Annotated in this window: 48 protein-coding genes and 2 pseudogenes (1 of these 50 running past the window's edge); 19 read left to right on the top strand and 31 right to left on the bottom strand. The window is 55.3% G+C overall.

The features are described from left to right. The 5 genes from IEX36_RS17160 to IEX36_RS17145 form a co-directional block, all read left to right on the top strand. A protein-coding gene (locus IEX36_RS17160; protein WP_188760809.1) for a chemotaxis protein CheB crosses the window boundary here: on the top strand, positions 1-3,736 show its 3' portion. The gene continues 833 nt to the left of window position 1, outside the view; 3,736 of the gene's 4,569 nt are visible here — the last part of the coding sequence; its start codon lies beyond the left edge, outside the window; it ends in the stop codon at positions 3,734-3,736. 283 nt (positions 3,737-4,019) lie between these two features. Next, positions 4,020-4,592, top strand: a complete 573-nt coding sequence (locus IEX36_RS17155; protein ID WP_188760808.1) for a DUF3341 domain-containing protein — start codon at positions 4,020-4,022, stop codon at positions 4,590-4,592. A 158-nt stretch (positions 4,593-4,750) separates the two neighbouring features. Continuing rightward, positions 4,751-5,329 carry an alpha-amylase family glycosyl hydrolase gene (locus tag IEX36_RS17570; protein WP_229669102.1) on the top strand — a complete coding sequence of 193 codons (579 nt, stop codon included), beginning with the start codon at positions 4,751-4,753 and terminating at the stop codon, positions 5,327-5,329. Then, complete coding sequence (locus IEX36_RS17565) at positions 5,295-6,089, top strand: alpha-amylase domain-containing protein (protein ID WP_229669101.1); 795 nt, start codon at positions 5,295-5,297, stop codon at positions 6,087-6,089. Before IEX36_RS17570 ends, IEX36_RS17565 begins: the two co-directional genes overlap by 35 nt. A 455-nt stretch (positions 6,090-6,544) precedes the next feature. Beyond that, entirely contained in the window at positions 6,545-7,219 is a 675-nt protein-coding gene (locus tag IEX36_RS17145) for a PEP-CTERM sorting domain-containing protein (protein ID WP_188760807.1), read from the top strand. A gap of 69 nt (positions 7,220-7,288) precedes the next feature. Here IEX36_RS17145 and IEX36_RS17140 read toward each other — a convergent pair whose 3' ends face one another. Together IEX36_RS17140 and IEX36_RS17135 are read right to left on the bottom strand one after the other, a co-directional pair. Further along, complete coding sequence (locus IEX36_RS17140; RefSeq protein WP_188760806.1) at positions 7,289-8,365, bottom strand: type III polyketide synthase; 1,077 nt, start codon at positions 8,363-8,365, stop codon at positions 7,289-7,291. Between the two features lie 857 nt (positions 8,366-9,222). Further along, positions 9,223-10,218 (bottom strand): ferritin-like domain-containing protein, encoded by a 996-nt coding sequence (locus tag IEX36_RS17135; protein ID WP_188760805.1) that lies wholly within the window; start codon positions 10,216-10,218, stop codon positions 9,223-9,225. A gap of 380 nt (positions 10,219-10,598) precedes the next feature. On the opposite strand from IEX36_RS17135, the pseudogene IEX36_RS17130 reads away from it, so the two are divergent. Continuing rightward, positions 10,599-10,763, top strand: a pseudogene (locus tag IEX36_RS17130) (IS481 family transposase); the annotation flags it as partial. A 290-nt stretch (positions 10,764-11,053) separates the two neighbouring features. Here the strand turns inward: IEX36_RS17130 and IEX36_RS17125 are convergent. Together IEX36_RS17125 and IEX36_RS17640 are read right to left on the bottom strand one after the other, a co-directional pair. Then, positions 11,054-11,380, bottom strand: coding sequence for a tyrosine-type recombinase/integrase (locus IEX36_RS17125; protein ID WP_229669100.1), 327 nt, complete (start codon positions 11,378-11,380; stop codon positions 11,054-11,056). Positions 11,381-11,476: 96 nt separating this feature from the next. After that, a complete protein-coding gene (locus tag IEX36_RS17640; protein WP_263365023.1) occupies positions 11,477-11,599 on the bottom strand; it encodes a hypothetical protein in 123 nt (40 codons plus the stop codon). Between the two features lie 216 nt (positions 11,600-11,815). On the opposite strand from IEX36_RS17640, the gene IEX36_RS17560 reads away from it, so the two are divergent. Next, on the top strand, positions 11,816-12,013 hold the full coding sequence (locus IEX36_RS17560) for a hypothetical protein (protein WP_229669099.1): 198 nt from the start codon (positions 11,816-11,818) through the stop codon (positions 12,011-12,013). Between the two features lie 622 nt (positions 12,014-12,635). Here the strand turns inward: IEX36_RS17560 and IEX36_RS17120 are convergent. From IEX36_RS17120 to IEX36_RS17105, 4 genes are all read right to left on the bottom strand, one after another. Further along, positions 12,636-13,355: a hypothetical protein gene (locus IEX36_RS17120; RefSeq protein ID WP_188760804.1), complete on the bottom strand. Its 720-nt coding sequence runs from the start codon at positions 13,353-13,355 to the stop codon at positions 12,636-12,638. A gap of 410 nt (positions 13,356-13,765) precedes the next feature. After that, positions 13,766-14,632 (bottom strand): GAF domain-containing protein, encoded by an 867-nt coding sequence (locus IEX36_RS17115; protein ID WP_229669098.1) that lies wholly within the window; start codon positions 14,630-14,632, stop codon positions 13,766-13,768. A 69-nt stretch (positions 14,633-14,701) separates the two neighbouring features. Next, a complete protein-coding gene (locus tag IEX36_RS17110) occupies positions 14,702-14,983 on the bottom strand; it encodes a helix-turn-helix domain-containing protein (RefSeq protein ID WP_188760802.1) in 282 nt (93 codons plus the stop codon). 68 nt (positions 14,984-15,051) lie between these two features. Then, positions 15,052-15,336 carry a helix-turn-helix domain-containing protein gene (locus tag IEX36_RS17105; RefSeq protein ID WP_188760801.1) on the bottom strand — a complete coding sequence of 95 codons (285 nt, stop codon included), beginning with the start codon at positions 15,334-15,336 and terminating at the stop codon, positions 15,052-15,054. A gap of 138 nt (positions 15,337-15,474) precedes the next feature. Between IEX36_RS17105 and IEX36_RS17100 the strand changes: the two genes are divergently transcribed. The 4 genes from IEX36_RS17100 to IEX36_RS17085 all read left to right on the top strand — a co-directional run bounded on the left by IEX36_RS17100 (position 15,475) and on the right by IEX36_RS17085 (position 23,024). Then, the gene (locus IEX36_RS17100; protein WP_188760800.1) at positions 15,475-16,164 is read left to right on the top strand and encodes an RNA polymerase sigma factor; all 690 of its coding nucleotides are present in this window, start codon (positions 15,475-15,477) and stop codon (positions 16,162-16,164) included. 118 nt (positions 16,165-16,282) lie between these two features. Then, positions 16,283-17,530 carry a zf-HC2 domain-containing protein gene (locus IEX36_RS17095; protein WP_188760799.1) on the top strand — a complete coding sequence of 416 codons (1,248 nt, stop codon included), beginning with the start codon at positions 16,283-16,285 and terminating at the stop codon, positions 17,528-17,530. A 118-nt stretch (positions 17,531-17,648) separates the two neighbouring features. Continuing rightward, entirely contained in the window at positions 17,649-20,753 is a 3,105-nt protein-coding gene (locus IEX36_RS17090) for a TonB-dependent receptor (RefSeq protein ID WP_188760798.1), read from the top strand. A gap of 57 nt (positions 20,754-20,810) precedes the next feature. Next, entirely contained in the window at positions 20,811-23,024 is a 2,214-nt protein-coding gene (locus IEX36_RS17085) for a hypothetical protein (RefSeq protein WP_188760797.1), read from the top strand. A gap of 103 nt (positions 23,025-23,127) precedes the next feature. Here IEX36_RS17085 and IEX36_RS17080 read toward each other — a convergent pair whose 3' ends face one another. Genes IEX36_RS17080 through IEX36_RS17745 form a run of 5 tightly spaced genes read right to left on the bottom strand, consistent with a single transcriptional unit; the run spans position 23,128 to position 27,393 of the window. Beyond that, positions 23,128-23,271: a hypothetical protein gene (locus IEX36_RS17080; protein WP_188760796.1), complete on the bottom strand. Its 144-nt coding sequence runs from the start codon at positions 23,269-23,271 to the stop codon at positions 23,128-23,130. A 56-nt stretch (positions 23,272-23,327) separates the two neighbouring features. Further along, a complete protein-coding gene (locus tag IEX36_RS17075) occupies positions 23,328-24,731 on the bottom strand; it encodes an aminoglycoside phosphotransferase family protein (RefSeq protein WP_188760795.1) in 1,404 nt (467 codons plus the stop codon). A gap of 1 nt (position 24,732) precedes the next feature. Further along, the gene (locus IEX36_RS17070; protein ID WP_188760794.1) at positions 24,733-26,658 is read right to left on the bottom strand and encodes an asparagine synthetase B family protein; all 1,926 of its coding nucleotides are present in this window, start codon (positions 26,656-26,658) and stop codon (positions 24,733-24,735) included. Positions 26,659-26,670: 12 nt separating this feature from the next. Further along, positions 26,671-27,045 (bottom strand): lasso peptide biosynthesis B2 protein, encoded by a 375-nt coding sequence (locus IEX36_RS17065; protein WP_188760793.1) that lies wholly within the window; start codon positions 27,043-27,045, stop codon positions 26,671-26,673. Between the two features lie 27 nt (positions 27,046-27,072). Further along, positions 27,073-27,393 (bottom strand): PqqD family protein, encoded by a 321-nt coding sequence (locus IEX36_RS17745; protein ID WP_188760792.1) that lies wholly within the window; start codon positions 27,391-27,393, stop codon positions 27,073-27,075. 351 nt (positions 27,394-27,744) lie between these two features. Here IEX36_RS17745 and IEX36_RS17055 point away from each other — a divergent pair, with 351 nt between their 5' ends. From IEX36_RS17055 to IEX36_RS17040, 4 genes are all read left to right on the top strand, one after another. Beyond that, positions 27,745-28,599, top strand: coding sequence for a hypothetical protein (locus IEX36_RS17055; RefSeq protein ID WP_188760791.1), 855 nt, complete (start codon positions 27,745-27,747; stop codon positions 28,597-28,599). Between the two features lie 745 nt (positions 28,600-29,344). Next, positions 29,345-33,043: an RHS repeat domain-containing protein gene (locus IEX36_RS17050; protein WP_188760790.1), complete on the top strand. Its 3,699-nt coding sequence runs from the start codon at positions 29,345-29,347 to the stop codon at positions 33,041-33,043. Continuing rightward, entirely contained in the window at positions 33,040-36,171 is a 3,132-nt protein-coding gene (locus tag IEX36_RS17045; protein ID WP_188760789.1) for an NHL domain-containing protein, read from the top strand. The genes IEX36_RS17050 and IEX36_RS17045 overlap by 4 nt, the downstream gene beginning before the upstream one ends. Before the next feature lie 17 nt (positions 36,172-36,188). After that, entirely contained in the window at positions 36,189-36,671 is a 483-nt protein-coding gene (locus tag IEX36_RS17040) for a hypothetical protein (protein WP_188760788.1), read from the top strand. A gap of 226 nt (positions 36,672-36,897) precedes the next feature. Here the strand turns inward: IEX36_RS17040 and IEX36_RS17035 are convergent. After that, positions 36,898-37,083, bottom strand: a pseudogene (locus tag IEX36_RS17035) (transposase domain-containing protein); the annotation flags it as partial. A 432-nt stretch (positions 37,084-37,515) separates the two neighbouring features. Between IEX36_RS17035 and IEX36_RS17030 the strand changes: the two are divergent. Further along, positions 37,516-38,460, top strand: coding sequence for a LysR family transcriptional regulator (locus IEX36_RS17030; protein WP_188760787.1), 945 nt, complete (start codon positions 37,516-37,518; stop codon positions 38,458-38,460). 271 nt (positions 38,461-38,731) lie between these two features. Here IEX36_RS17030 and IEX36_RS17025 read toward each other — a convergent pair whose 3' ends face one another. The 5 genes from IEX36_RS17025 to IEX36_RS17005 form a co-directional block, all read right to left on the bottom strand. Continuing rightward, positions 38,732-39,664 (bottom strand): TadA family conjugal transfer-associated ATPase, encoded by a 933-nt coding sequence (locus IEX36_RS17025; RefSeq protein WP_188760786.1) that lies wholly within the window; start codon positions 39,662-39,664, stop codon positions 38,732-38,734. Continuing rightward, positions 39,661-41,697 carry a type IV secretory system conjugative DNA transfer family protein gene (locus tag IEX36_RS17020; protein ID WP_188760785.1) on the bottom strand — a complete coding sequence of 679 codons (2,037 nt, stop codon included), beginning with the start codon at positions 41,695-41,697 and terminating at the stop codon, positions 39,661-39,663. Before IEX36_RS17020 ends, IEX36_RS17025 begins: the two co-directional genes overlap by 4 nt. After that, positions 41,694-41,999 carry a hypothetical protein gene (locus IEX36_RS17015; RefSeq protein WP_188760784.1) on the bottom strand — a complete coding sequence of 102 codons (306 nt, stop codon included), beginning with the start codon at positions 41,997-41,999 and terminating at the stop codon, positions 41,694-41,696. Before IEX36_RS17015 ends, IEX36_RS17020 begins: the two co-directional genes overlap by 4 nt. Before the next feature lie 228 nt (positions 42,000-42,227). Then, the gene (locus tag IEX36_RS17010) at positions 42,228-43,061 is read right to left on the bottom strand and encodes a hypothetical protein (protein ID WP_229669097.1); all 834 of its coding nucleotides are present in this window, start codon (positions 43,059-43,061) and stop codon (positions 42,228-42,230) included. Between the two features lie 2 nt (positions 43,062-43,063). Then, positions 43,064-44,080, bottom strand: a complete 1,017-nt coding sequence (locus IEX36_RS17005; protein WP_188760782.1) for a hypothetical protein — start codon at positions 44,078-44,080, stop codon at positions 43,064-43,066. A 71-nt stretch (positions 44,081-44,151) separates the two neighbouring features. Between IEX36_RS17005 and IEX36_RS17000 the strand changes: the two genes are divergently transcribed. Then, positions 44,152-44,349: a hypothetical protein gene (locus IEX36_RS17000; RefSeq protein WP_188760781.1), complete on the top strand. Its 198-nt coding sequence runs from the start codon at positions 44,152-44,154 to the stop codon at positions 44,347-44,349. On the opposite strand, the gene IEX36_RS16995 is transcribed toward IEX36_RS17000, so the two are convergent. From IEX36_RS16995 to IEX36_RS16940, 12 genes are all read right to left on the bottom strand, one after another. Next, a complete protein-coding gene (locus tag IEX36_RS16995) occupies positions 44,336-44,632 on the bottom strand; it encodes a hypothetical protein (protein ID WP_188760780.1) in 297 nt (98 codons plus the stop codon). The genes IEX36_RS17000 and IEX36_RS16995 overlap by 14 nt on opposite strands. A gap of 73 nt (positions 44,633-44,705) precedes the next feature. Beyond that, on the bottom strand, positions 44,706-45,101 hold the full coding sequence (locus IEX36_RS16990) for a single-stranded DNA-binding protein (protein WP_188760779.1): 396 nt from the start codon (positions 45,099-45,101) through the stop codon (positions 44,706-44,708). Positions 45,102-45,466: 365 nt separating this feature from the next. Further along, on the bottom strand, positions 45,467-46,150 hold the full coding sequence (locus tag IEX36_RS16985) for a VirB8/TrbF family protein (RefSeq protein WP_188760778.1): 684 nt from the start codon (positions 46,148-46,150) through the stop codon (positions 45,467-45,469). Positions 46,151-46,152: 2 nt separating this feature from the next. Further along, positions 46,153-46,974: a type IV secretion system protein gene (locus tag IEX36_RS16980; protein WP_188760777.1), complete on the bottom strand. Its 822-nt coding sequence runs from the start codon at positions 46,972-46,974 to the stop codon at positions 46,153-46,155. A gap of 3 nt (positions 46,975-46,977) precedes the next feature. Further along, positions 46,978-47,808, bottom strand: coding sequence for a DUF4141 domain-containing protein (locus tag IEX36_RS16975; RefSeq protein WP_188760776.1), 831 nt, complete (start codon positions 47,806-47,808; stop codon positions 46,978-46,980). A gap of 31 nt (positions 47,809-47,839) precedes the next feature. Next, positions 47,840-49,063, bottom strand: coding sequence for a TrbI/VirB10 family protein (locus IEX36_RS16970; protein WP_188760775.1), 1,224 nt, complete (start codon positions 49,061-49,063; stop codon positions 47,840-47,842). 6 nt (positions 49,064-49,069) lie between these two features. Continuing rightward, entirely contained in the window at positions 49,070-49,822 is a 753-nt protein-coding gene (locus IEX36_RS16965) for a TrbG/VirB9 family P-type conjugative transfer protein (protein WP_188760774.1), read from the bottom strand. Beyond that, positions 49,819-52,293, bottom strand: coding sequence for a VirB4 family type IV secretion system protein (locus IEX36_RS16960; protein ID WP_188760773.1), 2,475 nt, complete (start codon positions 52,291-52,293; stop codon positions 49,819-49,821). Before IEX36_RS16960 ends, IEX36_RS16965 begins: the two co-directional genes overlap by 4 nt. Next, positions 52,280-52,591 (bottom strand): VirB3 family type IV secretion system protein, encoded by a 312-nt coding sequence (locus IEX36_RS16955; protein ID WP_188760772.1) that lies wholly within the window; start codon positions 52,589-52,591, stop codon positions 52,280-52,282. The genes IEX36_RS16960 and IEX36_RS16955 overlap by 14 nt, the downstream gene beginning before the upstream one ends. Positions 52,592-52,638: 47 nt before the next feature. Further along, a complete protein-coding gene (locus IEX36_RS16950; RefSeq protein WP_188760771.1) occupies positions 52,639-52,965 on the bottom strand; it encodes a TrbC/VirB2 family type IV secretion system protein in 327 nt (108 codons plus the stop codon). Between the two features lie 299 nt (positions 52,966-53,264). Beyond that, positions 53,265-54,857, bottom strand: a complete 1,593-nt coding sequence (locus IEX36_RS16945; RefSeq protein WP_188760770.1) for a ParB/RepB/Spo0J family partition protein — start codon at positions 54,855-54,857, stop codon at positions 53,265-53,267. A gap of 82 nt (positions 54,858-54,939) precedes the next feature. Beyond that, positions 54,940-55,923: an ArdC-like ssDNA-binding domain-containing protein gene (locus tag IEX36_RS16940; RefSeq protein ID WP_229669096.1), complete on the bottom strand. Its 984-nt coding sequence runs from the start codon at positions 55,921-55,923 to the stop codon at positions 54,940-54,942. 422 nt (positions 55,924-56,345) lie between these two features. Between IEX36_RS16940 and IEX36_RS17740 the strand changes: the two genes are divergently transcribed. Continuing rightward, the gene (locus tag IEX36_RS17740) at positions 56,346-56,576 is read left to right on the top strand and encodes a helix-turn-helix domain-containing protein (protein ID WP_373283057.1); all 231 of its coding nucleotides are present in this window, start codon (positions 56,346-56,348) and stop codon (positions 56,574-56,576) included. Further along, positions 56,573-57,671: tyrosine-type recombinase/integrase (locus IEX36_RS16930; RefSeq protein ID WP_188760769.1), on the top strand; the 1,099-nt coding region annotated here is incomplete at its 3' end. The genes IEX36_RS17740 and IEX36_RS16930, both read left to right, overlap by 4 nt.

Below are 57,671 nucleotides of genomic sequence, written 5' to 3'. Positions count from 1 at the left end.
GAAGCTGGACTCGCTTGGCGAATATGCGAAGTATATGAAGGCCCACCCCGAGGAAGGCCAGAAGCTCTATGACGACGTTCTCATTCCGGTCACCAGCTTCTTCAGAGATTTCGAGGCGTTCGAAGCGTTGAAGACGCAGGTGTACCCGGCGATTCTGAAGGACAAAGGAAACAAAGGGACGATTCGCATGTGGGCACCCGGTTGCTCCACCGGGGAAGAAACTTACTCCCTTGCCATTACACTGCTTGAATTTCTGGGGGACAAGGCATCGAGCTTTCAGGTGCAGATATTTGGAACCGACCTGAATGAAAAGGGCATTCAAAGAGCGCGCGCCGGAGTCTACCGGGAGAGCGTCGCCGAGGAGATATCGCCGGAGCGCCTGCAGCGATTTTTCGTCAAGACAGAGGACGGCTATCGCGTGAACAAAGCAGTACGCGATATATGCATCTTCGCCCGGCAGAACCTAGCGACCGATCCTCCCTTTTCACAGATGAACCTAGTCGCCTGCCGAAACCTGCTCATCTATATTCAGCCCGTGCTTCAAAAGAAGATCATTCCAATCCTTCATTACGCACTGAAGCCGTCTGGATTTCTGGTACTCGGCGGCTCGGAGAGTGTCGCGGCATACCCAGACCTGTTCTCCACGGTAGACAAGAAGCACAAGATCTACAGTAAGAAGACCGTGAGTTCAAGGCTGCACTACGACTTTGCGCAGAACTATTTCCCAACCCAAATCAGCTTAGCTGCGGTCGGCAAGACTGCGAAGGTTCAAGATGCGTCTACGTCTGAGTTTGACGTGCAGGCGGAAGCCGATCGGTTGGTTCTGAAGAATCACTCGCCAGTCGGAGTAGTCATTAACGGGGAGTTGGACGTGGTCCAATTCCGGGGGCGCACATCTCCCTACCTTGAGCCGGCGCCCGGAAAACCAAGTCTGAACATTTTGAAGCTGGCGCGCAATGGACTGGCAATTGAGCTCAGGACCCTCATCAGCGCAGCGAAGAAGAGGGGCACACCCGTTCGAAAGGACGGCGTTCCGTTTGAAGGCGATGGCCAGCGGCGAATCCTGAATCTTTCGATCTCACCCCTGAAGGAGAAAGAACCTCAGGATCGGCTCTTTTTCCTCGTGCTCTTCGACGATGTTTCGTCCTATGTGCCACCGGTTGACGATGCATCTCGCGGCAAGATGAAAGGAAATTTCCGCGAGCGAGATGAGTCCAGACAATTGAAGCAACGACTTATCGAGGTGCAGGATGCGCTGCGCTCCTCGATCGAGTCAGAAGACTCGCTGAGGGAAGAGTTCCAATCCGCTAATGAAGAAATCCTCTCGGCCAACGAAGAGCTGCAGAGCACGAATGAGGAGTTGGAGACATCGAAAGAAGAGCTTCAATCGGCCAACGAGGAGCTTAACACGCTCAATGCGGAATTGCGCCATAAGAACAATGACCTTCACGAGCTGACCAACGATATCTCAAACCTGCTGAACAGCACGCGACTTCCAGTGGTGATGCTCGACCGCGGATTACGCATTCGACGCGTGACGCCCATGGCCGACCGGCTGCTGAAGGTTGTACCGTCCGATATCGGGCGGCCCATTGCGGACATTCGGTTGAATATTGATGCGCCTGAGTTGGAATCGATGATTGGCAGGGTGCTCGAGACTCTCCAGCCTTCCGAATCGGAGATACGGGACGCTGAAGGGCGCTGGAACTTATTGAACATCTTGCCGTACCGCACTCAGGACAACAAGATCGATGGAGTTGTCTTAGCCCTGCAGGACATCAATGCCATCAAGGTTGCCAATGAGAAGCTGACAAAAGCGGCTGACTTCTTTCATGGAGTTATCAATACGGTCGTCGAGCCGCTCCTGGTGTTGACCGGTGAACTCAAAGTTGTGATGGCGAATGAGCCTTTCCTTGCCATGTTCAAGGTCTCTCCCGAGGAAACCCTGAACAAATTCCTCTATGGCTTGGGCAACGGCCAATGGGACATTCCAGATCTGCGTAAATTGCTGGAAGAAATCTTGCCGGAACGCCGCGTAGTGCAGGGCTTCACGGTGGAGCATGACTTCGAGACGATTGGATCCAGGATCATGCTTCTGAACGCCCGGACGCTCGCGCCGTCTTCGAATGCGGATCCGATGATCCTTCTGGCCATCGAGGACATCACGGAACGCAGGCGGGCCGATGTCGCCTTGCAAGAGACCGAACAACGCTTTCGCACCTTGTTCAATTCCGCTCCGATGGGAGTATTGGTGTGCGATGAGCAGGGTGTGATTCGCAATTACAACCATCTGGCAGTGCAGCTTTGGGGCAGAGAACCCGCCCGTGGAGTCGAGAGATATTGCGGTTCATCGAAGATGTGGAAGCCGGATGGCACACCGCTCGATCATGACAGGAACCCCATTGTCGAGGTGCTGCGTACGGGCGTTCCCGCGTCGGGCGTCGAAATCTCCATTGAGCGGCCCGATGGCTCTCGCCTGCCTGTGCTCGCGAATTTTGCTGCGTTGTCGGACGGACAAGGTGAGATCAGCGGAGCCATCACTACTTTTATGGACATTCGCGAGCGTAAGGATGCGGAGTTGGCGGCGGCAAGACTCGCCGCTATCGTCCAATCCTCGGATGACGCGATCATCGGAAAGGACCTGAACGGAACCATCAAAAGCTGGAATGCTGGCGCTCAGCGACTTTTCGGATATAAGCCTGAAGAAGCGATCGGCCGGTCCATCACCATGTTGATCCCGCCCGATCACATCGATGAGGAACCCATCATTCTCGATCGTATTCGCCGCGGAGAACATATAGAGCACTTTGAGTCCATACGGCGATGCAAAGATGGAAGCCTGCTCAACGTAGCACTGACGATCTCTCCCATCATTGACGTGCATGGGAAGATCGTGGGTGCTTCGAAGATCGCCCGCGACATAACCGGGCAAAAGTTGGCCGAAGCCGCCTTGATCAAATCGGAAAAGCTTTCCGCCGCAGGCCGTCTGGCCGCCACCCTCGCTCACGAGATCAACAACCCACTACAAGCGATAACGAATCTGGCGGCATTGTTACGGCATTCACCCAGATTGGATGAACAAGAACGAGGCTACGCGGCGATGATGGAGGAGGAACTCGGCCGCGTAGCGCGCTTGACGCAGCAATCTCTCAGTTTCTACCGCGGCTCGGTCAATCCGGTTGCGGTGCATTTGGACAGAGTTGCGGATAGTGTCCTGAACCTCTATGCCGATCGACTTCTCGCGAAGCATATTGCCGTAACCAAACAGTATCTTTCCGACGGAGTTACGATTCGCAGCTTTCCCGGAGAGATTCGGCAGGTGCTCTCGACTTTGCTGTTGAATGCCATGGATGCCATCCCTTCTGACGGTGCGATCGTTCTACGGATTCGCAAGTCTTCTCGTCGGAATCATCAGCCTAGCAGGGGAATTCGTATCACTATTGCCGACAACGGCTTCGGAATTGCCTCCAATAATATCCGCCGCATCTTTGAGCCATTTTTTACAACCAAGGGAGAGCAAGGAACCGGGCTCGGGCTTTGGGTTGCCAACGGCATCATCAATCGGCTAGGCGGAACGATCCAAATGCGCAGCAGTGTATGTCCTGAAAAAAGCGGTACTTCTTTCTCGATCTTTCTTCCTGCAGAATTGCCAGACAAGGACTTTGAGTCGCATTGGAAGGCTGGCCGTGACGGCGATGATCTAGTAACGCGGAAGTTATCCAACGATCTCGCTTGAAAGCATTATCGAGACAACTCATCCTCTGGATTCGTACATCAGACCGAATACTGCTGTTGCGTATCTCCGTATCGTTCAACGACCAGGTGGGCTTTTTTGGAATTCGTTTTACATCTGATGTCTCTTCTGAACAGCCTAGTGTCTCTTCTGAACAGGAAACCTGATAGACACACCGCCAGGCATGATGTCTGCACAGAGACGCAAAGATCTTGAAAGAAAGCCGATCGGTCCAGCCCTGTGTCGAGCTACGGAAGTTCGCTGTGCAAGCAGATAGGAGTTTCTCATGACAAGCAAAAATGTAGCGGTCTTCGGAATTTATAAGACACCAGGAACTGCAGAGGCAGCAGTTGACTATCTTCTATCAAAGGGCTTCTCCGACTCTGCAATCTCGGTCCTGCTTCCGGATGATGAGAGCACGAGGGCCTTCGCCCATGAAAAGAATACGAAAGCGCCTGAAGGCACGACGACCGGGGTTACCGCAGGCGGAATCGTAGGAGGAACGCTAGGACTTCTGGTTGGAATTGGGGTGATTGCGATTCCAGGAGTTGGTCCTCTCATCGTAGCGGGCCCAATTATCGCGGCCCTCGCAGGTCTCGGAGCCGGCGGAGCAGTCGGCGGCATTGTCGGCGCGCTCGTAGGTCTCGGTATTCCAGAATATGAGGCGAAGCGGTATGAAGGTGCTGTGAAGGACGGCGGAATACTTCTTTCCGTACACTGCGACGTCTCAGAACAGGTTGACCTAGCAAAAGCAGCTCTGAAAGATACGGGGGCTCATGACATTGCGGTAGCAAGTGAATCTGACGCTGTCGACACATCCGGTGGGCGGGCAACCTTCGGTCACATCTCCGAGCGATAGGCGAACGCGAATCTCTCCCCGACCTGCAAATGCTTCACTCCATGCGTCTTCCTTTCGATGTTGAGGTGCTCCGGAAGCATCTAAGTTTTTCAAGTCCGCCACAACCGGCACTGAGCCTGGACGCGGCTGTCGCAAGGGTGCGGCAGAGGAGATGGCCTATGGCTGTTATGCTGCAAGGATTCTATTGGGATTGCGCCACAAAAGAAAACAAAGCAGGCGAATGGTGGAACTATCTCAAGGCAGAGATACCAAAGCTGGGCAAGCAGGGGGCAGGCTTCGATTCAATCTGGCTTCCACCATTTTCCAAGGCCGCCTCCGCCAACTCCGTTGGCTACGATCCCTATGATTACTTCGATCTTGGAGACTACGACCAGAAAGGATCAGTCAAGACTGCTTATGGCAATGGCGAAGAGCTACGAAGCTTAATTGCGGCAATTCACCAGAACGGCATGGGTGCCATCGCAGACGTGGTGATCGACCATAACTCCGGAGATCAGGAGGAAGTCAACCCATTGGATGGAAAGAGCCGATGGACAAAATTTAATCCCAAAAGCGGCAAGTTCCCACGCGATTGGAACTGCTTTCATCCCAGCCGCTATGAACGCACAATGGTAGAAGGCGAGAGATTTGCTGGTTTTCCCCATCTCTGCCATCGCAACCCAAAGGTCTATATCGCAATGTTCGAATACGCGCGCCTGGCAATTGAAGACCTGGATTTCGACGGCTTCCCCCTTTGATTTCGTCAAAGGGTATGGCATGTGGATGATAGCTTTGCTGGCCAAATACCAGTACCAAAAGAAGGATAGGCGTGAGTTCTCGCCGTTTGTTGTTGGAGAGTACTGGGCAGGCCCCAACGATATTGAAGGTTGGCTCGATGGAGTAGCTGCATTGACTGACCGCCAGATCGCTGCATTCGATTTTCCCCTGCGATACAAACTGAAAGACGTCTGCGATACTCCCAAATACGATCTCCGCAATCTTACCGATGGTAGCTCGGTTTCAGCAGCCCGCCCCTTCAATGCCGTTACATTCGTCGAAAACCACGATATGCGCGAAAATGAAGTCGTCAATGACAAAATGCTAGGCTCTTCATTCATCTTGACGCAGGATGGCTACCCATGTGTCTTCTGGTGGGATTATTACAACTGCCAGCTCGCCCGCCCGGGAAGCTCGAATGGGATTGACGCTCTGATCGCGGCCCATCATGCCTTTGCCGGAGGTGAGAGCTGCATTCTGCACGTCGATCCAGATCTCTATATTTCTCAGCGTGCCGGTACCGAATCTCAGCCAGGCCTTGTTTATGTACTCAACAATCTTGGCAATCGGTGGAGAGGAACTTCAGTTAAAACGAAATGGCCGAACCAGAGATTCAAGCCTGTTGCATGGGATGGCAAGGACAGCGCGCCTCCTGACGAGAGGACTACGGATGGCAATGGAAATGCGGAATTTCCAGCTCCGCCTCGAGGCTACTGCGTATATGCACCTGCAAAGAACTAAGCTAGCTATTTTTATCAATACTGTAGAGTGGTGGTTCATCCGCGAATTTAGCGAGTCGGCACGCCATCAAGCGCGCTATGCATCCGACCTGAAACTGTGCGGCGGTGCGGCGATGAAGCAAATCTCATGTGACCAAGAAGGAAATCGCATGTGACTTGGCCTTCATCGTTGCATGGTAAGAGTAGGGCCATTACAGGCTGTTCGTCGAACATAAGATTATCGATATCCATAGCTCTGTCCGTGCTTACGCAGCGTGTTTCAATCATCGATGGGAGCAAGATTGCCATACAGAAGTCAACTCGGGTGGGAGTTGCACCAGCACGGTTCTGATGGCCCGGGGGAGACCCTGATGCGCAACTGAATCTTCCAGTATCACGGGCCTATTGATTGTATGAAAACGTAGTCACATAAGCAGGGTGGGGAGCGAGCAACGATATCAGCTAGAGGCCGCTCCTATGAAACTGCGAGGATCATTTTCTCGCGGTTCAATTTTTAGCTATTTGGAGACTCCCATGGTAAAGTGCCTCGCGTTACTCACTGTGTTAGCCTTTGGCGGTGTCGCAGTTGGACACGCCGATCAAATCAGCGGCTTCGTCAATGCCAACGGAACCGATTCATTTACCAGTTCGACTATCACGTTTGGCCCCGCTTCCGTCCAAGGATCGCTTGGCGGCAGCTTTGCCACATATCTGGCGGATGGTAATCCCATCGTCTTTCTGAGTGGGGCGCTGCCTTATTCAACGGGTTCACATACAGCTCCGTCAGGGCTGCCCTCGTTATTTACGATTAACGGGACAGCAGAAACCTTCGCATTTAATATTGCCTCGTATACCGCAGATTATTTTGCGAGCGCGATGAATGTGACCGGATGCAGTAACGGCAGCGCCTGTCTGCTCGTCACGGGAATTGGGAACTTTACAGGATCGGGGACCCATACCTTCGATTCAACACCAGGATCCTTCACGTTTTCCACCCAATACTCACCGGGGCAGACCACTGGTAGCACGACGTTCTCTTCCTCGGCCTCAACCACACCTTCCGCCGTGCCGGAACCGGTTTCGCTCGCGCTCTTTGGCACAGGTTTGCTGGGAATGGTGGGAATGGTGCGAAGGAAAATAACCACTAATTAACCAGTGCATTGATTCAAAGCGGAGGCCATGAACCGGCCGGCCTCCGCTCTTTTCCCTTCATCTCAGCAGCTACCACCGAAGCAGAAGCAGCTCAGAGCAGAAAGCCGGACCCATCGCACCCATCATGCTGTAGCAGCCCGGACTCCCCGGGCGATTGATCAGAAAATCCTGCATGACCGTGAGGACCGATGCTGAGGAGAGATTCCCACGCTGACGAAGACTATTCCACGATGCATCTAGCGCATGAGGAGGCAAGCCAAGGCTGCTCTCCATTGCCTGTAGCACCTTTGGACCACCGCTGTGAAAGATAAAGCTGCAGATGTTTCCCATGCCGAGATTGTTATCGGCGAGAAAGTCTTCGACTGTGTTACGCAGTTCCTTTTTGACGAGAGAGGGGACATCGGCTGACAACACGATGTTGAAGCCCGTGTGGTTGATCTTCCATCCCATCAGATGTTCGGTGTTGGGGTAAAAAGTAGAACGGGTGGCAATAACGCGAGGACAGGGTTCCTGAAGGCTCGTCGGCTTTTGTGCAAGCGGCGTCTCCTCGCCAGCGAGCACCACAGCAGCGGCTCCATCTCCAAACAGACCGCTGGCGACAATATGCGCCATGGAAGCATCATCCTCCTGCCATGTGAGCGAGCAGAGTTCAACTGAGAGTAGAACTGCGTATTGCTTAGGAAATGCACGCACATAGTCGATTGCGCGGGAGATTCCTGCCGCTCCAGCAACGCAGCCCAGGCCGAAGATGGGAGTGCGCTTGATGTTTCTGGGAAAGCCCATCAGGTTGACGAGACGGGCGTCGATGCTTGGACATGCGATGCCTGTGACCGATGTAAAAAATATGGCCGAGATGTCCGACGGCTCTAGCCCAACTTGATCAAGTGCCTTGCGGATGGCCTGTTGGCCAAGATCGAGCGCACCTTTGATCCATAGGTCGTTGGTTGGGCCGAATCCCGAGAGCGTTCCCAGAGTATCCAATGGAAACATGATATGTCTGAAGTCCACGCCGCAGTTGGAGTGGAGGCGATTCATGGCGCCGGGAGATTCGAGTTTGTCCTGCATCCGGTCGAGGAGGGCCTCGGTGATAACAGATTGCGGATAACGATGGGGGGGAAATGCTGTGCCTACGGATGCGATGCGCATGGATGCGAAAACCTCGTCGTGAGATGGATCGGTGTACTGCTGACGAAGTCGTCATCAGCCGAAGATTTTGGCAGGAGAAGAACAACCCGATGTCGCACGATACGGGGGGAGAGAAGTGCCTTCAAGGGATATGCGGAATATCAAAATTCCCGTGGGTTGATGAGGCAAGTATAGATCACTTGAAAGGTTGCCCGCTATGAAAAATATGCCATTTTTATAGAGGTTTTCGATGTTTTCATGTTTGTTACAGCATCACGCTTTTACTGGCCTGGATGTTCTTTCTGTTGACGAACATCGACTGGTTTGAACGGCCAATGGATTGAGATATGGCCGCAGGTTGAAGAAATCGTGTGGTTTCTGTCCGTCAATGCATGTGAGGGCACCGCAGCGATTTTTGAGTTCAGATTCTGTCCGGGTTTGATAAGAGGTCATCCGATGCAGTGAGTTGACCCACTGCAGTGTCAACGCTGTTATTGTCAATCCGGAGTTCACCATGAGGGTTCGGAAGGCCATGGCTAAGATAGCGGGGCTGTCGCTCCCTGTGGGGGTGATCTTAAGGTCAATGGCAGGGAAGGCTCTGGCGAGAGTTCCGGCGCGTAACCTCGTCCTTAATGACTACATCTCGTGAAGACGTTTTCGACAGCTGGGCTATCGAGCGCGAGTCTTAGTTCATTGAGGGTTGGAATGCAACATTCGAAGAAGACATTCAGCAGAGCTGAGTCACAGACGAGTCTACTTAGACCAAGCGCCCACGGTAGTATGTGTGGCACCGACGATTGGCGGACATCTCGTCTCAAGATTTCGGTAAGTAGCCTTTGAGTCCTTCATTGCCATTTCGACGGGTAAAACGCCGTTGCTCACTCTGCTGCGGGGATCGATCCCGACACATTGGCTGCGATAGACGCGGGAACAACGGAAGAAAAACTGGCCTGCGCGGCTACTGTTGCGACGGAAACAGGATTTGATCCTGCGGTGATGAAAGGTCCCAGAGCGGCTGCTGCCGTTGTGCTGCTGTCCCCACTCACGCTGGTGATCAGGCCGGTGAAGTTGTCGGAGCTTTCATAGTTCACGTTGTTTGCGGGGATCAAATCGACACCCGCATAATTGGGAGACGAAAGGGTCACAGCTGGTATGCCACGTACCAAGGCGCGATGCTCCGCCTCGACACCGAGGATCGACGAGGCAACTTTTGCATAAAGAATGAGATCCGCCTGGGTCAAATTTGAGCCGCTCGATGCCGGATTGGCTTGGGTAGAACTGAAGCCATTGTAGCCTGCAGCCATCGAAGCAAACTCTTCCACTGCCGTCATGTAGGCGCCGATGAAAGCCGTTTCGAGATCAATGAGAACAGGGAGGAAGCCGGAGAGCGATCCGAATGTTCCGCTTGGAAAATAAAAAGTTTGTGGGATCTTTGCGGTGGCGTCTCCGCTTCCATTGGTTGCCAACCCAAGCAGTGAGCGCAAGGTCTGTGCGTGGGAGACTTCTTGGAGCAGCGCGCCCTGGAGATAGGCAACGTTGATTTGGCTCCCATTCGCGCTGACGTTTAGAGCAGTTCCACCAGATCCAGCAAGATTCGGATCGGTAATCACCGCCTCTGTGGATAGAGCAGTGTAGTACGTGGTGATGGCAAGACTTTCAGCGATGAGGGCTGCAGTGAGGATGTTCGCTGCGGTATCGGTAGAGGCCGCCGCCGATACCGGCGTAGTACTCATCATCGAGTGTCCTTCGCCGCAGCCGTCAACGATTGCCGTAGTCGCAGCGCCCAGGCCGAACATTGTTGCGCCAGTAAGGAAAGAGCGGCGATTCACGCCGTTGACAAAGGCGAAATTTCTGATCAACTTGTCCGTCGGCATTCAAGCTCCTCGTTTTGGCTTTCTTCCGATTTCATAAGAGGTACGCAAACGGCAAGGACCTTGGATTGGTTCGCGAACAGGATCTCGCAAAAAATGTGAGAACTGGACTCTAAGCTGCCATGTCGGTCTTCCCAATAACGAGAATCGCTATGCGCTCCCACTGCGGCTATTGAATGTCCAGCAGCAGGGGACCGTCGATAGCGCGGCGCCTGATCATTCTGAAATTGCATACTTTTGAGTGAGTTTTTTCTCTTGAAGTTCTGGTAATTTGCCTCAGTGCTGTGAACTCCTCAGTTTGCGGCGAGCGGCATCATCTCCTGCGATACCTGCGACAACATCACCCGCAATCAACTCACCGCATCCGTGATGCCAGGTGCGGCCTCAAAGTGCACTTGACCGACTTCCTCGAAGCCTACAACTTCGCTCGAAGACTCAAGACTCTCAAAGGGCTCACGCCCTACGAATACCTCTGCAAACTCTGGACGCAAGCCCCAGAGAGATTTACTCTCAACCCAATCCATCAAATGCCGGGACAAAACACCTAAATTAGAAATGCTCTGACAAGCCCAGCACGGTGCACGATGAATGCTAAATCTCTGATCTGGAGAAAGCATCGTCCGACCCTAAAGGGTAAATCTTGCTCCGATCTGCATACTGCGTGCCGTCGCTGTCGTAAGCTGCCCGAATGTGCCTGAATTAATTGTGTTTACCGAATTACCAAGGCTTGTGTGGTTCAGAGCATCGAACGTGTCTAAATGTAATTCAAAGTTTGTTGTCTCGGAATGATCTATCTGAGAGAAGTGTCGTGTTGGCCTTCTTGACCGTGCACCATCTTTTATTCGCCTTGATGAGTCGGAAGAGCGGCGAAGTAGCAAACCTCGTGGCAAATTCGGGTGACCGCCTGCGCGTAGACCTCAAGCGTCATCTTCACCGTCGCGTGCCGCAACAGCTCCTGCACCGTCTTGATGTCCTCGCCGTTGGCTTTCAGCAATGTCGAGAAGGTGCGCCGGAACGTGTGCCATCCGATGTGCTTAGCAATTTTCGCTCGGTTCGCAGCGGGACGAAACGACCGCGTGAGGCTCGAGTCCGGACTGTACGGCAGCTTTCCCCGTTTGCGCGTACTGGCGAAGACAAATGGATTCCAATGGAATGATCCATACAACAATTTCTCAACTTCTGTTGAGACACAGGTGAGAATCGCCGCTGTAGATAAGTGCCGAAATCTCGCCAATGAAAGCCATATCGAGTTCGCAGAGCCTCATACAATCTGCCAATCGGACCACCCTGCATTCGGATCTGGTCCCGGTTTGACCGAAACGACATACGTCCCATCCCGCCGGGTGACCAGCACGGTCACGTCGCCCTGGGGAGTCGTCGTCACCGCGACATTCGTGACGATGCCTGGTGAGGGTTCAACCTTCGTTTTGGGTTGCCAAACGTCCGATGGTTCTCCGAAGACTTACCATCTGGACCACAGCACACCAGCATCATCGACATAGAAAGTCTGCAGCCGCCCATCCGAAAGAGTTACTACCGCTAGATCGCTCATCTCACTGTCTCCAGAAATACCAAGAAAGAATATCGCGGGAGGGGCGACATGCTCATAACTTACGCACGATTAAGTGCCGGCTGGCTTGTCAACATCTTCAAAAGTGAGCTTTACTGTCTGGACGTCGTCTCTCTCGGGGTTGTATTTGACCTCGGGGCCTACAACGATGATCTTCGTGAAGTCCAGATCGTTATTGAACGTCTTATCGACCTCAAAGGCAACAGTAACGACTATTTTCCGGTGTGAGAGCTTCTCGCCGTTCGGACCCTTTCACGAGAGGATTCTGCTCGACAGCCTTGACTGCAGCGACTGACGGTTTGGAAGTCGAATTCGACAGTGCTGAGCGGAGGAGGGGCCTCGCCGACCGGTTTGCCCTTAGAGTCCTCGGCTAACTGATCCTGTGCATGTCCCAGCAGATCCTGTATGCACGGAATCAAATAGGCGAGAGGCACCTTCACGTCTTTGTCCGTATCCGAGACAGTGACTTTATGGTCCTTGGCATAGGTACATGGTTGGGGTTCGGGTGCGGGCCGCTTTTGGGCAGTTGCCGAAAAGCATTGGCCACCGCAGATCAGAAAAAACCACAGAAATACTCGAGGTGCTTTCATCGCATGCTCTCCAAGATCCGAGAGGCCTATTTGGAGATCGTAGGAGCTCGTTGCTATGCGTTCTGCTTACGAAGGTCGGCGTAAACAGGTGCAGCTATTCTCAAAACAAAATGAGAAGAGCGGCAACAGCCTTCCTCCCTGCATTGCAAACGAGCCGTCTAAAATCCCAACTTGCTGCGGTCTCGGGTCGCCAACAGGGTAACCGAAATGTGTTCCCTCGGAAGTTAATTGCGCTTCAAGTAGTCGGTCTTGAACCGTCTTCACCGTGACCAATCCTCTGGCTCCTGGCTCGCAGGCGAACGTTGGCCCGCTCGCGCGGCGCTTTGCGCTATCAACCGGACATCTCCCCGCGAAGGAGAAAATAAAACTGGGATTGTTCGAAGGGAAAATATCTGGGATTCCGTTTTTATATCTAGGCATCCCCAGGGATACAGCTTGTTTCTTGGCTTCTCGGTGAATACCAGGGCACGTCCATCCGCCGAGCTTGAACGGCATGGCGTTGATGTCAGAGTCCGTATCCGCTCAAATTGGATTGCTGGCGAGCCAATCCACAACTGCATAGGCAGCGTCACAATACAACGGAAAAAGCTACAGGAGAGCGAAAGCTTCTTCCCGCTCAACTTTCGGCCGGTTGGATGACCTGCCTCGTTCCGCGTCTTCCGGATTAAATCGAAGATACCTGTAAGTTCAGCGCTGATATCTTCCATTCCCAGATCGGATGAAATCTGACGCAGCAATGAATCCAAACGCTTGCGGATCTCGACATAGATACGTTTCGCGGGCCTTCCGTTCGTATCCGCCTTGAACTTGTCCTTCTTCTGCTGGGTATCAAGTGCGCTGTGAACAGCATCCCTCAATGCCAAGAGGGCAGTCTCTGCGGCTACACCAAACATCACCGCAGAACCGAGGTAGGATGCCCCTCGAAAGGAATTGAGTGATTCTGTCATGTAGAGAAGGACCGTCGGGCTGACATTCTTCACCTTACCTTTGAGCCTCTCTGCTGTTGCTACTCTGCTTCCTTCTCCACTGTTTACGTGTAAGCAACAGCCGCTGGCCTCGTCCCGTGTACCTTCACCGTACAAAGCGATTCGCCCTCAATGTAAACCATTTCAGGTCATCTCTGACGAGATGCATTATCAGCTAATCCCGCGCCTGTTGGCGTGCCCGCTTCAGAATGACAAAGCCACTGGGCCTCAATACAGTAACCTGTGTCATTGACCTGCTGCGCCGCTACTTTGAGAAGAATGAAGAGATTCGCGTAAGCGACAAGGTAGGAAACACGAGAAACAACTGGGCGGAATTGATCGAGCCGGTTCCTGAGTCAGAGCCAAAGGCGACGGTATCTGCGAAGCGCACCAAACCCGGGAAGGAACCTGCCTGGACTATTTGGCTAAGCGGTATGGGAGCGGCGGGAGAGTTCGGCGGCGTAGATTTGCGAGCATTCGTAGAGGCGGGCGTTTTGAATGGCCAGTGCCGAGGAAGCAGCGAGAGAACGGGCGATTCGTAAGTGTTCCGCAGTGAAATGGCCTGGAGTTGAGTTGGCGGCGCAGAGCATACCGATGACTTGGTTCGATGCTGAGAGAGGAATGCCGAGCCAGGAGCGAACTGGGTTGCCAGAAGCAATGTTCTTCCAAAGCTTCTCTTCGAGGGTGTCGGAGATGAGGAGGCCGTTGGGAGTTGCGAGTGCTTGTTCTAAGACGGAGTAGCCGGTGAAGTTGAGCGTGTCTGGGGTGGGAGACAAGGGGTTGTTGGGGCCTCCCGGTCTGGCTTCCCTGGCAAGAAACATTCTAGGACCAGCTTCGATCAGCAGCACCTGAGCGGCTTCATAGGGAATCTGCTGGTGGAGCAGGTCGAGCAGTGTATCCAGCACTGAGTTCATGCGGAGATCTTCGGTGAGGGCGAGCGTGGCTTTGTGCAGAGCGTCTGCCTCTCGCCAAGCCGAACGAGCGAGCGCGAGGCTCTTCTCTCGGGCTTCTTCTGCGTGACGGAGCTCGACGGCGTTGCGCCGTTCGAGGAAGGTGGTAGTGTTCCGGTGTTCCCTGTGGGCAAGGATAAGAAAACGAGCGTGCAGGATAGCTACGGTACACAACGCGACGAACCCGAAGAGCAGAGCGGCTGTGGTGAAATCAAACCTGCGGGTGAGGACAATTGCGGTGAGAACTGCTGCCGCACTGACGGCCAGGATGGAGATGACTTTCCATCCGCCCATCGGCGATGGGCCGTGACGCCGGTTGTCGCTCTGTACGGCGGACTTCATTGGAGACATTGTGCCACTTGCGGAGGCTGGTGCACAGACGAATTTTCCGAGTGGCAATGTCTCGACACTCTAACTGCGGCTGGCCTTTCTTTTCGCAAGTTTTTCCGCATACAGCCATAGATGCCCGATGGACATATCGAAGTATCTTGCGATGGCAGCCATCACATCGCAACTAGCGTTCGCTTTCCCTTGCTCAATTTTCCCGAGGTAATAGACGCTGTATCCCAGAGAAGCAGCCAGATTTGCCTGGGAGAGTTTTGCCCGGAGCCGAAGCTCTGTCACCGCGCGCCCAAAGACTTCGCTGGGCGTCTTCGATTTGCGGCGATTGACTGGTCCAATGGGTTTGCCCACCCAATCATGGTCTGAGCGGATCGGGCTCGATAACAGCAACTATAGTTGCCGTATTCTCTCGCATTCCCTCAAGAATGGAGAGATTCTTTCTTCGCCAAGTCTTCTGCATATGCCCAAAACTTGCTCATAGGCAGCATTCCCAGATAATCAACGATGGCGTATTCCAAATCGAAGGTCAGATTTTCTTTGCCTTGTTCGATGCTTCTGAGGTAGCCCTCGCCGCATCCGACCGCAGCAGCGACTTCAAATTGCGATTCTTTTCTTAGAATGCGGAGTCTTGTGATTGCTAAGCCAAACATTCTTCGGGGCGTATCAAATCTTCGTTCGATATCTGCTCCCACGCGCTTTGGCATGGGAATATCGTTGCTAAGATACGCAATTTGAAACAGCAATTATAGTTGCTTATTCAGGAAGCTGAAACTATAGTTGGCCTATTGATTTGTTGATCGCAGCGCGTAAGCACAGATGCCATCGCGACGATAGGAGGGATGATGAATCCGAACTCGGTTTCCATCTTCCCCGACGCATCATCTAGCGACATTTCTGTAGGGAGCGATCGAGAGTCAAGAGCCTCGTCACGAAATCCCTCCTGCGACGAGAATGGTTTCGAGAGTATAGAAAACGCCACGGATGACATTCTCTTTGAAAGACTTTGCGGAGGCAATAAGGAGGCGCTTGGTACGCTCTTCCGCCGTTATGCATGGATAGTAAGGGCGGTGGGACTGCGGATTCTGCGAGATGCCGCCGAGGCGGACGATCTTGTGCAGGAGGTATTCCTGTTCCTCTACCGCAAGGCTGACCTTTTCGATGCGGCGCGTGGAAGCGCGAGATCGTGGATCGTGCAGGTTGCATATCATCGCGCCATCGACCGGCGGCGCTATCTGGCGAGCCACCATTTCTATGACCACCTGGAGTTGCAAGATTCAACGGGGTTTTCTGATGGCGTCTCTTATGAGAAATCGATGGAAGCCTTGATCGGGCACGACGAGTTGGAGAGGATTCAGGGGTCGCTTTCGCGTGACCAACGCAGAGTGTTAGAGCTCTATTTCTATGAAGGGTATACGCTTCAGGAGATCGCGCGAGAAATGGTGCAGACACTGGGAAACGTCCGAAACCATTACTATCGAGGTCTGGAAAAGATGCGGCGAGGCATCTTTGGGCGAAATTTAGGAGCGAAGTGAGCGGGATATGGTAGAAAATGGCTCCAATGGAGGAGCCCGAGCCGTGCCTCCTAACGGACTCCATCACGAGCGCCATGAAGAGTTCGAGGAGTTGTGCGCTCTGGCGACGACGGGAGCATTGCGCGCAGAAGAGCGGGAGCGGCTGGACGTGCATCTGGCGAAGTGCCCGGAATGTCGCGAACGGCTGACTGAGTACGAGGCCGTGGTCGCGGGGGCAATCCCAAGACTGGCATCTGGGTCTTCTCTATTAATGGATGGTGTGGACGATCCTGCACAGTGGACTTCTGAGGAAATGGCCGCGGCAGAGGGAAGACTCTTTGCACGGCTAAAAGAGGATGAGCAGCGCGAGGGACGAGTTCGTCCTGAGCACGATCGCTCGGGCAAGACGGCGGGGGATACGTTGTGGCGGCACCTGTGGTGGCAATTTGCCGCAGGGGTGTTGCTGAGTGGCGCGCTTGGGGTGGCACTTTACCGAACTGGGGTTCGTCATGGCTCGGAGAGTGCGAAAGTGGCTGCTCCGGTGACGCAGCCTGTACAACAGCCCCTGCAAGTTAAGTCGAGCCAACCTGCTATTGCTCCGGTTCCAGTTGGGCCTGTTCACAGCAACGAGGATGCACAGGTTATCGCGTTGCGCGAGCAGCTTACTGCCCGCACTGCAGATGTAGCGCGACTTCAGAGCGAGCGGAATCAACTCACTCAGCAATTGAGTGAGGCGGCGAAAGATCGCAGCCAGCTATCGCAAACCAATGCGGCGCAACAGGCTGCCGCGAACCAACAGCTGCAGCAGACACAGTCGCAATTATCGACAGTACAAAAGAAGCTCGATGCAGCAGCAAGCGTGAATCTCGGGGACTCGGGGCGTCTGGCGCAACTCGAAGCGAAGGTGAATGATCTGACGGCGTCGTTGCATGGGCGCGATGAAGAATTGACGCGCGAGCAGCAGATTCTGGACCATGACCGCGACATTCGTGACCTCATGGGATCGCGCGACTTGTACATCGCCGAGGTATATGACGTCGCAAAAACGGGTGATACCGCGAAGCCCTTCGGGCGCGTCTTTTACACAAAGGCGAAGTCTCTGATCTTTTATGCCTATGATCTTGACCAGCAGCCTGGGGTGAAGGACACGAGCACGTTTCAAGTGTGGGGACGTAAAGGGCCAGACCGTGATACTGCGGTCCGTCTTGGAATCCTGTACCAGGACAATGCGAGCAAGAAGCGTTGGATGATGAAATCGAACGACGCGAAGACGCTGTCCGGAATCGACGCAGTGTTTGTGACGGTCGAGCCAAAGGGACGAAGTCAGCATCCAAGCGGCAAGCCGCTGCTGTTCGCATACCTGAAGATTGAGCCGAACCACCCGTAGGGGGCGGCTGGCGTGGGGTAAATTCTTACAGAAAAGCACAAAAATCTGATACAGAAGACGAAGGGTTTCCGTAGACCGGATGAAGCGATTTCACACCGGCTATGTCAAGGAGTTGTTCGTGAGACCAAATGATGTCTTCCGCCTGCTTGCGATTTTTTTGTTTGCTGCGATTGGCTGCCTGGCACAGTCGCCCAATGGGACGATGAGCGGACTGGTGCTCGACCCGGATGGGCGAGCGATTGTGGGAGCCGACATTGAAGTAGTCAACGACGCGACTGGTGTGAGGTATCCGGGCGTAACCAACTCGGAGGGCATCTATGCCATTCCAAATCTGCCTCCCGGGCCGTATCGCGTGCAGGTGGCGAAGGTCGGGTTCAAGACAATCATCAAACCGGACATCGTACTGAATACACAAGCTGCTTTGGCGATCAACTTCACGCTGCCGGTGGGTGCGGCTTCGGAGACAGTGACAGTTGCCGGTGGAGCACCGTTGGTAGAAACTGAATCGGCTTCAGTAAGCACGGTGATCGATCGGCAGTTCGTTGCTAACCTCCCGCTGAACGGACGGAGCTTCAACACGCTGATGCAACTGACTCCAGGCGTAGTGATCGCGCAGCAGCCGTCAGGCACCGCAGGAGGGAGTGCGCCGGGACAGTTCAGCATCGGCGGTCAGAGGACAGACGCGAACAGCTTCACCGTGGATGGCGTGTCGGCGAACTTCGGGGTGAGCAGCAACGGACTGTACTCGGGCGCATCGGGTACGGGTTCGGCGCAGGCTTTCAGCGCATTGGGCGGAACGAGCAGCCTGGTCTCTGTGGAGGCGTTGCAGGAGTTTCGCATCGAGACGTCGTCGTTTGCACCGGAGTTCGGCAGGACACCGGGTGGACAAGTGATCTTGACTACACGGTCGGGGACGAATCGCTTTCATGGTGAGGTGTACGACTACTTCCGCAATGAAGCGATGGACGCGAACGACTGGTTCGCCAACCATGCAGGCAGGCCTCGTGCTGCTGAGCGACATAACGACTTTGGTGGCTATCTAGGCGGTCCTTTGGTGCGAAACAGGACGTTCTTCTTCTTCTCCTATGAGGGTGCACGGTTGCGGCTGCCTCAGACGGGAGTGATTGTAGTGCCTCATCTTGACGACTCCGGCTGCGCGGCTCCTGCTGCGGTAGAGCCGCTGCTCAATGCCTTTCCGAAGCCGAATGGCCCGGTGTCTGAGGCAACCTGCACGGGCGAGTTCACGGGAAGCTATGCCAACAGTGCGACGCTCGATGCTACGTCGCTGCGGGTTGACCACAACCTGAGTAGCCGGTTCTCGCTCTTTGCGAGATATAACTACGCGCCGTCAATGACGAATTCGCGGATTTATTCGTTGAGCATGATTCAGGTCACACCTGTGAATACCCAGACGCTGACGGGTGGGGTGAACATGTTGTTTGGGAAGTTCACGGCGAATACGCTGCGGGCGAACTACTCGACGCAGAGTTCGAATGCGACACAATCGCAGGACACATTTGGCGGCGCCATTCCTGTGGATGAGAGCGTGATTCTGGGGACGCTGTCGAAGGCGAATACCTATGCTTCGTTTCAGACGCTCGATACGGAGTTCTACGGTTTAGGGCCAGTGGCCAACAATCGGACGCGGCAGATCAATCTGGTCGACGATCTGAACACAGGAGTTGGGGCTCATCAGTTGAAGTTTGGTGTGGATTATCGTGTGATCTTTCTCGACAAGACGCCTCATGCGAGTGCGATTGTGATGTCCGCATCTTTGGTCAAAGGTTTGCTCCAAAATGGGAAGCTGACGCAGTTGACCGGAACGACCAACGCGCCTTCGTCGTTCCGAACGACTTCGACTTCGTTCTATGCACAGGACACATGGAAGGCAACAAGCAAGATCACAATGACGTATGGGCTACGGTGGGAACTGGCTCCCGCTCCAGCGCCTCATGGAGCGACCAAGGCCGCCGCGTGGCTGAACGTAGATAATCCTCAAGAGATCGCGTTGGCACCGTTCGGTACACCGCTCTGGTCAATGACGTACAGCAACGTGGCACCAAGAATTGGAGTCGCCTGGACGCCAGGCGCGAAAGGGTCGCTGGTCGTGCGCGGAGGCTGGGGCATCTTTTACGACCTCGGAACAGGAAGGGCAGCTGACGTGGCAACGTTCTTTCCTGGACAGGCCAGTGACGTTACCCTGAACGTGGCTCTGCCAATTGCAGATGCTGGCGGGTATCTGCCCACTGCTTCGCTGTCGCCTCCATATCCGCTGGTGAGCGCATTCACGCCCAATCTCAAACTTCCGCGAAGCTATCAGTGGAACGCCGCAGTGGAGAAGCTGCTCAGCGGACGCCAGGTGGTGACCGCGACCTACGTGGGCCAGTCAGGCCGCGAGCTCCTGCGGCAGGCAGCGCTATACAAGCCGAATCCCAATTTCTCAAGCGCTTTTCTGCTGACAGGCAATACGGCGTGGTCCAATTACAACGCGCTTCAATTGCAGTATCGCAGACCAATGTCGGGAGCCTTGCAACTGCTTCTGAATTACACCTACTCACACTCGCTTGATAATTCATCGAACGACGTCGTTGCGGGCGTGGCCGGGACGGTAATCAGCGCAGCAAGCGATTACGCATCGTCGGACTATGACGTTCGGCACAGCTTTTCGGGAGCGTTCACCTATGCGATTCCTGCGCCTTCGGGACTGCGGGCATTTGCAACACTTGCGGGAGGTTGGTCCTTGGCTGGCGTGGTTGTTGCCCGAAGCGGGTTCCCATTCAATGGCAGAGTGCTTACCTTGTCATCGGTCACCGGAGGATTTGCGTACTCGCGGCCTGACCTGGTCAACGGGCAGCCGCTTTGGGTGTCGAACTCTGGGACAGCCGGAGGCAAGGAACTCAATTCGAATGCGTTTGCTGTACCGGGTACGTTGCGGCAGGGCACGGAAGGACGCAACGACATTGCGGGTTTCCGGCTGGCGCAGGCCGACCTTTCTGTTGCGCGGACATTCAAAGTTCGGGACAAAGCGCATCTGGACTTCCGCGTGGATTCATTCAATGCTCTCAATCATCCGAACTTCGGCAATCCGGCGGCCCTGATTGGTTTTGGACCAATCTATCTCCAGTCGACCGAGATGCTGAACAATGCGCTCGGTGGTCTCAACCCTCTGTTTCAAGAGGGTGGTCCGAGATCGCTTCAGCTCTCCCTGAAACTCGGCTTCTAAAGCAACTCACAACTTGCACCGCACCACTTGATCGCCGTTTGACGAAAGGAAGGCCTTGTGCGTCTGTTTTCCTTACGTATTTGTCTTGCGTTGTGTCTGGCACAGTTAGCAGTCTGCGCGGTCGCGCAGAGCGGCCCGGGAAAGGGTCGTGTCACAGTGGCTGACGCGATTGAGATGACCCGCCTCGGAGTCGCCAGTTATGAAGACGATTCGGCGACGGATGCGGCACTGTACTCGCCAGACGGTAGATGGTTTGCGGTGGTCCTGAAAAAGGGCAACCTGCGACGCAACACCGTTGATTACACACTGGAAGTCTTCCGCACGGACGATGCGCTTGCCGGAAGAGGCCCGGCGAGAGTGGTCAAGATGTCATCCAGCTCAAATCGTGCAGCCATTGCCGGGGTGAAGTGGTTGAGCGACAACCGCACCCTTCTGTTCATCGGAGAGACACCTGGAAGAATTGGACAAATCTATGCCTACGATCTTTCGAGCAGGCGGTTCACACAGCTTACACACCACCACACTCCTGTCGCCGCCTTTGACGCGAGCAGCCATGGACGAGTGATTGTCTTCGAGGCCGACCCTCCAGTAACTGATCCACTCGCTTCTCCTGAGGTTGAACGCAACGGCTTCTACGTTACGGGCGAGAATCTTGCTGAAGTGATGCTTGCGGGTAGTCCATATGCTAAGTACCGCTCCCGCGACAGCCGGCAACTTTTCCTGATGGTGAATGGCCGCAGGGCTATCCGTATGCCGGCCGAAGACGGCATCTGGCCAAATCTGACCCTGTCTGTGGCACCGAACGGACGGTATGCACTCGTTGAGGCGTTGGTGCGAGATGTCCCGAAGAGTTGGCTTGGCTACCGGGACCGATTTCTGCATGAGTTTGTTGCTGCGAAGAAAGCAGCATCCGCAACGTCCTCGGTCGAACAATATCTTTTGCTCGATACACGGACCGGAATATTTACTCCGCTGATCGATGCGCCGAAGTCCTGGGAGCATGATGGGTTTCTTTGGCTTAACGGAGGAAGATCGCTGGTCCTGTCGAAGGCTTATTTGCCGTTAGCGGAGGTAAGCGGAGCGGAACTGGACGAGCGCGAAAGCAAGTTGTACGCCATTGAAATGAAGCTGCCTTCGCACACGTTTGAGAAGATCCTCGAAGGCAACGCCAAAGCGACGGAATGGGTGGCGTCGAGCAAGGAAGTACTCTTCGAACAGTCGAATCGTGCGATAGAGGCTTACCAACAACGCGGCGCGGGTTGGGACAAGGTCGCGGGAATGACGGTTAATCCGGAACGAGATCGTCCTCGTGTGACCTACGAGCAGGACATGAACACGCCGCCGAAGCTGTGGATCACGAATCCCGTCACGAGTCAGAGAGTACTGCTTCAGGACCTGAATCCTCAGTTCAGGCACGTCTGTTTTGGCATGGAGCGTGAAATTTCCTGGAAGGCGACTGATGGACATTGGGTACACGGAGGCCTCTACCTTCCTCCGGATTATCAACCTGGGCAGCGCTATCCTCTGGTAATCCAGACGCACGGCTTCGACCCAAGCCGGTTTTGGATTGATGGACCGTGGAACAGCGCATTTGCAGCTCGTCCTTTGGCTGCCAGGGATATCGTTGTACTCCAAATGGGCGGAGCCAGTGGAGATGCACAGTATCGGAGCACGCCAGAGGAAGCACCCCAGCAAATGGCGGCTTTCGAAGGGGCCATCGACTATCTCCACGGCAAGGGCATTATCGATCGCGAACGTGTCGGCATCATCGGCTTCAGTCGCACGGTTTATTACGTGGCCTATACCCTCACCCACTCGAAATACAGCTTTCGAGCGGCAACGTTGGCCGATGGCTTTAATGCGGGCTACTTCATGCGGGTCGCGTATCCCAATCAGGCGGCGGAGCCGGATGCCGTGAACGGAGGCCCTCCCTATGGGACAACGCTGTCAAACTGGATTGAACATTCGCCTTCCTTCAATATCCTCCACGTGAAGACCCCGATTCGTCTTGAGAGTTATAGCGTGGCCGGGGTTATGGAAGAGTGGGAGTGGTATTCCCTGTTATCAACGATGGGCAAGCCGGTGGATCTTGTTGTCCTGCCCCATGGCACGCATCTGCTGGTGAAACCGTGGGAGCGCATGGCCTCCGAACAGGGCAATGTCGATTGGTTTACTTTCTGGTTGAAAGGTGAAGAAGACCCCGCTCCAGACAAGCGCGCACTCTATGCGCGTTGGCGAAAGCTGCGCACGATGGAAGCGGATCAGAAGTGAAACAGCACGAACAGAACAAGGGCGTCCGGCGCCAGGCGCCCCGTTCCGTTGTGTGCTCCCACTTTTTCTCTTGCCCTGCCAGAGTTCCTGGGAGCATCGAGGCTTACTCGTCCGCCTCATAGGCGGGAGCGCCGGTCAGGTCCTGTCCCGTTTGGGAATCGACAGGGGCGATGTTCTTATCCAGGTTCGACTCGATCGTACTGATCGCGTCGCCAGCAAGGATGATCTCCGGTTTCGTATATTCCATGATATTCACCTCCTTTCTGTTTTGAGGTCTGACCCGCCAGGGCTGGGGGCCAATGTTCAGGCAAACCTGCGGGCAGCAGCGAACATCTTGCGCGCAAGTGCTCGCAGAAGCTTTTCGAGGGATGGATGGAGATGCTCGACTCCTTCTTGAGAGCAGTAGCTCATTGCAAAGGCGAACGGCGCGACCAATGTTGCGAGGTTAAGCGCACGTGCCATCGTTTCCTCGGTGACAACATCTACCCAGGCGTCGAGGTAGGCTTTGCGCAGATCCTGTTGCCAACTCTCATAACCAGGACGCAGCTTGGCAAGGAGTGCACGGAGAAACTCGAAGGTGATCGATGGTTGGCCGATGTGGCCTTGCGCCCAGTCGAGGAAAACAGCGTCGTGTGGATTAGCCAGAACATTGCCGGGATTCAAGTCCGAGTGTCCAATGGCATCGGCGATGCCAAGCGCTTCTTGTTCATCGAGCGCGCGGTTCAAGTGAATCTCAATGAAGCGAAGATCATTCTGGTTGAGCCTGCGGGGCGGTGTAACAGGCTGCTTCGCCATTAGCTCTTCGACGATATTGAGAAATGGTTTGATCTGAAGGCGCAACTTCTCTGTTGACAGGTCTCTGCATCCCGCGGTCAGCAATGATTGACGGGCAGGTAGAGATGCGATTTGTAATTCTGCAAGCGAACGTGCTGCCGCCTTCCAATGATCGAGTGGTGCGGTTTCATCTAACGGGCTCCCGCCTCCGTCGTGCATCAACCAGCCATGCCATGAAGGCTGGATAGCAATGAACTCAGGGAGACATGGGAAGTGCAGGTTAGCGAGTTCTGCAGCGATGGTGAACTCATGCAGATTTGGTCTGCCAACGGCTTTAAACCAGACTGGAGCGCTGTCTGTCTCATAACGAATGAGTGAGAACTCCGGTCCCATGTTGTACTGGGTCCAGTTTCCAGTGAGTGTGAGTTCACGCGAGCTGAGCTTCGACCTTACCCAGTGCGAGACTTCCTCGAACCATCTCGGTGTGCTAAATGGTGTCGGGGAATTGGTCATAGCATACGCATTGGCCTGCCTGAGTGCGTCTATGAAACGATCGCATACGAAGGTCGGTACATCGCCCGCCCAATCAATTTCGTTGACAGGTACCCATCTCGTCCCAGCAGATGTCGAATGTGAGTCATCGGTGGTATCCATCACCACGAATCGCGGCATGGCCTGACAGCCTTCGTCGGGAAGTGTGAAGCGGCAGATAGCGTGCAAACCAGATATCCGCTGTACCACGTCAACGAGGTGAGGCGCGGTTCTCTGGTTGCGCGGAATTTCAACGCGCGGAGGCGAGTGGCGGCCATCGTGCCCCAGAAGGAACACTTCTGTGTCGTTGCCACGCAAAATGATGGGGTGGCACACGACAGGCTCGCGGCTAGGAGCGGATCTTGCTAAATCCGGCGATACTGCTTTCTCTGCGGTCTGCATCTTAGACTCCGGTGGAGATGAGCGAGGAGGGTTTGGTCGAGGAAGCGGATCGCAGCCGCGTCACCACTTCTTCAGGAAGTGAGATCTGCACGGAACGTCCATTCAGGAAACCGCTGGCTCGCAAGCTCTGGAGCCAGCGTTCGAGAGCTAGAGCACGAAGCAGTGGCACGACAGGTATCTCTTTTCCCTGGCCAGCCTCTTCAAGGACTTTCATAAAGGAGTCTGTCGCGACGATTCGAAGCGCGCCTGTGACAAGCTCATTGTTTGATTGGGTAAGCCGTTTGTGTTCCCTGGCAATTGCAGCTAATGGAGACTTGATTACATACGCTTTGCGTTTACGGTTGAGAATCTCGTCAGGGACGATACCTCGGAGCGATCGACGCATCAAGGAACGGCGTTCGCCAGGCCGTACCAACTGTTCGCGGGGAATGCTGAACAAGAACTCAAGCAGGTCGCGGTCAAGATAGGGATAGCGTTTCTCGTAGGGATATACAGAGCAAATCTCCGTTGCTGCCAGTTGCCTCGCGATCCTGTCGAGCGCGCCGAGGTTCTCCTGCAAGCTCGGCATCGCACTAAAGATCGTCAAACGAGCTTGATCGATTCTCAGAGAAGGTTGGTTCCGCTTCAGAAAATCAGGGTGCAGCCAGGTCGGTTGTCGCCTCGGGTCAGACGGGCGCAGTGCGAGTGGCAAAAAGCCTGCGATCGCATCTCGTAGGAGATGAATCCACGGCCTCCGCTGCACGAGCGTCCATGCTTTCAGGCGTCGCGCCAGCTCTCGGATACGACATCGTGCCAGCAAGTCTTCAAGTTCTGGCAACGGCGTCGGAACACCACCCAGGAATTCATCTCCGCCGATACCGGAAAGCACCACACGATGTCCATGCAGGCGCATCCAGTCGACCAGTGGTGAGGCGCCATTTTTCGCACCCGGCCAAAGCGCGATCTCGCCAGAGCTGGTGTGTTCAAACGATAGCGATCCCGAGTCGATATGCAGGCCAGTCTTCCCGCGCCTCTTCTCCACTCCGCTGAACCACGGCCGTTCGTCCCAATTCGGTTCGCCGTCGTTGTAGTAGGAAACCGTGTCGACGCGCGCCTTGCCCGAATCTTTGTCCGTAACCAGATCGGCCATCGCAACGACCGCATTGGAGTCCATACCGCCGCTCAACTCGGCGAGGACGGGGGCATTTGCTCGCAGTCTTCTGCGAATTGATTGCTCGAACAGTGCCCGGAAGTGTTCCTCGTAATCGGTATCGCTGCGGTAGGTGATTCTCTGTCCTCCATCAAACTCCCAGTACCGACGAGCCAGGCATCTGCTCGATGTGATTTCCAGGAAGCAGCCGGGCGGAACAGACTGCACCTCGACGTAGGGCGTCAGGTGCGCCGCTGGAAACGAAGTGAGCCATCCTGCGATGTACGCTTCGTCCAACGTAAGCCGTCTTCCATAGACCAGCGGAGCCAGGATGGTGCTCCATGTGACTGAATTACCCTCCATCGAGTAGTAGAGATGCCGCACTCCGGCAACATCCCGTGCCAGCAGAAGCGTCTTCTCCCTTGTGTTCCAGATCGAGATGGCCCAATCTCCGCTGAACTTTTTGAAACAGCCGGCCTGCCACCGCTCATAAGCGGTCCGGACGATGGCAACATCTCCATCAGTGATGGTTACTTTGCCGTCAAGTCCGCTTAACAGTTCTTCACGATTGTCGAGCCGGCCGTCCCATGTGATCACCGCTCCGGATGCGGCGATGAGAGATTGGCGCTTCGAAACCAGTTCCTCGGTCGTCGAAAACGCACGGAGCAGAATGGATATTCCTTTGCTGCTGTAGATCTCCTCGCCGTCAGGACCATAGGACGAGAGCAGTGCTCGAGCTTGTTCGATATCGCCGACAACCGAGCCATCGAAGTTCCATCTTCCGTACTGTGCGCTCATGATGGGAACTCCTTAACAGCGATCGAGGACCGTATACTTGGTTGGCATGTAGGGTTTGTCGTTGACCACGCTCCCGTCGGCTTCAACCCAGGCGTGCGCTTTGAAGGGAGTTGATTGCGCGCCAATGACTAATTCCGCAGGGATGCCGTGCTTCCGCAACATGCAAACAGTCGCGGCGGAGCGCTGCAGGCAGAGCACTTCTTTCCAATACCAGATGGTTGCCAGATCAACCGCGGCGCATATGCGTTCAACGGATCCAAGTCTGGCCACGCCTATTCTCACTGGACAGCCGCGCACTCGTTCATAGAGCGCGGAAAAACTTCCTCTCCGCAGGTAGAGATCAAACGCAATCAGCCGAACATAAGCCTCGAAGACAAGTAGACCCATCGCAACCCTCCAACCTTGGAATGTTGTTCATGCTTGACTATCGGAAGACGCAACGCTCACAGAGCATTCTTCAATGACGCCCAACGATTTGAGCTCTTCGAAGAAGTCCCTTGCATCCTGTGCGATTACTTCGGGCCTCGCACCGGACTCCACAGCCAGCTGATCCACAATCTCCGCTGCATCTCTACCGTTCAGCAGAAGTCGGAGCATCCATGATGCGGTCTCGTTCAGCCGCAGGAGTTGGCCACGCGTGATGTTGAGGACGGTTCCACTGTCTACATGCAAAGTGTTGCGTACACCGTCGTTGATTCGATACCTTAGGCAATTTCGAGTTCTGTCTGATGTCATCGACTGTGCTCCTGGCCTGAATGGGAATCCTCTCTTGGGCAAATTAACTTATGCGCCTTCACCCCGTGAGTGGCATCATAAAACCACGTATTGCGTCATTTAGAGAAGGTTAAGGGATGAACGGGTTTACGGCCATCTGGACGCGCGACGCTTGAAGGCAGGACATCGCTCTATCCGGAATCGGGGATCATTCTGGCCGGAACGCCGACCGCTTGAAGTGACCGACCGTTGATGTCGAGCTCAAGCTGTCATCCTGATGCAGCAACCCTTAGCTGTTCCTTGTTGATTTGCAGCACTAACAGCCCCAAGTCTGTGTTCGAGGAAAGACTGTCTGGTTGAAGGAAGGGCTGCATGATTTCTGCCGCAAGGTTGGGCCCCGAAGCCGGCATGCTTCTGAAAGCAGCAAGGGTACGTGTCCGTCTTTCCACCCGCGAGGTCGAGCGGCTCAGCCTTCGACTTGCCGATGAGAAGAAAAATCGGGAATACCATATCTCGCATACTTGGCTCACCGATGTCGAGAAGGGAGACTTCACGCCGAGCATTTACAAACTCTACGCGCTCAGCGTCATTTACAAGTGCACCTTCGACGAGGTTCTAGGGTATTTTGGGATTCACATGGGGAACATCGGTACCGATCAGACAAGGCTCGCTCTCCCACGAACACATTTGATTGGTGAACAGACCCGCGATCCTGTGTCGAAGTTGCCCATGCCCTCTGAATTGAACTACGGGGTTACGCTGCAGAAGACCAACCTGGTCTCGCGCATATTTCATCAGTGGGGTGGAATGCCGGCGACGCTCTTACCACGCAAGGGCTCACACAGCTTTGTCTATGGCTACATCGGTCTTGAGGACTTCACGCTCTATCCTCTGATCCGCCCAGGATCTTTTGTCGAAATTGATCCGCAACAAAAACGCATCGACCGTATTCCTTGGTCGAATGAGTATGACCGGCCCATTTTTTTCGTAGAGCTTCGTGATGGCTACGCGTGCTCCTGGTGCGAACTCGCGGAAGGCCGTCTCGTGCTCCTTCCGTCACCCCGCTCTCGCAGTCGTCTACGCGAAGTTCGCTTCCCGAATGACGCCGACGTGATCGGAAGGGTCACTGCCGTTTCGATGAGAATCGCGGAGGAAGAGGGTGGTCTTGTTCAATCGGGCGATCCGGGCCGCCAAAAGGACCGAGGTAGCCCACCTACGCCTCGATGATCCATCAACCATGCCTTCGCCCGAAACGGGATACCGATTTTCAGTCCGGCGTTCTGATGGCCGAGATGAATCCAGTTGCGGCGGCCGAGCGATGGGGTGCATTGGAGTTCTCAGCTAAGTTGTTGGATAGCTCTAGCTCCGGATACCCGAGCAAGCGGGTAAGCTGTGCCCAAGAGGAAGCGTGTAGTTGCAGGTTTTTCCGGTGGCGCTAAATGGCTTCAATGAAGAAAATTGTTGACAGGAACAAACTTTCTGATAGTGTTTCTCCTGCGCAATCTACGCATGAAATAGACGCAACTGGTTATATGCAATAACTTGCAGCATTACTCCCGGGAGAATTAGTGATCGGCTGAGTTGTTTTGGATTGACTTTCTTCAGGAAGAATTTGCATGCCCTTTTGCCTTGGTGCTCGTCGGTTCCCGTTCGCTCCCAGCTCTTCCTACTCTCATATCAGGATGGCTTCCAAGGGATCTAACTGGAAGCTCACATGGCTGGAATCAATTGCCAAGTCTCTCGCGGCAGCCACGCGATTCCGCGCTGCTGTAAATCCGCCCACAACTTTCTGTGCAGATTCCCACACACCGTTCCCGCCGCCAAATAAAAACCGTGAATTATCAGTCTTGGGTTTACTACGTCAGCAATTCGTCAAAGCTCTCGGTCACTGGGTTCAGGCATGGTGGTCATCGAAGTTCTGGTTTAGCTGTAATAAATTGATGTTACAACTCCTTTCATCATAGAGGCCGTCATGCAAGAGTTGTTTCCAGTTCCCCCCAAAATACTTAATGACTCAGGTGACCACGATGAATTCCAATGCCTGCAGCAGGATCAGCAGATAAATGCGACCTATAGAGTTCGTCAGCTAGCACTTGTAATGATCGCCTTAGTTGCCGTATTCGGAGGTACCCGCTCAATGGCACAGGCACCTCCTGGCGTCTATGCGGACGCGCACAACCCTTCGGGTACCCCTGATCCAGATAAGCTAGATGTAATTTGGAGTGTCAACAATATTACGGGCGCTCTGAGCGTCAAGGTTCCGTTTCCTTCAGGCCCGACGAGTGCCAGAGGACCAAGGATTCCATTCGCTCTTCTCTACAATTCATCCGCGACAGTTTCCCTACAGGAAGCAAATACCTATTCCAGCGCGATGGATTTAGGTTTTACAGTCCTTAATTCTTCAATAGTTAACTACAAGTGGATGCCCGGAAGTTACAATGCCGCGACAGCCCCTGTCGGCCCATGGTCAACCACGGGGCCATTTTTGACCGATACTGTAACAACTATTCCCAATTACACTCCTGTATATAACGTAAATGGAAGTCAGATAGACGGTCCCACTGTAGCGGGATGTCAGATATCTGGTCCATACCTTTATTCGGACGAGACCGGGTCTACCCATGAGATGAACGTGGCCTATGTGAACGGGTACGAAGGAGGAAGTTCCGCTTCGCAATGTACTCAGTACTACGGCTCTCCCACTAATGCCACTACCTGGGACGGATCTGACCTTCAAACGGCAATATCTGTAACAGGCGCTAACATCGGGGTCGCCACGCAAGGCGGTTATGGTCCTTCAATTCTTTACCCAAACGGAACTCAATACTGGGGTAGCGCCGGATTCTGGTCAAGCGGGACACTTGAAGACGCCAATGGGAATGTGGCTTCCATAGCTCAGGACAGCGCAGGTAGAACTACCTTCGCGACAAACTTCCCAATCGCGCAGGTTGGCGAGATTGCCGCAAAAACATACACCGTTACCACGGAGGATGCTAGCGGAAACAATGAGAACTATTCTGTGACGGTTTCTCAGGTCCCGGTAGGTGTCTGGACCATGCCCCACCCTCAACAAGATCCCAACGACCCATCCACGTGGGAAATCTGTTGTTTTAATCCTGGCGGCGCAGGCAACGTCACTGCTTCAGTTCAGCCGATGACCTCCTCATCAGTGGATGCAGTGACCGCGATCACATTGCCGAATGGCACTGCGTACGGTTTCATTTATGACCCGCTATATGGGACGATTCAGAGAATCAATTTCCCCACTGGTGGCTATGTTCGATTCGTGTGGGGAGTCCGCGGCGATTGTGGGGGGTACGGGGACTTCTCGCGCATCTCATGTCTCGTCGTAACCGACGCATACATTTCATCTGGGTCGGGCGAAGATCACTGGTCGTATAACTTTCCTACTACATCCAGTTCAGGTTATATAACTTCGTTAACGTCGACGGTGACCGCCCCCGATGGAAGCTATACGTCATATACAGGTACGGCGACGCAATACAGCAGTACTCTCTTTCCCTGGGGTGCGCCATCATGGCAGGAGACATCCAAGCTTATCTACACAAGCGCTGGTAAGCTACTTGAATCGGTGGCAACAACTTATGCTGGTGCGTATCCAGGTCAAATAACGACAACTCTCTACGATGGCGCTACACCGCTACAGAAGCAGACACAGCTGAAATACGATGGGTATGACAACGTCATTGAGAAGGACGAGTCTGATTATTATTCCTGTTCAGGCAACCCATGTGCTGCGGCGGCAAACCCTCCAGCATGGTTGCGCAAAACCTTTACTAATTATTTGTGGTCGAGTCCTAACCCGACGCAGCCATCCTATCCTTACTCTCAGGCCCATATTGTCGATAAGCCATCACAGGTAACTGTTACTGATGGTTCTGGAAACCCTGTTTCAATGGTTCAGTACAATTACGACGAGTTCCCTTTATCGGGAAGTGCCGGAATTCTGAATCACGATGACGCGAATTACCCGGCAACGATGGTCGGGCCTCGGGGAAATCTTACCTCTGAGAAACATTGCCTCGCCTTTTCGGGAAGCAACTGTGCCAACTGGAATCCGCCTACGACCTATAGGTACGATTTAGCGGGGATGGTTGTCAGTGAGACAGATCCGAAGTCATATACAACAACCTATAGCTATGCCGACGCGTACCAAGGATTTACTCCACGTCAACCAACAGATGCCTATCTTACATTGGCAACCTATGCCAACAATGCAACTGACCACTACTCATATTACTACACGACGGGGCAGCTCGCATCTCATACAGATTGGAACAGTCAGATTACAAGTTATTCTTATGGTGACAGTCTAAACCGCCTGACTGAGATAGATTATCCGCCAGGTGGTGGCAGCATGATGGTCAACTATAACGGCGACCCCACCCCGCCAAAAGTTACTGTAACGACCACAACCGGTGAAGCGGCAGGTCCTATCGTTCGTACGACGCTCTACGATGGGCTCGGGAGGGTAGTGCAAACGCAGCTGAACTCCGACTCGGGTGTCGATTATGTGGACACCACATACAACACAATGGGACAGGTCTACTCCACTTCAAATCCTTATCGAACTCTGAGGGATCCAACTTATGGATTGACTTTATTTCCGCTCTACGATGCCCTGGGACGTAAGCAAACTCAAACTCAACCGGACAGTTCGTCGCTGATCTGGACGTATGCGGGGAATGCGACCACTTATACAGACGAAGCAAGTCATTCCTGGGCTCGAACGAGTGACGGACTGGGCCGCTTGACACAGGTGATGGAGCTAGGGACGCCTGCGAATCCATTGAACCTGGAAACGGACTACCGTTACGATGCGTTGGATAATCTTACAAGCGTCAATCAGATTGGCAATTCTTCTGTTGGTGAAACACCACGAGCGCGCAGCTTCACATATGACCCGCTGTCTCGCCTCATTGTCGCATCGAATCCAGAAACGGGAACCATTCAATACAGCTATGATGCGAATGGAAATCTAGTCCAGAAATTGTCACAGCCGATCAATTTAGCCACAGCACCAACGATACTTGGCTACTGCTATGACGTACTGAACAGAGTTACGTATAAGTTTTACAGTGTCCCCAACTGCTCAAGCCCATCCAGTGGAGTTCTTGTTGCTTCCTACACTTATGATTCTTCCAGTCTTTCTGGCACGTCAAATACGATAGGACGTCTGACGGAAGAGGATGCCATCTCTAATGGGGTGGTCTACTCTAAACGCATTCCTTATGCTTACGATGCGATGGGAAGGGTAACAAGCGAGCTGCAATGCGTCTTCACGAAGTGCACGACTGATTACCCAGGATACTCTACCTACAAGTATGATCTTGCCGGTAAGCTGACAGACTATAGCAACGGTCTCGGAACAACGCTATTTTCAACTCAATATGATGGCGCTGGCCACGTTCTGTCCGTAAAGAGTAGCTGGAATGATGCAACTCATCCGCCAATGCTGTTCTCGAATCCGTCTTATAGTCCTGCTGGAGGCTTAACGGGAGCGCTCTATGGAACCGGATTGACTGTCATCCGGTTTTATGACTCGAGACTCAGGGTAAATGGTGAAACGGATACGGGAAGTATTGTTCAGAGCTACGGAACAAGCGGGACTACCTCAATCACTATCACTGGATCGGAGCAGAGCAAATGACATTTGCGCTCCGAGTTCTGCACAAACTACCGCTATCTCTGGTAGGCGTTTTATGTCTGCTTCCGAGTGCCGCTAGTGCCCAAGCCCCTCTTATAACGACGGTAGCCGGCTCGATAAATGAAGGCTACTCTGGCGATGGTGGTTCAGCGACCAGCGCCGAAATGCATTCGGTTATTTCTGTTGTGGTGGATACGGCCAACAACATCTATATCGTGGATGCGGACAATTATTGCATTCGTAAAGTCACCGCTGGCACTGGGATCATTACAACAGTGGTTGGCAACGGAACGCCAGGCTATTCCGGCGATGGAGGCCCAGCGACGAGCGCTCAGCTCTCCCCAAGTGGAATTGCAGTCGATGCTGTAGGCAATTTATACATTACCGATGCGGGAGCCGAGGTAATTCGCAAGGTCACTGCGGCGACTGGAATTATTACAACCATAGCCGGGAATGGTTCGTACGGCTATTCCGGGGATGGAGGCTTGGCGACCGCCGCGAAACTGGGCGACCCACAGGGGATTGCTCTGGATGCATCAGGGAACATCTATTTTGCCGATTCCAACAACAATGTGGTTCGAGAGATCAATGCCTCGACCGGCATCATCACAACCATTGCAGGAAATGGTGCGGCGACGTATGCGGGGGATGGCGGACCGGCTACGGCGGCTTCCATACACTACCCTGTAGGGGTTGCCATTGATTCCGCGAGCAATATTTATATCGCAGAACAGTACAGTGATCGGATTCGTGAGGTCACAGCATCCACGGGGATCATCAGCACGATTGCGGGAAACGGAACTCTTGGATATACGGGGGACGGAGGAGCCGCTACATCTGCCACGTTGTCGATGCCTTCGGGCGTAACATTCGATACCTCCGGCAATATGTATATTGCAGATAATGGAAACTCAGTTGTGCGGGCCGTCAAAGCTTCAAGCGGGATTATCTTAACAGTTGCCGGCAATGGTCTGATCGGCTATACGGGGGACAACGAACCGGCGACAACCGTCGCGCTCTATTTTCCTTCGAATGTTGCTGTTGACGGTAATGGCAACCTCGACATTGCGGACACGAATAACAGTATGGTTCGTCAAGTTGCGGCACCGATTATCTGGGACCCGAGTGCCTTTGATGCGGGCACAGTCACGTTGACGGTCGGCGGCGTTTCAGAGTCCGCAACGTATAATTCAACGACCAACACGACTTCCAGCGCAATAGCAGCGGCACTGGAGTCTGCATTGAACACTGATCCGAATTCCCAGGTTACGGCTACTCTAAGCGGCAGCACGCTCACGCTCACTTCGAAGCAACCTGGAGCCTCATCAGACTATTCCTACTCGCTGGCCAGCACGTATGACAGCCAGGACTTCGCGCAGGGCTCGTTCTCAGCAAACCCCAGCAGTGGCAGCTTGACTGGAGGAACGGACCCCAGCACGGTCGCAACGCCTGTCTACAGCTACAGCATGCTTTCACCGAACCTCGGATATGATCTGAATGGTAACTTGCTGGGTTATACCGATTCCGTGATGGGAACATGGACCTTTGGATACGATGGTCTGAATCGACTCGCCAGCGGTACTGCTACGCCAGCGTACGGTCAGAATTCGTATTATTGCTGGTCATACGACTCGTTCGGCAATAGAACAAACCAGTCTGGATCGGATCAGAGCATTGCAGGCGGTGGGACATCCCCTTGCCAACCCGCATCTTCGGCGAGCATCACGACCGATATAGCGAGCTACAACAGCGCCAACCAGATTCTCAGCACGAATGCGAGTGGGACAACGGTCGCACCTTCCTACGATCCCGCGGGCAATATAATCGGCGATGGCAGTCATGTCTACCTCTACGATCCGGACGGCAGAATCTGCGCTGTTGGCACACCGGCCGCACCACCTCTGGACGCCACGAGCATGACGCAATACCTCTACGACGTAGAGGGACATCGTGTTGCCAAGGGCACAATCTCCGTCTGGAGTTGTGATGTCAGCTCCAATGGGTTCACGCTGACCAACCAATATATCCTGGGGCCTTCCGGGGAACAGATGACAGAGTTGGATGGTTCGGGTAACCCGATCCATACGAATGTCTATGTGAATGGCAGCCTCTTGGCGACATACGACAACCAGGGGTTGCACTTCCATCTGACGGATTGGCTCGGCACGCGACGGGCGCAGACGAACTTTGCTGGCTCTCTAGAGGCTACTTACATGGGGATGCCGTTCGGCGAAATGCCTATTGGGCAATCTTCAGGCCCCACCGAACAACACTTTACCGGCAAAGAACGAGATAGTGAGAGCGGACTGGATTACTTCGGGGCTAGATACTATGACTCGAGCATGGGTCGCTTCATGAGTCCAGATGCCACAGGACCGAACCCGGGTAATCCGCAAGCACTGAATCTCTATCGTTATGGTTTCAACAATCCATTAAGGTACACAGACCCCGATGGATTCTACGAGCAGGACGTACATCTTGATCTTACGCAGGCTCTTGCGTATGCAGCCGGATATTCGAGCTACGAATCTGGGGTGATCGCACGCGCTGATCAAGGGGTCGACGAGAGTAAGGCAACAAATCCGTGGAATGGTTATGGGTTCCTGGGATCTGGAGCAAGACGGGACTTTCATTTCACTACGAGCGAGCGAAGAGCCGAAATGTGGAATTCATTCGAAAGCACATCGGATAGCCTAGGAGAGGGGTATGGAGGCGAGGCTTTAGGTGCTTATCTTCACGCTGAGCAGGACTCCTACTCCCACGCGGGCTTTGGACCTCTATTCGGACACTTGTTCGCTTTTCTTCTCCCCGGCATGCAAGGTAATGGTCATGCTCCAGACAAGACATATACCGACCCCGGCAAAGCTGACACCATGGCTCGCGATACATATGGGGCGCTCCTTCAAGCTGGTGTGAAAATGGGAACGGAAGCGGGTCCGGTTCCGCTTGCAGGAATCATGCCGTTTGTGCAAGCGTTCAATCGCGCCAACACTAAGGAGGGAAAAGATACCCAACTTCAAAATCTCAAGCAGTATGTTCAACAATATAGAAAGGATCATAAAGACGACCCTCCTTCCAATCGCCCAAGTAATAACTCTGGATATTGCTCCGCTGAGTACAGTCACTGTTGAAAAGAAAGAGGTCGAAGATGAATTCTCAGCTCAAAGTGGTCTATAGCGCCGCTTCGCGGATCATCGGAGGGTTCGCAATTTTCTTGCTCATCGCAGGATCTGCTTTACCCGTATCGCTTGTTGCGCAGACATTCACCATTCGACTGGTAAACGGGAAAACTGGCAAAGCCATGCCCAACAGAAAAGTGACTGTAAGGTGGGGGGATGGATGGAAATCGTCGGAGGTCTCCATAGGTAAAAATGGGACGGGTTCCCTAGAAATGTTGCCTGGATTTCAGCAGTTTGTACTGATCGTGGGGCCAAAACCCGGCAATGAGCCGTATAGGCTCGCGTACATCAACTGCAATGAACCTGCTATGACGATGATCCAGGTCAAGCAAGTGTTAGAGACCGGTGTGGTTTTAGTAAACAAATGTGGCTCCCACACGGCGGTCTCCAAGCCGGGAGAGATCGTCTTCTGGGCAATGCCGAAACCCTGGTGGCTCCCTGACTTTCAATAGCTTATTGGTTCTACGTTGAGGTCTACGCTTAAGAGGGGTATGGTGTTTGCGCAACCGCCATAGAGTTTTCACGGACCCACTTTACCGGCAAAGAACGAGATAGTGAGAGCGGACTGAATTACTTCGAGGCTAGATACTGTGGCTCGAGCATGGGTCAGGTCAGTGGTACATGTAGTGTCCACTAAAAAAATCGTGAACACTACATGTCAGAGTATGGGTATCGGTCTCAAACAGCTCTGGAAGTATCAGTGAGATGAAGAGCGAAGTTCCAGGGCAGGAGTTCTTCGATACGGGTCACGGGATGGTCAGCGATACGAGCGAGGACCTGGCGGAGATAGAGCTCCGGGTCGAGCGAGTTGAGCTTGGCTGAGCCGATCAGGGAGTAGAGCGCGGCAGCCCGTTCCCCGCCGGCGCGCTACTGCCGGCGCCTCAGCTAACCCTGCTCCGCTTCCGTCATATAGACATCTTGATGTCCACCGCATCACCTGTCCATCCGGCCAAGACCATCCGCTTGCAGCGTAGGGGACGAGGGGCGCGGAGCTATACGCCGCCATTGTGCAAGAGGTCTGTAGCAAACTTTGCGGTGGCGTAACCTCCCCTCGCGGGAGATTTACGCGTCTGCTTGGAAAAGCAGCTTTACACGCTATCGAGCAAATCAGAAGTGGCAGCGGCTATCCACTGAGCGCTGTCTCGTTGGCGCTCGCCCGTGTGCTACATTGGCCGCAATCCCTGCCAGTCTCGGTTGAACGGTTGCGATTTATATGGAATAGCCTAAGCTCGTCTCGAGAGGACGAACAGGAACGCCGATGAGTTTCTGCTCATCGTCCATATGCAGGCGGTTTTTATGCGGATTCCGGCATTGACGATCGACATCTTGGTGGCGGTCGTCGCTCTGGTGAAACGGAGGACATATGTGCTGGCTGGCGAAGAGCTGTCGTTGAGTGCCTCGGCAGTCCATAAGCGTGTCCGCACGGCGGAGAACCTGCTCGGCCGGCGTCTGTTTATCGGAACTGATGAAGGTATGTCACTCACCAAAGAGGGGCAGATATTCTATGCAGACGCGACGCGGACAGTGGAACAGGCGCTCCTCGCAGAGGAACGGATGAAATCTTTCGCTGGGTTGGATGCGAGGCGTCTTCTTGTTGGTCACTCAACCTATTTGCCGCCGCCGCTTCTGGGGTTCCTGATGCGGTTCGAAGGAATTGAAAATACTACGATACGCATTAGGCACTGCCCCGGCCTGACGGCAGCGCTTGTCGGGCGAGTTGTGGATGGAACGCTCCATGTGGCCGTCGGCGAGTTGCCATTTGCTCATCCAGCATTGCTCACCCGTCAGCTGTCCGAGGAACCGGTAGTAGCGTGCGTTCCGAAATCTCACCCGCTCGCGCTCAAGCCTCTTGTACGATTTGAGGATCTTGACGACGTGCCCGTTATTGCGGTGGGGCGCGAGCACTCGCCACAGCAATATGAGGAGGTCGAAGAATACTTTGAAGGCTCAGGTGTGCGGCTAAGGGTTGTGGCTGATGCGTTTGGTCCGCCCGAAGCCCTCCACATGGTGGAGCAGAATGTCGGTATCTGCCTGCTTGGCGCGTCTTCCGCAAGAAACTCCACAGTGATCTCGAAGCCCTTGCCTGCGCGGACATTGACGAGAAAGATCGGAGTTTACGTAAGAGAGGATAATCGGCATCCGGCATTGAGCGAGTTCGTCGATCTGTTACTGCGCAAGGCTACTTCAAGGCAGGAGGGGCATTCCAGGCAATCTACACCCGCGCAGCGTAGACACCACTAATGTTTATGGTCGATGGGGTGTTTCAGAAGGCGCTATATCGACAGCGCCACATCTTTTCGTACACAAGGAGGTCCCTATGGGTAACGCCCCTTTTTAGATTTCCCAGAGGTCTCGGCGAAGGTGGTAGAAAGCGTGCGCGTTTATTTGAATCCGCCAACCGGGCGCGAGGTGCACATTGAGTTCACCGACGGCACGGCGCTGGCGATCGAGATCGATATCGCAGCTTCTGTTAGTGGGAGATACTACCGAACCAATCAAGGTGACATTGAGGTCATTCAGGAGCGCCGCGATCCAGCTTCTGAGCCTTCCGGCACTTGAAGATTGAACCGACCGACCGGATTCCGTTACGCCTTGAGAGATGCACGATGATGTCGAGGCAGCTTCTGACTTCCTGCTCGACCATGGCCAACGCAGCTCTACTTCCTGCCCGCGAAGCAAGCTGGGCAAGCCGGCGGATTGCCTCTTCCGGGCCATTGGCATGGATTGTCGCGAGCGTGCCGCGATGGCCTGTGTTCATAGCATCGAGGAGAGTTCGGGCCTCAACTCCGCGCACCTCGCCGACGATGATCCGGTCGGGCCTGTGCCGCAGGACAGCCTTGAGCAGATCATCGAAGGTCACGTGGCTGTGGTGTGTGTCGATTTGAGATTCCGCCGAAACAACATGTCGCTTGCGGATGTGGAGTTCCGCTGTGTCTTCGATCACCAGGACGCGCTCGTGGTCCGGGATGGCGTCCGCAAGGACGTTCAGGAGGGTTGTCTTTCCAGTGCCCGTGCCACCTGAGATGAGGATGTTTTTGCCATTGTGGACAGCCTCGGACAACGTTACACCCTGGCTTGTAGCCACCATGCCCCGCTCGATGAGATCGCCAAGACTAAAATTGCGCGAGGTGAATTTGCGAATCGTCATCAGAGGCGCGGGATGGACGATAGGCGGGATCATTGCCGCCATGCGACTACCATCGGGAAGGCGAAGGTTTAGGATCGGGGAGTCCTGGTCGAGTTTTTTGCCAAAGCGGTTGGCGATGACCTCTAGACCTGTTTGTAGTGCTCCATCGTCGAACCGGATGCATGGCAGCAACTGGATCTCACCTGCCTCTTCAACCCAGACGGAGGAGTCGGGATTTACCATGATCTCGGAGACGGTCTCGGCTTCGAGCAGGTGCTTGATCGGTCTAAGAAACGGAAGGATGATCTCAAAGCTCACTCGCGCATCCTTTTGGGGTCGAATGCGATCCGTTCCTGCTCGAACCAGGTCATGGTGACGGGCAGGAAGTCCGGTTTGAGGTAACAGTAGGTTGGGGCCAAAGGCGTAATTCCGTCGAAGGCGACGGCGATGGACTGGGCATTCTTCAGTTCAAAGAAGGCGTTCTCATCGAAGAGCGGTTCCTTATGCTTCTGGTACTGCTTGGAGGCGGAGACGGAGCCGCGGCTCGATAAAGTGCGCCCACTCAGCCATCCGACGTTAGCATTGGAACTGGATTCTGAGACCGTGTAACTGATGCGGGTCTTGTCTATCTTGCCGCACAACTCCGACGCATAGCGCGCCGTGTCCGGGTCCGAGGTGGAGAGGAATATCTTCGTGCGGAAAGCCTGGAGCAGCGTCTTGACGCCTTCATTAGGCAGAGCCTCCTTGAGCGAGGAAATGCTTTGCGTCGCGACGATGGGGATGCACTTCGGTTGACGGGATAGAGACAGGAATCGCTCGTCACCAGTTGGGGTATCACCGCCGACGGTGGCAAAGTTCTGATATTCATCACACAGGAAGACGGTAGGCCGAAGGTGTCGCTCCGACTCATCCTCGATCCGTGGGATGCGTAACAGGACGGCCCGCTGATAGTCCACCTTCATTAGGGTGCCGATGATCCTGGCGAGTGCCGGATTGAGCGCTGCAGGGAAGTTGAGTCCGACTACTTTGCCCAACTCGATCAGTTCATCGAACGAAGGGAGCACAGCACCGTCAGGATCAGAGGCGCAAGGCCTCTCGTCGTAGAGTTCTTTGGGCGGGCAGAAGACACGGCGCACCTGAGGATCGGTCTCGAACAGGGAGAGGAAGACGGCAATCCCCTGAATGATGGAGGTCTTGACCTCGGAACGAAAATATTTCCAGTGCTCCCAGTACCAGTAGTGAACGCTCTTCCAGCGCTCCCACAGGGCAGTATCGTCTAGCTTATGTCTATATATAGATGCCGTAATTGCAGTTTTCTGGAGGATCGTGGTTTCCAGTTCTACGGTCCAGCGAGCGACGTGTTGGCCAAGCGCCTGGTCCCAGACAAAACCATGTGGTGACAGGATTGACTCGTATGCAGAATAGTCATCGTGTTTCACGCTTACGAAAGAGCGTGCAGTGAAGCGCCGTCCCGTGACGATCAGCATCTCTTCGAGTGATCCCGAGCTGATGACGGTACGGGAAATATCCAGCATGGTCACGTAGCCGTCGCGGACATGGTGAAGCATGATCACGTAGCGCACAAGGTCGGTATAGGACTGCTGCCAGAACGGTTCCTTGCCCTTGCCCCAGATGGCTGTGATGACCGAGGCGATGTTGAACGCCTGGGCGTAAGGGTCAAGATCGTTGTTGAGCGGGTTGTAACGGACGTTGCCGGTGAGCGAGACCTCGATGTAATCGTCGGCCCGGCCATAGTCCGCAAGTATCTTCCGCGCCTGACGGCAGAGGTCGCCTTTGACCTCAAGAACGATGCCTGACAGTTTGTGGTGTGAGTCATCGGCACGATACGCGAAAAGCTGACGCATGGCCGGCAGAATGAATGCCTGGGTCTTTCCGGATCCGATGGCGCCGACGACGCAGACGCCCGTATAAAGTCCTTCCTCCGGGATTGAGAGCCAAGCGGGAGCCGCCGATGGTTGCGGCTTCAACTGCTGATGGACTTCACCGGCAACCAGAAACAGGCTCCGACGAAGTTTAGGATCGGGATAAGGAGGCAGCGCCCCTGCGTCCTTGTCTGGACGCGGTTCGTACAGGTGGATATAGGCTAGTGAGCACAGAATGGAGAAGGTAAGGAACGGAGTGCTGTAGAGAAACAGCCTGTAACTCCCAACGAGTCCCTCGAAGATGAGAGGACACTCAAGTGCGACGAGGCGCAACAGAAAATCGGCACCGCGAACCGGATAGAGACTCTGGAGGACAATACCGGAAGCTACACTCACTCCGAAAGTAATGAGCGTTCGATGCTCGATCACCGGATGTAGCAGGCTGCGGAGCTTTGCTGTTACGCTCATTCTGCAGCCTCCTTCTCGGACCGAAGGGAGATGTCATTCGCCTGCGGCAGGGATCTCCGAGCTGGCTTCGTAACTAGGTTTGTATCCTTCGAGAGCATAGCAACAGACTCCACCTTGTGCTTCTGGAAGTCCTCGCTCTGCGCGATTGCGAATTCGAGTAGGAGATTGACCAGATAACTCAGGTCGTTCTCCGACCATTCGCACATCAGCGCCAGGTCGTCGGCAACGGTGCCGTTGATCGTCGCCTTCAGCGGTGCGCGCCGGACTTTGCTTGCGCCTCTTCCGATCTTCAATTTGCTCATCGCTGTTCTCCTTTGGTCAGTGCTTTCGGACAGTCTCAGTACTCAGTCAGTACCGTCCCGGTACTGCATCTGCCCTTTGACAAAACGTGGACGGGAGCGACGAGCGAGGCATAAGCCTCCAGCGACAGCCCGTCAGGGCGGGTCGCTCCCGCCCACGTTTTACCCACTGCTCTCTGGTTGGTCTTCGATTTGTCTTGGAAGACATAGACTTATGGCTCTCCTTTTCTTTCAAGTACGAACCTTCTCGGAACCCTTAGGCTCACTGCGTTGCATTTGGGGATAGATGTAGTTCAGGAGCAGCGTTGTAAAACGCGCTTGAAGCGGAACGTGGTGTTTCCGACGATCCGAGTGCATCGCATCGTTGAAGAGCCCAGGTTTTGGGAAGGATTCGTTTGCGAAGACATCCCAGAAGGCGGTCTTTACGGCAGCGAAATTGAAATCCGAGCACGCGACGTAGACGACCTCGAAGTTGTCGAGTGCGCGCAACAGTGGTTCAGCAACGGACAGATATCGGAGGAACTTGTCCGCACCGGACAGTCCCTCATCAATGAAGGCAAACCGAACTGCCGACTGGGTAGGGCGTGTTCTGTCCGCCAGCGAGACAGGAGAGGTGAGAAGCAACGGATCGAGGGTGGTCTCCAGTATCCCCGAAGAGACCCTCCTGATCTCGCCGAAGAAGCGCAACCTTTCGGCACCGGTTGCGACGAAGTGGTCACCTTCGTTTTCGAGGATGTAGTCCAGAGCCATGAGCTGTGCGCGGACCGCAGCATCACCCTTGATACGGCGGAGCTGCGACTCGGGATCACCGAGCAGACGATAGATGGTGCGGGAACAGACATGATAGACATGCCAGCCTTGCGGGTAATCAATCGATTCGATGTGCCCGAGCTCACGCGCCCTGGCCAGAAGGCGCATGGCGATCGAGCCTTTGTTGCGGTCGATAAAGTAATCGAACTGGCGGCGAAGGAAGTAGCCGCAGTGCGCGGCCACAAGGTAAAGAAATGCGGCTTCCCGCTCCGTATAGCCCAACGCTTCAAGCGCGAGGATGGGATCGGCAACCATCGTCATAGCTCCAGGATGCGTTTCATCAGGTGATGGTCGTCCTCGATGCGCGCGGACAGGGTCGCGCGGTCGGAGTGGGATGCGTACACATGGAATCCGGCTTGTGCCTTGGCGCGAAGATGGCCGGGCCGATAGGCGGCGGTCAGGACCTCGATGTCTTCATGCCCGGTGCGCGCACCCTGGCCGAGATCATCCGGCTTGACTTCACGGTCGAACTCGATGCGAACATCGGGAACCTGGATTGTTCCGTTCACAAAGGGAAGATCAAAACGCTCGGCAACTTCCTGCTTGATCGCGCTCATCTCGCGTTGCGGGCGAGCTTTGCGTTCGGCGTGGATCGCTTTCTGTATCTCAGCTTTCAGCTCGAAATCGAGTTTCACGCGAAGATTCGTGCCGCCAGAGCTCTCAATCCGCTCCGCGTGTTTGCGGTAGGCACGATAGATTTGAGTGTCGTGTTCGACTTCGCGCGGCTTGACCAGTCCGGAGTAGAGCCTCTGATCGCGCGGCAGACCTCCAACCATGTGGGCCAATGTTCGGCCCTCATTGGTCAGAACAACGACTTCGATCCGGTCAACTCGTCCGCCGCGGCCATCGCGGCGGGCGTTGACGGTATCGATCTCAATCAATCCCTTCTGGCGCAGGAATGCGAGGTCGCGTTCCATGCGCGAGCGCCGGTTGTTGTAGACCGTTTCCGCAAGATCGTCCGTTCGAATGACACGAAAGCGCCCGACCTCGACAACGACCTTCTGCTCCTCTTCACGCAGCGAAAGGCCGATGGCTTGGAGCGGCAGAGTCTCTCTGCGGGGACGCCGGTCCGGAGCAATCCTGCGCTGTTCAGGTTCCAGGGGACGCTCCTGTTGACGCGGATGGTCTCTCGGGACCTGCGGCATGATGTGGCGCTCTGCGGCAGCAAGAGAGTCTCGCCGCCGCTCGACGGGAGATGGTTCAAGGGAGGGAGTGGATCGTTCTCCGTCCAGCGGGCGGCGTCGAGGAAGCTCCTGGGGAAGATCGAGCTTCATCGCCGGGCTCCCTTTTCTTCATCAGGAAAGTCGAGAACTGGCTGCGACGGTGCTGGAGACTCTATTCTTAGTTGCCCGCAGATGATGGTGACTTCATATTCGGAAGGGTCGCCGAAGGCTTCCATCCTGCGTTGCGCGGCCTCCCTGGCAGCGCGGACGCGCGCGACATGGTCGAAGGTGCGGTCTATATAGGTTTCATCGCCGAGATCTTCGTCATGCTGGCGTGGCCGTTCCCGCAATGCGGTCGTGCTCTGTTCACTCTTCCTTGAACTGCGCGGCGATTTCTTTTGAGAGTTCGGAGTGTCCACTGTGTATCTCCTGGTCAAGATGTTTGAGCTTGCGGCCGGTGTCGCGGAGGAAGAACTTGCGCTCAATCCAGATCACGAGGCCGAGGATGTTGGCGAAGAGCAATGCCGCGTAGCGCAGGATGCCACCGAGGTAGTTGTGCAGAATGAGGGCGCGCCATGGCACGAGGAACCGTAGCTCGTGCATCAGCCAGAAACCGAGCGCGAGGAAGATCAACGTGGCGACAAAGAATGCGTTGGCGAGCATCGGACGTCACTCTCCTGAAAGGCGACAGAGAGGTGGTGAGCACTCTCTGCCGAGATGGAGGGGAGAACGCGGCTTATGCCGCGTTCTCCCCAGGGATCGGATCGCCTCCGGTTGACGTGGTGGCTGAGGAGGCAGGTGGTGTGACCTTGCGGACATTGCCGGCGTGGATCTCCCAATTGCGACGTTTGACCGTCACACCATCGGTGATGCAGTCGAACTCGGACGAGCATAGCTCGCCCTGGGCTTCAACGTGGTCGCCTTTGCGGAGGGCTTTGGCTGACTCAGCCGATTTGCCGAAAACAACGATGCGGTGCCACTCCGTGCGGCCCACCCAGTTGTCGCCCTTCTTGTAACCAGACCTGGTCGCGAGCGAGAGAACGGTGACGGTCTTTTGCTGCTTCGTCTTGAAGCTCTCGGCGTCCTTGCCGAGATAACCCTTCAGCGTGACTTTGTTGGTGTAGAGTGCCATGATGTTTCTCCTATTTGGATTTGCCCCGGGATCGGCCTCGGGACACCCATGCGCGAAGCGGCGCGCAGGTGCCCGCTCCCAAGGCCGCAGGCGTGTCTTTCTGAGGAGGCTCCGAAGACAAAATCTCGCCCGTTCTTTGGGCCGGAGCCGTAGGGAGATTTTTCTTGGGAAACCCAGACCCGAAGGGCGGAACGAAGCAGAACGCCAAGTTGCCGTCGGGCGCGGGAGATATACCGAAGCGAGTGGTCGAGGGTGAGGACGGGGAATCCAGGAGAGATGGCTCCCGAACAAACACACGCTCGAAATGGGAGACAGCAGGATGCCGCAGCACAAGAGAGATAAGCAATGAGAACGACGGCACATCGTTACTCCTCGAATGCCTGGTCCTGGTGGATGTAGGTGATGACCAGACCGAGCGGGTTAGTGAGGAGCATCGCATTCGGTACCTGACTGCGGAAGTCGTAGACGACGTTGGCGGTCCAGCGTTCCCTGCGTTGCTCCTCGTGACTTCCGGGCGAGTAGAAGACCTTCTCGAACTCGACGCGGGCGCGGTAGGGCGACTGCCGCGTGTCTTCAAGCACAACGGCACTGATCTCGATGTCCACGTTCGGAGCGCCGGGATCAAGCAAGAAGGCCTGAAGCGTCTTCTCGTTGTTTACGCGCGCCATCGTCGATGCCTGGAGATCATCCGAAAGGAAGCTCAGGGATTCGGCAAAGTCACGCTGGAGCGTGGCATGATTGCGTCCGTAGTAGAGCTCGGCCCAGCGGGCAAGATAGTACTTGCTGACGCGCTCGACGGGAATATGCGAGAAATCCGTATAGGCGACGACCTGCCCGCGGCCGGTGTCGGCAACGGAGATAATCAGCGGCTTCAGATGCAAGGCCGAAGTTTGAGCGCGGTAGAGCAGCACAAGCATCACCACGGTCACTGCAGAGAGCACCAGGAGAGCAACCTTCAGGTAAGAGTTCGCGACGACCGGTTCGGAGTAAAGCTCCAGGAATCTGCGCCCCGCATCAGTCGTTCGAAGTTCGTGCTTTCGCTTGGTCATCGTCAGTCTCCCGTGGGGTTGACCCAGGTTCCGGTGCGTCCGCTGAGGATGGCCGCGGTCAGTTCAGGAATCTTGAATAGGCCAAAGATGCAGACGAACAGCGTGATCATGAGGGCGGGCAGGATGGTGAAGGCGTTCGAGATGCTGATATTGCCGATCGCCTCGAACATCGAGGTCAGCACCTTGGCAAAGACGAAGATGAAGGCCGAGGCAATGACCTGATAGAAGCTGAAGCCGAGGAAGGCCTTGAACCATCCCCAGAAGAGCCAGTCGAGCTTTGGAACGATAAAGAAGGGGATGAAGATCGGCCCAATCAGCACGCAGACAGCCGAGGCGACATAACCGTAGGCGATCACGGCGAAGGCAACGGCTTCCATCGCGGCCAAAAGCACGGCAATCAACAGGAAGACCAGGTCCTCGAAGATACTGAAGCTGCCTGGAGGTGCGCCGAGCTGCTCTTCCTCGTTCGTCACGGCGGTGACGATCTGCTGGGTCTGGTCGGACTCGATCTGGTTCGAAAGACTGAGAGCCTCTTTCGTAATCAGGTCGCTGAAGCTCACGCCCATTCCGGGGATGGGTGATGAGTAATAGGTCAGCATCCCCAGTCCGAACGCGATCACGAGCACGAGATCGGCGAACTTGGCGAAGTGAAAACCGCCGTGTCCCTCGGAGGCGGACAGGGCGGCTTTCACACCGAACCATGCGATGAGGATGACGGCGAGGCCACGGAAGATGTCGAGTCCTGTAGCCTCAATCGCGGGACTATAGGACGTGAGCAACTGGCTGATGGCCTGGCCGAGATAGGTAAAGGGGTTCTGGGGCATGGCTCAGTGTCCTGACGGGCTCAAGGAGATGGAGTGGATGGAACCGCTCACGCCGCCGTTGACGTTGCCGGCGACGGCTGGGAAGTTCTGCTCGAAGTAGATGGCTTGATTGATGGCGCGGTTCCGCGCATCGATCTGCTGCTTCTGTGCCATGAGTTGCTCTTCGATGGAAGCCGCGAGCAGTTGATTGGTGTCTTGTTGGGAGTGGATCTGAAGCAGAGTGGCGGCGTTGATCCGGGCCAGCAGCGCGCTCTCGGTCTGCTCATTGGGATCCGTCGAATAGGTATCGGATTCGAGATTGGCGAGCTTCAGCGAGAAGGCCTCGGAGTTCGAACGGATCGAGCCGAGCGTCGAAAGCGTATTGGTGGTTGTGCCTTGGGCCAATTCTGAGCTGGCATATTGGTTGGCGACCATGGCCTTGGTTGCGGAATCAAGCGCAAAGTAGCTTCCCGCAGGATACGGCTGTACTTGAACGATGGCCTTGGTGTATGCCGCGGACGCAGATGCCGGACTGCCGATGTTCAAGGCGTTGATCCAGGCAGAAGTATTGCCATAGGTGTTAGGAGCGGAGAGATTTGTCCACTGGGCAAAGTCAGCCTTGTAGCGCGCCGCAAGGTTTGCGGGCACGCGGGACATCTGATATGCGAGGTTGTAGGCAGCAATGATCTGGTTGCGCGTCTCAAGCGCAGTCGTGTACGTCTGTTGCATCTGGTGAAATTCATGGACGGCATTGGCGTAGTTCGTCGGGTCGAAGACCGTCCACTGGGCATGGGCGAAAGGCGCGAACGCAAGCAGCATGGTGAAAGCAAGAAAGCAAAGTCTTCTTCGAGTCATGGTGAAACCTCCTGGATGGGATTTGTCTGAATCAGATATTGCCCGGCACGGTATGGTTCTCGTAGGCGGGCAAGAGCAGGTCCTGGGTGATGTAGACCTTGATGCGATGGCCTTCTCGAATCGTGATGGTTGGCGGGATGTTGACGAAGCGGTCGAGCACCTCGGCGCTCGATTGCGAGAGACTTGAAGCGATCCCCGCTCTGTAGGCTTCGCTTCCGGATTGGTTGTAGCCCTGGTTGGCGTTCGTGGCCTCGGCTGCGCCGGCGACGAGGCCAAGCGCGATCGATGCGCCGAAGATTTCGGCGTAATGGTTGTTCACCTTGCCCTTGAGTCCGGTGGCCCCGGACTGATCGAGACCGTGGAACTGGTTGAGATCGACCGAATAACCATCGGGCATGATGAGCCGGTGAAAGGTGAGCGCAAGGCGCTTCTGGCCAAGCCCTGTGACCTTCTGTACTTCACCAAGGATGAAAGTGCCTTCGGGAACCAGCAGGTGTTGACGGTCCTGGCTGTAGACGGGATCGGTCACCATCACCTTGACCGGTCCGGTGAACTCTCCATCGAGACGATTGACCAACACGGTATCGACCGTCGTGCCCTCGAAGATGACATAGGGTTGGCCGTGCGCGGAGTTGATATTGACCTCCGCCGGGTGTTTCAGCACAGTAACGGCATCGGTCCTTTCAACGGGCTCCGAGTCCAGTGGTCGGATGGGATTGTCATGAACTGCTGCGTTTGTTTCCTGCGATACACGAGCACTCGAAGACACAAGATTCGAGGCAAACCGAGACTTGAAGGCCAGCGCCTCCTCCGCATCTCGAACCGGATCACGTGGCGGTTCCGTAGCGGCAGCCGACGGCGCGACGGGCAGTGCTGTGCCACTTTGAACAGCAGGCGCACTGCTAGAGGCGGCGTTTGGGTTGGGAACAGCGGAAGCCGTGCTCTGTGTCTGTTGTTGCTGCTGGCTTCGGCGCTGGTCGGCGCTCAAATCCTGCTCCAACTCCTCGATCTTCCGCTGGTTCGTGTCCGTGGATACGGCGAGCGGTGCAGGCGAAGCCTCTTGAACAGCAGACCGGGCGTGGTTCTTGGAGAACATCACGGCCAACAGGACCATGGCCGCGAGTCCTGCCACGATATAACTCTGGGCCTGTCTGGGCACAGCACCTTCCGGTCTCGTGCGCTTATCTCGCAACACAGGCGCTTCTTCCGGCAACTGCGGAGACTCCAACGGAGTGATCTGCTTTTCGTCGGCCATCGTGGTCTACCTTTCCTTCCGGTGAAACGCTAACCGGTGTCTACCGATCTGGAGATAGCCCTGCTCCACGACCGTAGGCAGGATGTAGGTGCCGTCCTTCAACTGAAAGGTGATGAGGTCGGGCCTGCCGTCCTTGACTTCGTAGACAGCAAACTTCTCCGCAGCGGAAGACCTGATGTAGGTGAAGCGGTCGTCGTGATAGATGGCGGAGACGCCGAAACGTTTCTCGTTGTGGAACTCGTAGTCGAAGTGCAAGTCCTGGGTCGGATATGCGGCGCGGAACTGCTCGATCTGGGCTGCCGCATGCTGTGCGGCGAGCTGTGCCTGGGCTTGCGCCATCTCCACCGCACTCGCAGGTACGAGCTTGTCCGCTGCGTTCGTGGGGGAAAGCGACGAAGCATCAGACGGCTCGATGACGACCTTCAGGTCGGGATCGCCTGTCTCAACATCGTCGAGCGTGAACGAGTAGACGTTCCCTTTGTCAGTGATGAGGTTGAGGTCGGAGTGAATGCCTTCCTTGGCAGGATGCAGGAAGCAGTAGTTGCCTACCGTATCGATGATCCAGAAGTCTTTGTCGCCTGTCGCAGCTTCTAGGATCTTCTCGGTTGAAGGCAACTGAATCATCGTGGTGTAGCGCATCTTCGCGCGTATGCTCACGATGTCGTTAGCGTGATAGTGGACGATACGGGCGGACTGTTGTCCGTGGGCAACAGTCGCAACCAGGCCCAGTACCAATGGATAGATGGCAGAGCGGTTCATTGGTTCTCCTCGTTTTGTGCGGGGTTGGGATAATCCTGGGCCAGGCGCAGAAGTCCCTGCTCCGGGCCAAAGCGGGCAAAGTATTCTTGCTTACGCAGGTTGTCGCGAGAGTTGTTGGTGGCGATCCAGTAGGTCAGCGCATCGACTTCGAGGACGAGCTTTTTGGTGCGTTGCGGCTGGATGAAGAGCAGATCACGCTTGGGAACAAGCGATTCAAGCAACTCAAGCTGCGTGTCATTCAACTGAAAGACCCTGGCATAGAGCTTCCGGTCGATGTTCGGGTTGGCGAGGAAGATCTTAGTGGGACAGGGCTCGTTGACGATGTCGAGCATCCCGGAGGCAGCAAGTTCGACGACAGACTGTGTCGCCAAGACCATCGCAGCATTCTTCTTTCTCCAGGTCTTCTCGGCGCGCGTGATCCACTCACGAATGGTTTTGTTCTTCAAAAAGATCCATGCCTCGTCGATCACGAAGGCTTTGAAGGTCGCGGTGTTTTCCGGCCTCTCGATCTCCGCGGAGGCGCGTTGTAAGACATAGAACAGCAAAGGTTCGAGCACATCGGGGTACTCGCTCCAGCCATCGAAGTTGAAGGTTTGGAAACGCGAAAAACTGAGCGTGTCTTCCGCGTTATCGAAGAGATGGCCGAACTGCCCTGCTCGTGTCCAGCGATGCAGACGCTCGCCCAACGGTCCAAGAATGGAAGCAAAGTTGGTCAAGGTCCTGAGAGCGGGCGGCAGCTTGTAGACGCGCTCGATTCCGGTAAAGAGCGCCTTCTCGTCCTGGGTTGCAAGTTCGTAGCGTCCACCAGACTCAATCAGCACCTTCAGAAACAGGTAAAGGAAGTTGAGGTTCTCATCCGTCACTTCCAGTGAGAAAGGATTGATCGAGAACGCTGGATTTTTCGGGCCAACGTTCAGGTAGGTTCCACCGAAGACGCGCGTCAGTGCCTCGTAGCTACCGCCCAGATCGAAGATGAAGGTCAGCGGGTTGTATTTCTGGAGCGACTGCAGGAGAAAGGAGAGCGCAAACGACTTGCCCGAGCCTGTTGCGCCAAGCAACAGCGTATGGGCGACATCGCCCGAGTGCAGGTTCAGATAATAAGGTGTGCCATGCACAGATTCGAGCACGGCGAGGTACTCGCGTTCGAGATGCGTATTCCACCGGGAGCCGGGGTCTACCGTGAACAGGAACGAGAGGTCTGCACAGTTGGAGTTCAATGCCCATTGCTTGCGAAGATTGAATTGCCGGTTGCCCGGCACCGTAGCGAAGAAAGCATTCAGCAGGTTGTAGCGTTCTTCATAGAGCAGGCCATCGTGCTGGGTGAACAGTTTCTGAAACTCAGCTACGGCCTGGTCCACCTTCCGCTTTTCTTCGTCATAGATCACCACCGTAAGGGAGAACTCGCCGAAACTCTTGCCTTCGATGCCAATCGCAGTCAGGGCAGCGCCCAGTTCTGCGATAGCGGCCTCTTTTGAGTCATCGACCAGCTCATCGCGCGGGCCAGCGCTCTGCCTGTCCGCGAGGTTCGAGACGAAGCTCGTCTTCGAGTTGTGATGGTGCCGCCGGCGCGAGGCGATCTCCCTGCGGGCCTTTGCGTTGTCAACGGGGTGCCACTCCGTTACGACATGGAAGTTGGCCTCAACGTCAAGCAACCCATTGAGGAGCATGGGCCTTGTCTCGCTTGGCAGCTCCTTTAGGGTAAGGACGCGCACGTAGTCGTCATCGACCCGGAGGTACCCGCGATGGGCGTCCAGTTCGGAGTCGCACACCTGCCAGTCGAGGTTGCGGAAGTCGCACAGTGTAGCTGCTTCAATCTTGGAGGGGCGGAAATTGACGAGACGCCGGACGAGCCGGAAGGTCCTCTCCGCCCCTGACAGCCCGACCGTGGTGAGGTCGCTGAGCTGTCCACTCAAACTCTGGACTGCATGTTCGAGGCGCAGCCGGTCGCGCTCGATCTGTTCGTGAAGCAATACACGCTCTTGGCTGCTTGAGAACAGAGCACGCAAATCGCGCAGCGCAGCGCGTGGCTGCTTCGGCAACCAAGCAAGTGTGCGCAACAGCCCCGCCTTGCGATAGCCTCCATCGATCATGACAACCCAATAGAGGTCAATCGAATACAGCCGGTCCGCTTTTGCTTCAAGGAAGGCCGCGCGCTGTTCCACAACGGCGCGCACCAGCGGGTCTTCGTAAGTCCCATGTGGGATGACTGGCCGGTTGCGCTTCAACAGGATCTGATAGAGCCGCATCCTGTCATCGAACAGGCGCAGCGCACCTTCGAGGCGTTTGACGGCGTAGTCGCGTCCGGCATGGTCGAGGCTCTCGTAGTCGATGCCGCCGATCTTGAGCACCATACCCAGATCGCCTGATTTGGTCAGGAAACAGTGCTCGTCCCAGAACCCATAGAGATTGATCTGAGCAGCGAAGGAACCGGCCTCCTTCCACTCCCTCGTGATGTCCTCAACTTTGAACATGGTGGCCTCGGATCGTGATCTCAGTGGTGTCCGGCTTCATCGGGTCATAGCGTCTGCGGAATCTGGCGGAGTTCATCAAGACCCGCAGTATTTCCACGTCATGTTTCGTCGCCACGCGCGCAACAACAACACCGGTGGCGAAAAGTGCGATTCCTCCCAACAGCGAGTGCATGAGAGAGAAGATCGCGCCACCAGCCAGCAAGGCGACGAAGAACAGCCTTCGCTCCGCGCCAAGAATGGTCAGCGGGCGATTCATCGCCTTGTAGACACGGTTCTGCCGACGAGTGCTTTCCGCCATCACTTTCTCCTTGTTGTTCTTTGCATCAATCAGGTGCTGCCGGCGGATTACGGAAACAGCCAGGCCATGAAGTTGACCGCGCCGATGGCCATGCCAACGCCGAAGATGATTCCGGCCAGCATCCGCTTCGACTGGCCTTCGCCGTAAGCAAACATCAGCCCACCGACCACGATGGCAACCAGGCTCAGGCCGGTTGCGATCGGCCCGGTGAAGGCGTTCTTGAGTACGTTGACGGCGTTGTCCCACGGGTCGCCGCCTGCGACGGCTTGCGCATGGGCTGGCAATGCCAGAAGGAACATCAACGACGAAATAGCAAGCCGGCGGAAGGGCAGGCGGCGTAGGCGGCGCATCTTGGTTCTCAGAAAGATCGGCATAGGCTCCTCATGGTTCAATCTGTCCGCAGTCGAGCAGTAGCTCCCGATGCGAATCACTTGTGTGAAGGTAGAGCCGGAATGCACACATCTGTTCGGAGAAGATTTCCGAGCGATGGAAGAATCTTCCACACGGCGTCGAGAGAGTTGTGGCATACTGCGCGGCCTCGGCCGCGCAGCCCGTCGGGCGGGCGAATGTGGCCTCCCGCGCAGGCGGGAGCACCTCGAAAAGGGTGGGTAAGACGGGCAAGAAAAGACGGAGTCTGCGGCTACAGGCTCCGTCCAAAGGATTCAGGTTGCTTTTAGGCTGCCTTCGCCTTTTTTGTTGGCTTTTGCATGGCCTTTCCTGCGGGCTTCTTGGCCGCGTGTGCTTTCGCTTTTGCGGTGAACTCCTGCTTCACCTTGAGTGCAATCGCGTCCACATCCACGCGGTAATATTGCGCCGCGTCCTTGAGCGCATTGCCCGTGTTTGTCCGGTCGGCGTTCAGGATGACGAACTCAACCAGCAATCGCCCGAGTTCGCCCTCGTCGGCCCGGCGAAGAAACGCCCCAAGCAGCTTCGTAATCGAGTCCGCCTCCTTCGTCTTGTGGATGGCATGATTGCGTGCCGCAATCTCCTGCCGCCGTTCATCCAGAATCGCCAGCATCCGCTCGGCAAGGAAGAGCAAATCGCGCTTCATCAGCCGCACCGGAACCGCCGCGGTGACGGCGGACAGCACTCGCAAGCCCGTCGCATTGGCAATCGCCTGTTCCATCCGCGCCTTCTCCTGCCTGGCCTTCTCGGCTGCGTCGGGAGCGGCCTTCTGCCGCTTCTGATGATGCACCGTACACGCCGGGTCAGCACAGATTCGACGGAGTTCTCCCTTGTCGATGCCATCCGCAATGATGGCCTCCGTCATCGACTTGCAGGTCTTATACTCCGGCCAGTCCTTCTGCCCCTTGTCCGTTGGTTTTCGTTCTTTGATTTCGACATAGTGGTTGCGAGTTAATGCTGTGCCGCCTTCCTCCGGTCGTCCATAGGCAGTCGTGATCTGAACCAGCTTCGGCTTGACAGCAATGCTCTTGGCTACATACGCGTCCAGCTTGCTGTGATAACAGGCAGGATCGGTGCAGGCATCCTCCCTGACATCGGCGAAGAGTAGTTTGTTGTGGCCTGTCCGCTTGGGACAGTCGAGACAGCTTCCCGCAGATGGAACAAGTGCGGCGTCCTTCGTGTCGAACGGCGCGAGTTTCAGGACGAGCAAGACGTTCTGCTCAATCCACTCGTGCAGATGGCGCACAGGTAGCAAGATACGCTTGCCCTTGCTGCCCGCGCCCCAATCCTCGCGGTAACAGGCGTTGAGTGCGTCTTCCTGCTCTGCCGCTGGCAACTTCGCCAGTAGCAGTGCATGACCCACGCCGATCTCTTCTTTTGTGAAGGCGTCGATGGCAACCGCGCATAGCTCCGTCAGCTTGATGCGCTGCGCAACGTAGGCAGACGACTTGCCCGTCTTCGCCGCAATCTGCTCGATGGAGTACTTCGGCTCTTCCAGATTCAGCAAGGCGCGAAAACCCTGCGCTTCTTCGAGCGGGTGCACATCCCTCCTCTGGAGGTTTTCGATTAACTGTGCTTCCAGTGCTGCGGCGTCCGACAGGTTGATAATACGGACAGGAACCGTCTCGACTCCCGCCATCTGAGCGGCACGGAATCGCCGCGCTCCTGCGACGATCTCGAAGCTGCGTTCGTTCAATGGCCTGACAAGCAAGGGAGACAGGACGCCCTGGCTGCGAATGCTCTCGGCCAGTTCTCTCAGTGCCGCCTCTTCAAAGATGCGGCGCGGGTTGGTCTTCGACTCCGTAAGAATCGAGAGTGGAAGGTTGCGATATTCGGTAGACATCGTGTGTGTATTCGACATAAGTGTTACTCCTTATCGGTGAACATGCGTGGATGGGGAGAGCGGACAGCCGTTGGCCGTCCGCCCAAAAGACGGCGGCCAGCTAGCTGGCAACTGCCAGTTCGTCGCCGTGTTGTTCCTGCTCTTCTAGCTGGGTATTCGTTTCGGGCTGCGCTTCCAAAGCACCGAGAATCACCGCAGAGGTCTTCTGGATGACCTCAAGGCTCTCTGCCAACAGCGAAGCGTTGCCGTGATAGAGATGGATGTAATCGGCTGATGTCGTTCCAGCCTCAAGCCCCACTGCCTTCCCCACCACAAAGGCAATTGCTTCTGCTTCGGTCTCGCGGACGATCTTCGTTGTCTGCGTCCGGCGCTCGGCCTTGTGCAACATCTCGTGCGCCAGTTCATGTACGAGCGTCGAGAACTCCTCGGCTTTCGACTGACCCGGCAGCAGCGCAATCCTGCCGCCGTAGCTCATGCCCAATGCCGGAGCGATGTTCTCGGTGAAGACCAACTCGATGCCCTGCTGCGCGATGAAAGCAAGCAGCCGTTCGCGGTTCTCCCCAACGTCGCCCGTGATTTCGCGCATGGCCGGAAGCTCGGCGCCATCGGTTTGGTTGATGTCGAAGACATAGGCAGAGCGGAAACCAACCAGTACGGCACGATTTTGCTTCGTGAGGTCTTTCTCGGCCTCCTCCTGCGGCTTGCGCTTGACCCCGACAATCGGCGCGAGGATGCGAATGCCCTTCTCGCCTTTCTTTACCCTGCGGCCAAGTTGGTTCCACGCATACATGCCCGCCACCCGTGTCGCATCGGGTTTCTGCCGCGCAATTTCGAGGATGTTGCCAAACGAGTAGTTGTGAAACCGCCCCATTGCGTTGAGGTAAGCCGTCAGCGCATCGCTGTGTCCAGCCTCAAGCTGCGCGATGAGATGCTGCACATTTTCTTTGACCAACTGCTGGGCGGTCGGAGGCTTCCGGTTCTCTTTGCCGGAAGCCGGGTTCGTGCCGCTGGTGCTGGTTGAGCCATTACTGGCGGTGAAGGCTGCGCCGTTGCCGTTGTGGTTGCTGTTGCTTGGATATTCCATTACTTCGTCCTCTCTGTCTGCCCGGTGGGCGTTTTTTGTTTCTCACCAGCGCAGCGAGACAAAAACGCCCCGCCGGCAGACAGAGGACAACAAGAAAGCGAGGGTGGGGAGGACGGAGTGTCGGGCGCGCCAAGTGCCAAACACGTTTCATCGTTTGGCGCGTGGGCGGCGCTGGCCCGAACGGACTCTACAAGGCACGGCTTCTGTGCCGTCCACCCTCGCGGCACGAAGTCGCAGTTTCATTCACGGATCCTGGGGTCAGGCAGCTTTTGGCTTGGACGATTCGGAAACGAGACGGAAAAATCTTCCGGCTAAAGCGACAGCGCCACCCTTACGCTTCATTTCAGGAAGTGAAGGCGTGCCTTGAATGATTAATCACGTCGTTCGATGACGAGCCGAACAGAAGCAGGAAAGGCGTAACAGTGCAAACCGATACGTTCGTATTTGAGCCTCTCATCTCAGCCGTTGATGCTGGCAGATTGCTCGGGGTCCACCCGGTCACTATTCTTCGATGGGCCAGGGAAGGACGGATTCCTCATCGAAGACTGGGCAGAAAGGTCAAATTTCGCAAATCTGAGCTCGATCGGTGGCAAACAACGCTCTACACTGAAAGTGCCGTTCGTGTCGCCCAACCAACAGGAGAAGGCACATGAACTTACGACGAGTACGCTATCAGCAAGGTTCTTTGAAAATCGAGAAGAGGAACACGGGGGAAGATGTATGGATATACCGCTGGCGGGAGTATCGCACAAACGGGACATCTACATACAGGAAGAAAATCATTGGCCCGGTGAGCGAACTTCGCACGAAGACAGCCGCTCAGAAGGCCATAGAAGGGCTGGCACTAGACATCAATGCCACCGTGTCAGCCATACCCGTAAGCCACACGGTTGCTGAACTCATAGCCCATTACATTGAAGTGGAGTTGGGGAGCGACAGGCATACAGCAAGAGTGCATCAGGTTTATAAGCACAACCTGAATGACATCATTCTGCCTGAATGGGGAAGTAGTCGTTTGCAGGACGTGCGACCTATTGCAGTAGAGCGGTGGCTTGGGAAGATGCCTTATGCGCCTGCGACGAAAACCAAGGTAAAGGGTGTATTCGGTACGCTGTTCCGGCATGGGATGCGCTACCAATGGGCGGCAACCAACCCTATTGCATTGGTGCGGTGCAGCAGTAAGCGCCTTGAAGTACCAGACATTCTCACACCGGTGGAGATTCGCGGCATCCTTGGCGAACTCTTTGCGCCTGCCCGGACTGTGACCATGCTGGCGGCCATCACGGGTATGAGGCGCGGTGAATTGTTCGGCCTGAAGTGGGAAGACCTCGACTTTGAGGGGCGGACTATCCGTATCGTTCGTAGCTTGGTTGACCAGATCGAGGGTCTGCCAAAGACGGAGACCTCGCGTAAGCCCATGCCGATGTCTGACGAGCTAGCAGGATCCCTCGCAAGCTGGCGTGAGCAGACCGACTATGCAAAGCCCTCAGACTGGGTATTTGCAAGCCCGATATCGTTTGGCAAGCTCCCCTATTGGCCGGACATGCTGCTACGTCGGCATATCCTGCCAGCAGCAAAACGGCTGGGCATTCATAAACGAATCGGTTGGCACACCTTCAGGCGTACCGCTGCTTCGCTTCTGGTGGCCTGCGGCTCAAGCGTGAAGACCACGCAAGAGTTGATGCGTCACGCTACCGCAGATATCACGCTGGAGCTGTACGCTCAGGCCGTCTCCGAGGACAAGCGAG

The sequence above is a fragment of the Edaphobacter acidisoli genome (genome assembly GCF_014642855.1).
GTDB classification, from domain to species: Bacteria; Acidobacteriota; Terriglobia; order Terriglobales; family Acidobacteriaceae; genus Edaphobacter; species Edaphobacter acidisoli.
Note: the sequence above shows the minus strand (reverse complement) of the source record. Positions and strands in the feature narration are given on the sequence as shown.

Coding starts and splice junctions, on each gene's coding strand:
- IEX36_RS17015 (WP_188760784.1), bottom strand. CDS start 41,999: ATGAGCAAATTGAAGATCGGAAGAGGCGCAAGCAAAGTCCGGCGCGCA.
- IEX36_RS17045 (WP_188760789.1), top strand. CDS start 33,040: ATGACATTTGCGCTCCGAGTTCTGCACAAACTACCGCTATCTCTGGTA.
- IEX36_RS17140 (WP_188760806.1), bottom strand. CDS start 8,365: ATGCGCATCGCATCCGTAGGCACAGCATTTCCCCCCCATCGTTATCCG.
- IEX36_RS16950 (WP_188760771.1), bottom strand. CDS start 52,965: ATGCCGATCTTTCTGAGAACCAAGATGCGCCGCCTACGCCGCCTGCCC.
- IEX36_RS17080 (WP_188760796.1), bottom strand. CDS start 23,271: ATGGAATATACGAAACCGGAGATCATCCTTGCTGGCGACGCGATCAGT.
- IEX36_RS16960 (WP_188760773.1), bottom strand. CDS start 52,293: ATGTTCAAAGTTGAGGACATCACGAGGGAGTGGAAGGAGGCCGGTTCC.
- IEX36_RS16955 (WP_188760772.1), bottom strand. CDS start 52,591: ATGGCGGAAAGCACTCGTCGGCAGAACCGTGTCTACAAGGCGATGAAT.
- IEX36_RS17105 (WP_188760801.1), bottom strand. CDS start 15,336: ATGCCAAAGCGCGTGGGAGCAGATATCGAACGAAGATTTGATACGCCC.
- IEX36_RS17055 (WP_188760791.1), top strand. CDS start 27,745: ATGATTTCTGCCGCAAGGTTGGGCCCCGAAGCCGGCATGCTTCTGAAA.
- IEX36_RS16940 (WP_229669096.1), bottom strand. CDS start 55,923: ATGGAATATCCAAGCAACAGCAACCACAACGGCAACGGCGCAGCCTTC.
- IEX36_RS17745 (WP_188760792.1), bottom strand. CDS start 27,393: ATGACATCAGACAGAACTCGAAATTGCCTAAGGTATCGAATCAACGAC.
- IEX36_RS17005 (WP_188760782.1), bottom strand. CDS start 44,080: ATGAAGCTCGATCTTCCCCAGGAGCTTCCTCGACGCCGCCCGCTGGAC.
- IEX36_RS17065 (WP_188760793.1), bottom strand. CDS start 27,045: ATGGGTCTACTTGTCTTCGAGGCTTATGTTCGGCTGATTGCGTTTGAT.
- IEX36_RS17145 (WP_188760807.1), top strand. CDS start 6,545: ATGAAACTGCGAGGATCATTTTCTCGCGGTTCAATTTTTAGCTATTTG.
- IEX36_RS16965 (WP_188760774.1), bottom strand. CDS start 49,822: ATGAACCGCTCTGCCATCTATCCATTGGTACTGGGCCTGGTTGCGACT.
- IEX36_RS17075 (WP_188760795.1), bottom strand. CDS start 24,731: ATGCAGACCGCAGAGAAAGCAGTATCGCCGGATTTAGCAAGATCCGCT.
- IEX36_RS16980 (WP_188760777.1), bottom strand. CDS start 46,974: ATGCCCCAGAACCCCTTTACCTATCTCGGCCAGGCCATCAGCCAGTTG.
- IEX36_RS16945 (WP_188760770.1), bottom strand. CDS start 54,857: ATGTCGAATACACACACGATGTCTACCGAATATCGCAACCTTCCACTC.
- IEX36_RS17050 (WP_188760790.1), top strand. CDS start 29,345: ATGCAAGAGTTGTTTCCAGTTCCCCCCAAAATACTTAATGACTCAGGT.
- IEX36_RS16985 (WP_188760778.1), bottom strand. CDS start 46,150: ATGACCAAGCGAAAGCACGAACTTCGAACGACTGATGCGGGGCGCAGA.
- IEX36_RS16970 (WP_188760775.1), bottom strand. CDS start 49,063: ATGGCCGACGAAAAGCAGATCACTCCGTTGGAGTCTCCGCAGTTGCCG.
- IEX36_RS17010 (WP_229669097.1), bottom strand. CDS start 43,061: ATGGTTGCCGATCCCATCCTCGCGCTTGAAGCGTTGGGCTATACGGAG.
- IEX36_RS17135 (WP_188760805.1), bottom strand. CDS start 10,218: ATGCCGACGGACAAGTTGATCAGAAATTTCGCCTTTGTCAACGGCGTG.
- IEX36_RS16995 (WP_188760780.1), bottom strand. CDS start 44,632: ATGCTCGCCAACGCATTCTTTGTCGCCACGTTGATCTTCCTCGCGCTC.
- IEX36_RS17030 (WP_188760787.1), top strand. CDS start 37,516: ATGCGGATTCCGGCATTGACGATCGACATCTTGGTGGCGGTCGTCGCT.
- IEX36_RS16975 (WP_188760776.1), bottom strand. CDS start 47,808: ATGACTCGAAGAAGACTTTGCTTTCTTGCTTTCACCATGCTGCTTGCG.
- IEX36_RS17570 (WP_229669102.1), top strand. CDS start 4,751: ATGGCTGTTATGCTGCAAGGATTCTATTGGGATTGCGCCACAAAAGAA.
- IEX36_RS17070 (WP_188760794.1), bottom strand. CDS start 26,658: ATGAGCGCACAGTACGGAAGATGGAACTTCGATGGCTCGGTTGTCGGC.
- IEX36_RS17020 (WP_188760785.1), bottom strand. CDS start 41,697: ATGAGCGTAACAGCAAAGCTCCGCAGCCTGCTACATCCGGTGATCGAG.
- IEX36_RS17560 (WP_229669099.1), top strand. CDS start 11,816: ATGCTCATAACTTACGCACGATTAAGTGCCGGCTGGCTTGTCAACATC.
- IEX36_RS17040 (WP_188760788.1), top strand. CDS start 36,189: ATGAATTCTCAGCTCAAAGTGGTCTATAGCGCCGCTTCGCGGATCATC.
- IEX36_RS16990 (WP_188760779.1), bottom strand. CDS start 45,101: ATGGCACTCTACACCAACAAAGTCACGCTGAAGGGTTATCTCGGCAAG.
- IEX36_RS17115 (WP_229669098.1), bottom strand. CDS start 14,632: ATGAAGTCCGCCGTACAGAGCGACAACCGGCGTCACGGCCCATCGCCG.
- IEX36_RS17155 (WP_188760808.1), top strand. CDS start 4,020: ATGACAAGCAAAAATGTAGCGGTCTTCGGAATTTATAAGACACCAGGA.
- IEX36_RS17100 (WP_188760800.1), top strand. CDS start 15,475: ATGAATCCGAACTCGGTTTCCATCTTCCCCGACGCATCATCTAGCGAC.